38 protein-coding genes are annotated in these 42,112 nt (G+C 43.0%); 25 read left to right on the top strand and 13 right to left on the bottom strand.

Annotated elements, in window-relative coordinates; all coding sequences use genetic code 11:
• Window positions 1-1,694 precede the first annotated feature (1,694 nt).
• Both hetR and tnpA read left to right on the top strand, forming a co-directional pair.
• Window positions 1,695-2,594 (top strand): heterocyst differentiation master regulator HetR, encoded by a 900-nt coding sequence (hetR, locus tag V7K67_RS14085; RefSeq protein WP_179065514.1) that lies wholly within the window; start codon window positions 1,695-1,697, stop codon window positions 2,592-2,594.
• 254 nt (window positions 2,595-2,848) lie between these two features.
• Window positions 2,849-3,250 (top strand): IS200/IS605 family transposase, encoded by a 402-nt coding sequence (gene tnpA / locus V7K67_RS14080; RefSeq protein ID WP_335167015.1) that lies wholly within the window; start codon window positions 2,849-2,851, stop codon window positions 3,248-3,250.
• Window positions 3,251-3,317: 67 nt separating this feature from the next.
• Here tnpA and V7K67_RS14075 read toward each other — a convergent pair whose 3' ends face one another.
• Window positions 3,318-3,956 carry a hypothetical protein gene (locus tag V7K67_RS14075; protein ID WP_334732170.1) on the bottom strand — a complete coding sequence of 213 codons (639 nt, stop codon included), beginning with the start codon at window positions 3,954-3,956 and terminating at the stop codon, window positions 3,318-3,320.
• 460 nt (window positions 3,957-4,416) lie between these two features.
• Here V7K67_RS14075 and rpsD point away from each other — a divergent pair, with 460 nt between their 5' ends.
• Complete coding sequence (gene rpsD, locus V7K67_RS14070) at window positions 4,417-5,025, top strand: 30S ribosomal protein S4 (RefSeq protein ID WP_012408407.1); 609 nt, start codon at window positions 4,417-4,419, stop codon at window positions 5,023-5,025.
• A 66-nt stretch (window positions 5,026-5,091) separates the two neighbouring features.
• On the opposite strand, the gene moaA is transcribed toward rpsD, so the two are convergent.
• Window positions 5,092-6,078, bottom strand: coding sequence for a GTP 3',8-cyclase MoaA (gene moaA / locus V7K67_RS14065; protein ID WP_334732169.1), 987 nt, complete (start codon window positions 6,076-6,078; stop codon window positions 5,092-5,094).
• Between the two features lie 162 nt (window positions 6,079-6,240).
• Here moaA and V7K67_RS14060 point away from each other — a divergent pair, with 162 nt between their 5' ends.
• A complete protein-coding gene (locus tag V7K67_RS14060) occupies window positions 6,241-7,272 on the top strand; it encodes a hypothetical protein (RefSeq protein WP_334732168.1) in 1,032 nt (343 codons plus the stop codon).
• 364 nt (window positions 7,273-7,636) lie between these two features.
• Here the strand turns inward: V7K67_RS14060 and V7K67_RS34395 are convergent, their stop codons facing one another.
• Together V7K67_RS34395 and V7K67_RS34390 are read right to left on the bottom strand one after the other, a co-directional pair.
• A complete protein-coding gene (locus V7K67_RS34395; RefSeq protein WP_442943832.1) occupies window positions 7,637-7,816 on the bottom strand; it encodes a substrate-binding domain-containing protein in 180 nt (59 codons plus the stop codon).
• Window positions 7,817-7,922: 106 nt separating this feature from the next.
• Window positions 7,923-8,132: a helix-turn-helix transcriptional regulator gene (locus V7K67_RS34390; protein WP_442943831.1), complete on the bottom strand. Its 210-nt coding sequence runs from the start codon at window positions 8,130-8,132 to the stop codon at window positions 7,923-7,925.
• Between the two features lie 96 nt (window positions 8,133-8,228).
• Here V7K67_RS34390 and V7K67_RS14050 point away from each other — a divergent pair, with 96 nt between their 5' ends.
• A complete protein-coding gene (locus tag V7K67_RS14050) occupies window positions 8,229-8,411 on the top strand; it encodes an iron chelate uptake ABC transporter family permease subunit (protein WP_442943830.1) in 183 nt (60 codons plus the stop codon).
• Here V7K67_RS14050 and V7K67_RS14045 read toward each other — a convergent pair.
• Window positions 8,395-8,580: a hypothetical protein gene (locus V7K67_RS14045; RefSeq protein ID WP_334732167.1), complete on the bottom strand. Its 186-nt coding sequence runs from the start codon at window positions 8,578-8,580 to the stop codon at window positions 8,395-8,397. The two genes, V7K67_RS14050 and V7K67_RS14045, sit on opposite strands and share 17 nt — an antisense overlap.
• 46 nt (window positions 8,581-8,626) lie before the next feature.
• Between V7K67_RS14045 and V7K67_RS14040 the strand changes: the two genes are divergently transcribed.
• The 7 genes from V7K67_RS14040 to msrB all read left to right on the top strand — a co-directional run bounded on the left by V7K67_RS14040 (window position 8,627) and on the right by msrB (window position 16,836).
• Window positions 8,627-11,041 carry a TonB-dependent siderophore receptor gene (locus V7K67_RS14040; protein WP_335167012.1) on the top strand — a complete coding sequence of 805 codons (2,415 nt, stop codon included), beginning with the start codon at window positions 8,627-8,629 and terminating at the stop codon, window positions 11,039-11,041.
• A 33-nt stretch (window positions 11,042-11,074) separates the two neighbouring features.
• Window positions 11,075-11,287 carry a hypothetical protein gene (locus V7K67_RS14035; protein ID WP_335167010.1) on the top strand — a complete coding sequence of 71 codons (213 nt, stop codon included), beginning with the start codon at window positions 11,075-11,077 and terminating at the stop codon, window positions 11,285-11,287.
• Window positions 11,288-11,334: 47 nt separating this feature from the next.
• Window positions 11,335-12,282: an iron-siderophore ABC transporter substrate-binding protein gene (locus tag V7K67_RS14030; protein ID WP_335167008.1), complete on the top strand. Its 948-nt coding sequence runs from the start codon at window positions 11,335-11,337 to the stop codon at window positions 12,280-12,282.
• 51 nt (window positions 12,283-12,333) lie between these two features.
• The gene (locus V7K67_RS14025; RefSeq protein WP_334732164.1) at window positions 12,334-13,386 is read left to right on the top strand and encodes a FecCD family ABC transporter permease; all 1,053 of its coding nucleotides are present in this window, start codon (window positions 12,334-12,336) and stop codon (window positions 13,384-13,386) included.
• A 244-nt stretch (window positions 13,387-13,630) separates the two neighbouring features.
• Window positions 13,631-14,674, top strand: coding sequence for a FecCD family ABC transporter permease (locus tag V7K67_RS14020; protein WP_334732163.1), 1,044 nt, complete (start codon window positions 13,631-13,633; stop codon window positions 14,672-14,674).
• Window positions 14,675-14,803: 129 nt separating this feature from the next.
• Window positions 14,804-15,928, top strand: a complete 1,125-nt coding sequence (locus V7K67_RS14015; protein ID WP_335167006.1) for an alkene reductase — start codon at window positions 14,804-14,806, stop codon at window positions 15,926-15,928.
• Window positions 15,929-16,422: 494 nt separating this feature from the next.
• Window positions 16,423-16,836, top strand: a complete 414-nt coding sequence (msrB, locus tag V7K67_RS14010) for a peptide-methionine (R)-S-oxide reductase MsrB (protein ID WP_334707905.1) — start codon at window positions 16,423-16,425, stop codon at window positions 16,834-16,836.
• A gap of 548 nt (window positions 16,837-17,384) precedes the next feature.
• Here msrB and V7K67_RS14005 read toward each other — a convergent pair.
• Entirely contained in the window at window positions 17,385-17,600 is a 216-nt protein-coding gene (locus tag V7K67_RS14005; protein WP_334732161.1) for a hypothetical protein, read from the bottom strand.
• 192 nt (window positions 17,601-17,792) lie between these two features.
• Here V7K67_RS14005 and V7K67_RS14000 point away from each other — a divergent pair, with 192 nt between their 5' ends.
• The 5 genes from V7K67_RS14000 to V7K67_RS13980 all read left to right on the top strand — a co-directional run bounded on the left by V7K67_RS14000 (window position 17,793) and on the right by V7K67_RS13980 (window position 22,880).
• Entirely contained in the window at window positions 17,793-18,014 is a 222-nt protein-coding gene (locus V7K67_RS14000; RefSeq protein WP_334732160.1) for a hypothetical protein, read from the top strand.
• Between the two features lie 114 nt (window positions 18,015-18,128).
• Window positions 18,129-18,374 carry a DUF7219 family protein gene (locus V7K67_RS13995; RefSeq protein WP_334732159.1) on the top strand — a complete coding sequence of 82 codons (246 nt, stop codon included), beginning with the start codon at window positions 18,129-18,131 and terminating at the stop codon, window positions 18,372-18,374.
• A 444-nt stretch (window positions 18,375-18,818) separates the two neighbouring features.
• Window positions 18,819-19,634, top strand: a complete 816-nt coding sequence (locus tag V7K67_RS13990; RefSeq protein ID WP_334732212.1) for an ABC transporter ATP-binding protein — start codon at window positions 18,819-18,821, stop codon at window positions 19,632-19,634.
• A 54-nt stretch (window positions 19,635-19,688) separates the two neighbouring features.
• Complete coding sequence (locus V7K67_RS13985; protein ID WP_335167003.1) at window positions 19,689-21,380, top strand: amino acid adenylation domain-containing protein; 1,692 nt, start codon at window positions 19,689-19,691, stop codon at window positions 21,378-21,380.
• Between the two features lie 6 nt (window positions 21,381-21,386).
• Window positions 21,387-22,880 carry a citrate/2-methylcitrate synthase gene (locus tag V7K67_RS13980; RefSeq protein ID WP_334732157.1) on the top strand — a complete coding sequence of 498 codons (1,494 nt, stop codon included), beginning with the start codon at window positions 21,387-21,389 and terminating at the stop codon, window positions 22,878-22,880.
• A 273-nt stretch (window positions 22,881-23,153) separates the two neighbouring features.
• Here the strand turns inward: V7K67_RS13980 and V7K67_RS13975 are convergent, their stop codons facing one another.
• Window positions 23,154-23,897, bottom strand: coding sequence for a Uma2 family endonuclease (locus V7K67_RS13975; RefSeq protein ID WP_335167000.1), 744 nt, complete (start codon window positions 23,895-23,897; stop codon window positions 23,154-23,156).
• A 36-nt stretch (window positions 23,898-23,933) separates the two neighbouring features.
• Complete coding sequence (locus V7K67_RS13970) at window positions 23,934-24,572, bottom strand: Uma2 family endonuclease (protein WP_334732156.1); 639 nt, start codon at window positions 24,570-24,572, stop codon at window positions 23,934-23,936.
• A 137-nt stretch (window positions 24,573-24,709) separates the two neighbouring features.
• Between V7K67_RS13970 and V7K67_RS13965 the strand changes: the two genes are divergently transcribed.
• Window positions 24,710-25,243: a GNAT family N-acetyltransferase gene (locus V7K67_RS13965; protein WP_335166998.1), complete on the top strand. Its 534-nt coding sequence runs from the start codon at window positions 24,710-24,712 to the stop codon at window positions 25,241-25,243.
• A gap of 215 nt (window positions 25,244-25,458) precedes the next feature.
• Here V7K67_RS13965 and V7K67_RS13960 read toward each other — a convergent pair whose 3' ends face one another.
• A complete protein-coding gene (locus tag V7K67_RS13960) occupies window positions 25,459-27,378 on the bottom strand; it encodes a sensor histidine kinase (RefSeq protein ID WP_334732154.1) in 1,920 nt (639 codons plus the stop codon).
• 166 nt (window positions 27,379-27,544) lie between these two features.
• Complete coding sequence (locus V7K67_RS13955) at window positions 27,545-33,469, bottom strand: trifunctional serine/threonine-protein kinase/ATP-binding protein/sensor histidine kinase (RefSeq protein WP_335166996.1); 5,925 nt, start codon at window positions 33,467-33,469, stop codon at window positions 27,545-27,547.
• A 200-nt stretch (window positions 33,470-33,669) separates the two neighbouring features.
• On the opposite strand from V7K67_RS13955, the gene V7K67_RS13950 reads away from it, so the two are divergent.
• From V7K67_RS13950 to V7K67_RS13935, 4 genes are all read left to right on the top strand, one after another.
• The gene (locus tag V7K67_RS13950) at window positions 33,670-34,392 is read left to right on the top strand and encodes a pyridoxine 5'-phosphate synthase (RefSeq protein WP_334732152.1); all 723 of its coding nucleotides are present in this window, start codon (window positions 33,670-33,672) and stop codon (window positions 34,390-34,392) included.
• Between the two features lie 195 nt (window positions 34,393-34,587).
• On the top strand, window positions 34,588-35,307 hold the full coding sequence (locus tag V7K67_RS13945) for a SnoaL-like polyketide cyclase (protein WP_334732151.1): 720 nt from the start codon (window positions 34,588-34,590) through the stop codon (window positions 35,305-35,307).
• Window positions 35,308-35,372: 65 nt separating this feature from the next.
• Window positions 35,373-35,702: an MgPME-cyclase complex family protein gene (locus V7K67_RS13940; RefSeq protein ID WP_334707914.1), complete on the top strand. Its 330-nt coding sequence runs from the start codon at window positions 35,373-35,375 to the stop codon at window positions 35,700-35,702.
• Between the two features lie 224 nt (window positions 35,703-35,926).
• On the top strand, window positions 35,927-36,601 hold the full coding sequence (locus V7K67_RS13935; protein WP_334732150.1) for a hypothetical protein: 675 nt from the start codon (window positions 35,927-35,929) through the stop codon (window positions 36,599-36,601).
• Window positions 36,602-36,658: 57 nt separating this feature from the next.
• On the opposite strand, the gene V7K67_RS13930 is transcribed toward V7K67_RS13935, so the two are convergent.
• The 3 genes from V7K67_RS13930 to folD all read right to left on the bottom strand — a co-directional run bounded on the left by V7K67_RS13930 (window position 36,659) and on the right by folD (window position 39,364).
• Window positions 36,659-37,114: a divergent PAP2 family protein gene (locus tag V7K67_RS13930; protein WP_334707916.1), complete on the bottom strand. Its 456-nt coding sequence runs from the start codon at window positions 37,112-37,114 to the stop codon at window positions 36,659-36,661.
• A gap of 276 nt (window positions 37,115-37,390) precedes the next feature.
• Window positions 37,391-38,323: a geranylgeranyl diphosphate synthase CrtE gene (gene crtE / locus V7K67_RS13925; protein ID WP_334707917.1), complete on the bottom strand. Its 933-nt coding sequence runs from the start codon at window positions 38,321-38,323 to the stop codon at window positions 37,391-37,393.
• A gap of 153 nt (window positions 38,324-38,476) precedes the next feature.
• Window positions 38,477-39,364 carry a bifunctional methylenetetrahydrofolate dehydrogenase/methenyltetrahydrofolate cyclohydrolase FolD gene (gene folD / locus V7K67_RS13920; RefSeq protein ID WP_334732149.1) on the bottom strand — a complete coding sequence of 296 codons (888 nt, stop codon included), beginning with the start codon at window positions 39,362-39,364 and terminating at the stop codon, window positions 38,477-38,479.
• 301 nt (window positions 39,365-39,665) lie between these two features.
• Here folD and V7K67_RS13915 point away from each other — a divergent pair, with 301 nt between their 5' ends.
• From V7K67_RS13915 to V7K67_RS13905, 3 genes are all read left to right on the top strand, one after another.
• Window positions 39,666-40,082 carry a hypothetical protein gene (locus tag V7K67_RS13915; RefSeq protein WP_335166991.1) on the top strand — a complete coding sequence of 139 codons (417 nt, stop codon included), beginning with the start codon at window positions 39,666-39,668 and terminating at the stop codon, window positions 40,080-40,082.
• Window positions 40,083-40,116: 34 nt separating this feature from the next.
• Entirely contained in the window at window positions 40,117-40,551 is a 435-nt protein-coding gene (locus V7K67_RS13910; RefSeq protein ID WP_292849615.1) for an NUDIX hydrolase, read from the top strand.
• Between the two features lie 122 nt (window positions 40,552-40,673).
• Window positions 40,674-41,777, top strand: coding sequence for an AI-2E family transporter (locus V7K67_RS13905; RefSeq protein ID WP_335166990.1), 1,104 nt, complete (start codon window positions 40,674-40,676; stop codon window positions 41,775-41,777).
• The last annotated feature ends 335 nt before the right edge of the window (window positions 41,778-42,112 follow it).

Here is a 42,112-nt window from a genome sequence, read left to right as displayed (position 1 = left end):
GTTGGCGCTACGCGCCAACGTACCGATGCACGCGATCGCATCAATTGAGTGGTAACAAGCACAGATCAGTCGATAACCCGCAACTTGGGTTACTATAAAAGCAATCTTTTCGGCTATTGTTTGCGTAAGTCCTACAGATAAGTGAGTAGTAATCAGAATAACTTGACTTGTAATATATTTTTAGGGATTTAGCCTGATACAGGTAGGGAAAACACGTATATGTAAGCAGTATGAGTAGTACTGACTCCAGCAATTGAGTACGAGTACTTGCTCAGAGAGGAGATTTGCAAGGAGTTAACACCATTGCATCACATTTTGGAACTAGGAGATCCAGAAGTAGCAGAAATGTTTAAAGTGAACTGTTTTTTCAGCGTGGAGATGCCATTGAAACAACCAGTATTTATATACTACAAAAACCCCTGCAAGTAATGCGGAATTAAAATTTTCTCATTTCTATGCTCTTGTGTTTAGTGAAATGGTATCTTTATTTCTGTCGTTCTTTACTAGTTAATGCGGTCTGCGATCGCCCAAACACCCAAGAAAAAGCTTATCCTGCTTCTCTAGCAACAAACTATCTACGTAATTCAAGTCTCTCAAATATATAAAATAGCGAGGTAAAAACATACTTGAAAATAGGCAATGAATTAGTTAAACCATGAAAATTTAAAATTTTTTCATGAAAAAAATATAAATTAATTGAGAAAAAGTTTCTAAATAATAATCTTATGGAATTCAAGATGTCTTATTATATGTATGACTAGTAACTAATCTTTCGGTTCCTAGCACAAGCAACAAAGCCTTGCAGCTACGCGATTCAGTCGAAATCAATCGCAGCTTTCTGTGTCAGATTATCCGTACAAAAAGATAGATCGGACTTGAATTTAGGAGGAAACATGAAAATATCATCAAACCTTGATTTAGTCAGAATAGAAAGTATTTAAATAGCGTAATTTATGAAATACAGAACACATAACTTTATTCCGAAAGCAAAAAATAGTGATATGATGAGGAACAATATTTGAAAAACAACAGGTATTTTGAAATTGGAATTATTTGCTCTACTTGATGTCTATTATTTTCCCTCAAACCAACGGCTGATCATGCCGAGACATCACTGGAGGTTGTGACCGGTATGATAGTTCACAAAGAGCTATGTGGCTCAATCTCTAAATATGGCTACACCTGGTAAGCGATTTATTTTAGACCACTCCCAATTATCTCTAGTAACCTGTGTACTACAAATAATTCGCCAAAGCTGAAAAATCCATCTTTTACTAGTAACAGATATCCCAGATAAACCGCGCAAACTAGTTTTTACTCCGAGTCGGCATAGTGCCATAATTAGGTGTAAGCCGCTTGAGATTGTTGCTCTTAAAAGATGAAAAAAATCCAGAAAACTGAAAAGCTTTGTAGATTAATTTCAACATAGTTGACTTTTGGGAGATAAACCGCCGTTAACCTTGATTTGGTGGTGTCTGTAATTTTCCGGTTAGATGCAGAGACATTTATAGTCACAACGACCGAATCTGCTTTTGTACCAGAAAATATGCGAGAATTGTAGTTTGTGCTACCACCGATATCATCGTTATCGCATACTAATATAATCTGAAGTAAAGACAGCCTTCAGCCAGGTGTATACTACCTATTTTCACTCGATTAAAAATTTGTAAACGTGCTATTCAATTGTCTGTAATATGAGTAACGACATAGATCTGATCAAACGTCTCGGCCCCAGTGCGATGGATCAGATCATGCTTTATCTGGCTTTTAGTGCCATGCGGACGAGTGGGCACAGGCATGGGGCATTTTTAGACGCAGCCGCAACAGCAGCAAAGTGTGCAATTTACATGACCTATCTAGAGCAGGGACAAAACCTGCGAATGACAGGGCATCTGCATCACTTGGAGCCGAAACGAGTAAAAATTATTGTAGAAGAAGTCAGACAGGCATTAACAGAAGGCAAGCTGTTAAAAATGCTGGGTTCTGATGAACCCCGCTATCTAATTCAATTACCTTATGTCTGGCTAGAAAAATATCCTTGGCAACCGGGGCGATCGCGCGTTCCTGGTAGCAGTCTGACAAGCGAAGAAAAAAGACAGATAGAGCAGAAACTACCAAGTAATCTACCTGATGCCCAGTTAGTTAGCTCCTTTGAGTTTCTGGATTTGATCGAGTTTTTGCACAAGCGATCGCAAGAAGACTTACCACTCGAACACCAAATGCCTTTAAGTGAAGCTTTGGGTGAGCATATTAAGCGCCGTCTGCTTTACTCAGGAACGGTAACGCGCATTGATTCTCCTTGGGGAATGCCCTTCTACGCACTTACCCGTCTTTCTTACACCCCAGCAGACGATCAAGAACGCACTAACATCCTGGTAGAAGATACCGCTCGGTATTTTCGCATGATGAAAAATTGGGCAGAACGGCAACGAAACGCCATGCGCTTACTGGAAGAACTTGATATTCTCCCAGAAAAAATGGAGCAGGCTATGGAAGAATTAGATGAAGTTATCCGTGCCTGGGCAGATAAATATCACCAAGATGGCGGTATTGCAGTCATTTTGCAAACAGTTTTTGGCGAAAGAGAAGACTAGTACAAGAAGGCAAAAGTAAAAAGGCAAAAGTAAAAAGAAAGAAAGCTTATTTTTTCATTAGGGGTATAGGGGTATAAGGGTATAAGGGTGTATTGGCTCTGGTGCGTTGGACGAGGATTGAAACCTCGTCCAACGCGGTTGTACCAAGGGACGAGGCTTTTCAAGAGAGGGGTTGTAGGTGTTGCGTCTTTTTTCCCTACACCCCTACACCCGCTCCAACGGTGCTTGGTAAGCTTTCTGGCTATTTTAAATGGGTGGTTTATTTATATAATCATTACAATCACTGCTTAGGGTTAGCAACTGTTCACTTGGTCTGGATACCGTGTAGACGTAGGCGAGTATTTGCCAATAAGGAGGATTTGAAACTTCGTTGTATTCAAATTCTTAAGTCTGTCGCCAACGATAATAAGTGGGTGATTAAAGCTTTGAAAATTGCACCAGATCATGTACACTTGCTGGTAGAATATGACCCGCATCATTCAATTGCTCAAGTTGTGAAAGCATTCAAAGGACGTTCTTCAAGGTTCTTGAGAAAAGAATTTCTGGAATTATTAAAGCTTCCTAGTCTTTGGACGCACTCTTATATGTTTGATACAACTGGGAAAATTAGTACTCAAAGAGTTTTGGAGTACATCAATGACCCTCATCATGGCTGAATAAATTCAGCCGTTCGCTTATATCCCCCCTTTAGAAAAGGGGGGCTTTACGCATCACACTCGTAATTTAATTAGTGCGCGGCTGCGTTGGTACAACTGGTTGCGTTGGGAATGGCGTAGTCTCGATACTCGGACTTGACCCCGCAGGACTTAGAGTCGGAGGTGTAGATGAAGATGAAGCGCCAAGAACGCTGTCACTAGCATCGATACAAGTATCTAACACTTGGGTAGGGGGAAGGTCGATTTTACTACGCAACCCAACCACACACTGACCAAAACGCACAGGCAATAAACTACGACCACAGTAATTTAAGGCTTCTGGATTAACTGCTTCCTTAGTAATTGAGCTAACACCGACTACACAAGTAGCTAACTCCTCAGGACGGCGGGCCTTTCCACAAGAAGAAAGCGCATCTGTCGCGGCAATTTGGGTCTGCTTCTCAATCTTAACCACGCAAGCAGCCAAATCCCTGGGGCGCAGTGCCTTTGCACAAGCTGGTGATGCCGCTTCTGCCGTGACACCCACGCTTAAAAGTCCAGCGGCACAGACACTATAATCATTAGTGTAAGAGGCAGCAACAGCCACATTAGGCAAGATTGTTGTCAACCATCCAGCTACAGCCAAAACTGGTACTATTAAAATCCTAGAGGTGGAATTGCTTTGTTTGTTCTTAGCTCTATTAACCACTTTTTTGCTCATTGACATTGCCAATTCTCCAAACACCCAAAGTTATGCTAACTCAAATCTCTTAAAAATCCTCTGTAATCCAAGAATTTCGGCGGTAGTAAAGTATAGACATAATTAATTATGTCGAAAGTTGTGTTAATATAACTGTTTGAAAGATAAGTAGGCAACGTAAAAAGTATTTCAGAGTAAGAATACTGCGTAAACCAATCTGATGATTGAGTAGCCTACGAAACTAAATAAACACAAAAAACTTATTGGCAGGAGTACGGCGGGGCACGTCGGAATTCAAGCTTGGAAGCTAGTACGTCGGCTTTGCCGACTTAAAAAACTGGCGAAAAAAGATGCCTCTACATTGGTAGGATACGTCATACCAAGGCAAGCAGTTTCAAAAAACCAAGAATCCCCTGATTTTTAATCAGTGGAATGTCAAAATGGAATGTCTGAGTAAAGTTTAAACAGGATTAGATTAAGGAAACTCATGTCCCGATATAGAGGGCCACGCCTCAGAATTGTCCGTCGCTTGGGCGACTTACCAGGATTAACTCGTAAAAGCGCCAGACGCGCTTACCCACCTGGTCAGCATGGTCAGAACCGCAAAAAGCGCTCTGAGTATGCCATCCGTCTAGAAGAAAAGCAAAAGCTCCGCTTCAACTACGGTTTGACTGAAAAGCAATTGCTCCGCTATGTACGGAAAGCCAGACGTGTTACTGGTTCTACCGGACAAGTGCTACTGCAATTGCTAGAAATGCGCTTGGATAATACCGTTTTCCGCTTGGGTATAGCCCCGACTATCCCAGCGGCTCGTCAATTGGTAAATCACGGTCACGTAACTGTTAACGGTCGTGTAGTGAATATTGCCAGCTACCAATGCCGTCCTGGTGAAGTAATTGCGGTTAGGGATCGGGCACAATCCCGGAAGTTGGTAGAAGCTAACTTGCAATATCCCGGTTTGGCAAACCTCCCCAGTCATTTGGAGTTTGACAAAAATAAGTTGGTTGGTAAAGTCAACAGCGTTATTGAGCGCGAATGGGTGGCATTACAAGTTAATGAACTACTTGTGGTGGAATACTACTCACGACAAGCTTAAACAGTTAGGAGTTAGGAGTTGCAAGACGATAATTCCTAACTCCTCACTTTTAACTCCTAACTTTTTTCAGCCGCCAATTTGCGACATGGTGCGAGTATATGTACCCGTAACGCCAGAATCGCGCCCTTTAAAGTTAATTTCTGGCTTGATTCCGAGTAAATGTTTGACCTGTTTTTGTAATTGAGCGGTGCTGATACCAGAACGTAGGGCAGTTTTTAAATCTATTTGACCAGTTTCATTTAATAAACAGGGACGCAGCCAGCCATCAGCACTCAGGCGCATCCGATTACAACGATCGCAAAAACATTCTGACATCTGACTAATAAATCCTAGTGTCCCCTTCGCACCGGGAATTTGAAAGACATCAGCAGGACCATAACCACGAACTTGAGATTCTGTCAAGCCCCAGCGATCGCGAATGCATTCTCGTAAATCGGCTGAAGATACCCAACCGCGATCGCCAAATAAATGCACATTACCAATAGGCATAAATTCAATAAATCGAACGTGCCACTGTTTATCAATTGTCAGGGCGGCTAAATCGAGAACTTCGTGGTCATTAACGCCAGGAATCACCACCACATTCAGCTTCAGGGGGTCGAATCCGACTTGATGGGCAGCTTGAATGCCATGCCAAACTTGTTGCCAACGAGAACGCCCCTGATTACCAATAATTTGATCAAAAATGTCGGGATCAAGAGAGTCCAGACTTATATTAATTCGTCGCAAACCAGCATTGTAGAGGTTTTGTGCCATCGGAGCCAGCAAAAAACCGTTGGTAGTCATTGAGATATCTTGAGTTTGGGGGAGAGTTGCGATCGCACTTACCAAATCCACCACCCGCGGACGCAATAAGGGTTCACCCCCAGTCAAACGAAACCGATTAAAGCCGACTGGAATAAATACTTCTTGAATTAAGGTGAGCAGTTCCTCATCAGTTAACAGCTGTTGCTTGAGAATATAGTCCAGTTCTACTCCCTCTGGCATACAGTACTGACAACGAAAATTGCAGCGATCGATTAAGCTAATGCGGAGGTAATCTACCTGGTTCATCGTTTTATTTTTATTGTCTCTGATTAATTAAAGACTTTACAAAGGTGGTTTACTCCTTCCTCCTATATTTGTTGTAACTCAAAATACCGTACTCCCCCTTAAGTATGAGTCCACAGATTGTGGCATAATAAGCCGATCGCATCCACTAGTTAGTCATCAATCGTGCAAGACACCGACTCCATTAACGACCTTGCTGCTGCTCTACTACAGCCAGCCGATATCAGCTTTGAACTGCCCGATCCAGAAGATGAACAGATTCTAGAGTCAGATTTTCAACAGCAGCTAGAAATAGCTTGGCAGGTATGCGATCGCTTTGATTTGCAAACTGAAATCTGGCGGGGGCGAATTTTACGAGCGATCCGCGACAGAGAAAAAGTAGGTGGTGACGGACGCGGTACTGGCTTTCTGCGATGGCTAAAAGAGCGGGAAATCAGTAAAAGTCAAGCATACTCCTGGATTCAATTGGCGAATAGTGCCGATACTCTGATTGAAGACGGTAAACTTGACCCCGGATCTGTGAATAACTTCAGCAAACGGGCGTTTGTTGAAACCTCCAAAGCATCCCCAGAAGTGCAACAGATGGTGAGTGAAGCCGCCCAAAAAGGCGATCGCATCACTAGGCGCGAAGTGCGTCAACTCAGCGATGAATGGACAGCCATGTCCTCAGATTTATTACCGGAAGCAGTTAAAGAAAAAGCCGCAGATAACACCCTTCCTCCGCGCTACATCGCCCCTTTGGTGAAGGAAATGGAAAAACTGCCAGAATCGCACCAAAAGTTTATTCAAAAGGAAATAGCTGCCAATCCCGATGTAGATACCTTGAAACAGGTAACTACCGAAGCGCGTAACTTGGCGAAATATCTCAAAGGGGCCGCTCAAGTTCAAGCACTGACGAAGGAAGATGTTGATATTGAAACAGCCTTAGAAGAAGCGCAAAGAGTCGGCTGTTTGAGCATTGCTGCTGATTTGGTCAATCAAGCATCGCAAATTGAACAAACGATCGCTAAATTGTACATGACTTGGAAACGCATCGGGAATTTAGCAGATCGATTATATGTAGATACTGGGGCAAGTACACCTAACTTGCGATCGCTTCTCACTTGCTTAGAACCTCTGGGTGGTGAAATCATGGAATTGCAACTTAGTGATGCGACTGAACACACTATTCGTTTGCAAATTCAGGAGACGAGTTAGGGCAATACTGTTCGGTTAAGACAAGAGACGCGATGAATCACCGTCTTTACCATACTCAGTGAAACAATCCGCGAACACTATTTTCTTTGTTTTACCAAGCCCCTTCGGGGCGGGAACTCTTAACAGGGAACAGAAAAAAAATTAGCCCCGAATACAGGGTTTAAAGCCCCTAAATTTATTTATGAAAAGAGATAAAAATATTTGAAACGAGATGGCGTCAGCCACGATGTTTCAATGTGTCCTTGTACAAATCCCCTGATTTTAATTATGGGGATTTCCCTGTTGCCTGTTGCCCGTTCCCTGTTCCCTTTTAACCTCTATTTCTCCTTAACCGAGCAGTATTGCAGCAGGAGTTACCCCAAACTTAAATATTTGCTATGACTTCCCCAATCTTGCTGATGTCATAACCACCGAGAACCTCTAATTGCGATCGCACTAGCCGATGTCCCAAGATATTGAGAAACTGCTGTACTGGTGATTGTTCCAAGTATTCTTTGAGAATCACCAAGTCGTATCGCGCTTGATGTAGGGGAATAAATCCCAACCCAAAGGCAGCAGCTATAGATGCCTACTAATACCTGCATCAGCAATTCCTGACACTACAGATAAGGCAACATCTTGATGGTTGTGGGCAATATGGTCTAATCCTTTCACATTTGATCCCCAACCCGCGCCAGACTAACTCGCGATCGCTGTTGGTTAGAGGCTGATTCGGCAACAATGGCCTCAATTTCAGGTAAATCCTCCTCTAGCCAGAATAACTCTTCAACTGTGCAACCAAGTGCTTTAGCTAAACGCAGGGAAACGGTAACTGAAGGAGCATATTGTCCCGATTCCAGACCACCACTGACGGGTGACACCAGCGATATTAGCCAATTCTTGCTGGCTCATGCCCAAGCGAGTTCTAATTGACTTCAGGTTGTTGCAAAGATTCACGTCCAGTTTCATGAGTTTGTATGTATCTCTCCGTTGTAGCATTTCTAGGAGCATTGTTAGCAGCGATCGCAGTTTATTTCCTCGGTTCTCTGGGACAAGGGGGTACAACACCACTGAAGTTGACTATCGCTGGTGCAGCCCTCACCGCCTTAGTATCTTCAATTACGAATTATTCTAATCGGGGTTTCAAGGAGGTGAGTTAAGAGAAAGGTTTCTGCTACTTATTTGCTTGATTTCAACACCAGTGCTGTTTGTCAAAGTTTGATCACCAAAAATATTGGTAGTTGTTACCAACTGTTGGTATTGTTTTAAAAATATGAATGCCAAAAGACAAAGGATGATTCGTTCTGCGATCGCCCATATCTTTGGCATATTTTGTGGTGATTTCAAAGCAAATAGCGAATTGTAAGGAGTGATAGTGGCTTTGGAAAAATTATCTATCTTATTTTGGCGAAGTCTTTTATTTACTGCATCAATAGTAGCCTATACTCTTCCTGTTCGGGGTCAGGAGACACAAAATGCAATTGACAAACAACCATTACCCCAACAGACAGCAGTCAATCAAGTTGAAGCAACCCCAAAGATTCATAGTTTGAGTGATGTGCAGTCTGCCAAAACCAGTGCAACGTATTTACTCTTGACACCTAGAGAGAAGAACTCTGTTTCTCAAATAAGTCAAGCCACAACCAATGTCGTGTCAGTGACGGATGTGAAAGTAAATACCACCGACAAAGGAATAGAGATAATTTTAGTTACACCCAATTCTGAGAAATTGTCCGTTTCTAGGAAAACTGAAGGTAATTCTTACGTTGCAGATATCAAGAATGCCAAGTTACAGCTAGTGAGTGAGGAAGGTTTCAGACAAGAGAAACCAGTCACCGGTATAGCATCCGTAATAGTTACACCTATGGATGCAAATACACTGCGGCTAACAGTAACAGGGGATAAGAGTGCGCCAGTAGTAGAGTTGTTTGATAGCCAGACTGAGGGGTTGGTATTTGAGGTGAGTACTACTGCATCTACGGCGCAGCAACAAACAACTCCACAGGCAAGACCAACAACTACACAAAAGCAACCAGCCATCGAATTGGATGTAACTGCTCCTCCTGAGACTGGTTATCAAGTCAATAATACAAATGTAGGAACGAGGACAGACACACCATTACGTGACATTCCGCAAACAATTAATGTTGTTCCCAGACAGGTGATTGAAGACCAAGCATCGCAAAATCTTGGTGATATATTGAGAAATTTGGGAATAGGCAACGCCCAAGATACAAGCCGAGAAATAGACAGTGCTGTAATACGTGGCTTTACAGTTCGTAGTGATAACGGTACTCTCAACAATGGCTTGAGAGATGCGGAAGCAGGTAGAGCTTTTGGAAGCAACCTCAACAACATAGAACGGGTCGAGGTTCTCAAAGGGCCAGCTTCTGTACTTTATGGTCAACTACCACCGGGGGGTGCAATTAATCTAGTTACTAAACAGCCACTATCAGATCCTTACTACTCACTAGGCTTCAAAATTGGCTCTTATAGTGAATATGAACCATCGCTTGATTTCTCTGGGCCTCTGACAGCAGATAGAAGCCTCTTGTATCGGTTCAATGCTTCTTACAAAAATTCCGGCAGTTTTGTCGATTTTCAAAACATAGAGCGGATTTTTGTAGCACCTGTTATTACTTGGCAACCATCTAGTAGCACAAAGCTAACTATTGAAGGTGATTATCAAAACACACGACTTAATCCCGAACAAGGTCTGCCAACTGTGGGAACTTTACTGCCTAATCCAAACGGCAAGGTTCCTCGTAGTTTATATGTTGGAGAGCCAACTGTAGATGGAGCAAGGTATGTAAACGGTCGAATTGGCTACAACTTTGAGCAACGCTTGGGTAATAATTGGTCTTTGAATAATGCTTTTCGGTTTTCGTATGAAAACAACGTCTACTATAACTCTACAGGCGGCAGTTTAGGGAGTGACGATCGTACTTATACTCGTCGGGTTCAGTCCTTTTATCCATTTGTTGAAAGTAACTTTGCTCAAGATACTCATGTATTTGGTAAGGTTTATACAGGTAGCTTAGAACACAAATTACTCTTTGGTGTTGATTACACTCATAATGTGCTTTCCAACTTCGGAATTTACAATCGCACAATTGGTTCACTTGACATTTTTAATCCAGTTTATGGACAAATACCAGGCCCAACTCCTCCAAGAACTTCTCCTTACATAAAAATAATTAATGAGGATTTAGGATTTTATTTTCAAGACCAATTGTCATTAGCTAATAACTTGAAGTTAGTTCTTGGTGGACGTGAGGATTTTGTGTCTAATGGTAATTCTGCAAGTGAACAATCTGACTCGGCATTTAGTCCCCGTGTAGGCATTGTTTATCAGCCATTTTCATCCGTTTCTTTCTATACCAGCTACAGCAGTTCTTTTGAGCAACAGACTGGTGTTGATTTCAATAACAATATTTTCAAACCCACTCGTGGCTCGCAGTATGAAGTTGGGGTGAAAACAGATTGGCTTAATAATAAGCTTTCTGCAATTCTCTCTTTATACGATCTAACCAAAAGTAACATTCTAACTAGTGACCCCGATCCCGATCATGAGGGCTACAGTATCCAAATTGGTGAGCAGCGAAGTCGAGGTATTGAGTTGTATGTTACAGGCGAAATAGCTACTGGATGGAATGTTATTGGCTCCTATAACTATACTGATTCTAGTGTTACCAAAGACAACACTTATAAAGTTGGAACTCTACTTCCTGGAGTACCTAAAAATAGCGTTTCTTTATGGACAACCTACATAATTCCTTATGGTTCATGAAAAGGATTTGGGGGTGGTATAGGTATCAACTATGTGGGCGATCGCCAAGGAGATTTAGAGAACGACCTGACGTTGCCAAGTTATGTCACCACTGATGCAGCCGTTTATTACCGCGCTAACAAATTACAACTCGGACTCAACTTCAAGAACATATTTGACACTGTGTATTATCAATCAGGTGATACATCATTAGTTTATCCAGGCGATCCATTTTCTGTAGAGGCAACTGTGAAGTATCAGTTTTAAAGATTTGACACATCAATAAATTCATGAGACATAACAGAAGTATCGGGGTGAAAATAATATTCTTAGGATTCCTGGTTTTACTGCTATTAGGGAATTATAGTTGTGAAACTAGTCTCCCCAAAATTAGCAACCTAGACTATACCGAAACAACTCCTATCAATCCTAAACGGTTGGTAGTGTTGGAATCTGACTTTTTTGAAGATGTACTGGCATTAGGAATTATACCTGCTGGCGCTCCTAAAAAGAATGTCTCCTATTTACAGCAAATCCAAGGAATTTCACCAATAACTTGGCAGAATATTCAAGAGACGGGCGCACCTTGGTTACCCGTCAACTTGGAAAATATTCTTGCTATGAAGCCAGACATGATTTTGACTAGTAAATCTCGCCAAGAAATATATCCTCTGCTGTCGAAAATAGCGCCGACAATCCTGATTGACCCGAAAAGTGACTATCCAGACTGGAAAACTGTCTTTTATCTAGTTGCTGATGCTTTAAATAAGAAAGATAAAGCTATTGAGATCCTCACTGACTATCAAACCCGCTTGCAAAAGTTTAGAAAGGATATGGGAACTCGACTTGCCTCAACTCAAGTTTCCATCGTCTATCTAAAAACAGAAGGTTCGATTTTCCTGTTCAATAAAGAATTCTTCGGGGGAAAGATTGTTGAGAAAATCGGGTTATCACGTCCACCTTCTCAAACTGTGGATAAAACAATTATTGCCAGAATGTTTCCCGGCTACGGTTCAATTTACCTGATCTCATGGGAAAAGTTCAGTGATGCTGATGGCGATGTGATGTTTGTGGTCTCTGATGACATTAGGAAAGGAAATACAGCTTGGGAGCAAATTCGCACACAGCCGTTGTGGTCGAAATTAAAGGTTGTACAGCAGCACAAAGTTCATCAAGTTAATCTTTATTGGTTTGGCTCTAGCCCAATTGCCGCTAACCAAGTACTGAATGATTTGGAGAAATACGTCTTGTACCAAAACTAAAGCATAAACTAATGTCTGTAAATTAACTAATGGCTAAGTAGGAGATGAGCCTTGACTAGTAGTCAATCACAAATAGTAGTGCGATCGCTGAAGAGATTTTTGTTAAAGGGAGACTCTGGGCAAATATTCAAAGTAATACTAATATTACTACTGTTAACTTTTGCCATTTTAGTAATCAGCTTGAGCGTAGGTAGATATCCTGTCTCACTAGCAGATATTATCAAAGCTATTCTCGGTTTAAAAACCCAAGATCCACAGTCTCCTTTTGTAGTCATTACCCTGCGTTTACCCAGAGTCTTAATTGCTTGGTTAGTAGGAGCAAGCTTGGCAATTGCCGGCGCAATCATGCAAGGACTAACACAAAATCCTTTAGCCGACCCTAGTATTACTGGCGTGAGTATGGGTGCAGGACTTGGCGCAGTGATTGTAATTGTACTGTTCCCACAAGCTCCACCTTACGCTCTACACTTGGCTGCTTTGGGTGGAGGTCTTGGCATAGCAATACTTCTTTACCTATTAACTGGTATTGGTGAGAGGTCGGCTTTACGTCTGGTTTTAGTAGGAATATTGCTAGGTTTATCTGCACAAGCAATCACCACCTTATTACTTACCTTCGGTAAGATATACAACGTTAATCAAGCTTTGGTATGGATAGCTGGTAGTATTTCTGGTAAAAGCTGGCAGGATTTTTGGCCCTTGCTGCCTTGGACTACTGTATTTGGACTATTGGCAATACGGCAAGCGCGTGAACTCAATACTCTACAAATGGGTTTTTTCGTCGCTACTGGCTTAGGCAGTCGGGTGAAGTTGCAACATACCATACTACTGCTATTGAGTGTGGCTTTGACTGGGGCAAGTGTCGCTACAGTAGGTATGATTAGCTTTGTCGGATTAATAGCTCCGCATATTGCACGGCAACTGGTGGGGTCAATGCATGAAAAACTACTACCAGTAGCTGCCTTGATGGGAGGATTGATTTTGACTGAGGCAGATTTTCTTGCTAGAACTGTTTTCGCTCCGACAGAATTCCCCTGCGGTTTGCTAATTTCTGCTCTTGGCGGTCCTTACTTTTTCTATTTGATGTACCGTAATCGAAAAAGATGAATTCTGAGTTTTTTTCAAACAGCAGCATGATTTACGCTTTAGCTCAACTTCAGATCATAAGCTAATGAGAATTTAAGTTGCATAAAACCAACGCTGTTCGCAAAGCTTTCTCGTAGGGTAGCCCTTACTACAATCAACTCATTCTGGAAAAATGAATAACGATTAGGTTAAAGCAGTGGGATGAGCATTTAAATATAAAGCATAAAATACGTAATTTCCCTCAAAAACTTTTAGGAGAATATGAATGGTCAGTCCCACTCAAAGACTACCCCCAAAACAAAGATTCCGATGGCGTCATAGTCGAAAGCTTTGTATAGCGTTGGCATTGCTTGTACTTTTGCTAGGCATATTCGCTAGTTTAATTTATGGGGCCGCAGATATCCCTTTAAGCAGTATTCTTACAGCCTTCACAAGATTCGACGGCTCTACACAACACCTGATTATCTTGACAATGCGGCTACCACGACTGCTGACTGCGACTCTGGTGGGTGCAAGTCTAGCTGTAGCTGGAGCGCTCATGCAAGGATTAACCCAAAACCCCTTAGCCGAGCCAGGGATTTTAGGTATTGAATCTGGTGCTGCTTTGGCTGTAGTCATAGTTATATTTGGCTTCGGTATATCGTCCTCAACCTTAATTACTTTTGTCGCTTTGTTTGGAGCTTTAGTGGCCGCACTTACAGTCTACTTTCTTGGTTCTTTAGGGCCTGGTGGAGCGACCCCGCTCAACATTACTGTTGCTGGAGCTGCCCTGACTGCTATGTTGTCTTCAATTACCGCAGGCGTACTCATTCTCAGCGACCGAGCCTTAGAAGAAATTCGTTTTTGGCTAGCTGGTTCTCTCGCAGGTCGAGACTTCAATTTATTTTTGACCGTAATGCCTTGGATGGTAGTCGGGCTTTTGACCGCTTTTGCTTTAGGCAGACAACTCAACGCACTCAGTTTAGGCGAAGCGATCGCTCAAAGCTTGGGTCAACGAACTGCTAGAGTCAAAGTTATAATTACCATTACTGTAGTCATATTAGCAGGTACTTCAGTTGCATTAGCTGGCCCAATTGGCTTTATTGGACTGGTTATGCCACACATAAGTAGAGGCATTGTTGGCTTAGATTACCGCATTGTTTTGCCGTTTTCTGCCCTACTGGGAGCGTCTATGCTAGTCTGGGCTGACTTGGGCGCACGCTGGATACTCCGACCCCAAGAAATACCAGTCGGTATAATTATGTCGCTGTTAGGAACGCCCTTTTTACTTTACCTGGTGCGGCGGCGGATGAACCGTAAACAGCAGTGAAATTTTATCTAAAAATGAATAGAAATAGATTTCCTAATCATTAAACGACAAATGAACCAGAAATACTGCCAATCCGAGTAACAAAAGACAACGCCGATTAAAACTGAAAAATTGTGTAATGACTACTCTATGATCGATAACCAAAATACTTTTACACCTGTTGATATCAATTTATTCTCTCCTTACAAACTTGGCAATCTGGAATTGCCTAATCGCATGATTATGGCCCCTTGTGGTCGTGGTCGTGCAGGTGTCGGAAATGCACCTGTCCAACTCAATGCTATCTATTACGCCCAACGTGCCAGTGCTGGACTAATTATTGCAGAAGCAACCCAAGTTTCCCCATCTGGGGAAACTAACTATCCCAACTCACCAGGCATTCATTCCCTTCAACAGGTGGCTGGTTGGAAGTTAGTAACCGATGCTGTACATGAACGAGGTGGAAGAATTTTCCTGCAACTACGACACTCAGGACGTATTTCTCACCCTGACTTGCAACCAAACGGTGCATTACCTGTTGCCCCTTCCGCGATCGCTCCTACAGGTAACGCAATGACTCCTTCTGGCCTCAAACCTTACGTCACTCCTCGTGCAATGGATACTTCCGAAATTCCTGGTATTATTCAACAGTTTCGTCAAGCGGCAGAAAACGCTCTCAATGCTGGTTTTGATGGAGTTGAGGTTCACGGCGCACATGGCTATTTACTAGACCAGTTTCTTCGTTCTGGTACCAATCAACGTACTGACAAGTATGGTGGTTTGATTGAGAATCGCGCTCGTTTACTGTTAGAGGTGATAAATGTCGTGATTGGTGTCTGGGGGAAAAATCGTGTAGGAGTAAGGCTTTCTCCCAATGCCACACTTTGTGATATGCATGATTCTAATCCTCTGGAAACATTTGGCTATGTCGCCACTGCAATCAGTGACATTGGTTTAGCTTATCTGCATTTAACTGAGGAAATGGCAGATTTTGGACGCGAACATACTACTGTGCCAACCAGTTATATCCGCGATCGCTTTTGTGGCACATTAATTGTTAACGGTGGTTATAATCAAGAACGAGCTAATGCTGTGTTAACAAGTCAAAAAGCAGATTTAATTTCATTTGGCAAGTTATTTATCGCCAATCCAGATTTGCCACGGCGGTTTTTATTGAATGCACCACTAAATCAGATTGATCCTACGACATTAGGAGGCGCTGGAGAGAAGGGGTACACAGACTATCCGTTTTTGACTTCAATTACGAATGACTGAGCGTAAACTACTCAAATGAGCGATAATTAATTTAGGGGTATACCGCCATTACCTTTAAAGAGCATACCCACTGACTTATGAATAAGAAGATATCACAGACGCCTAAAACTTAGCAATAAGCAAGGGTTAATGACATTCTTTTTGAGCCTATTGATAATACGCTTTGCTTATTGACATGATGTGGCCACCCTGGTATGTGAACGGGGTATTTTATCTTAAACCTAAGTGGCATAAACGTTTTGGGCTAATCGTTTAAATCTTTGTGAAAAATCCGGGATTAAGGGTTTGGGCTTTACAAGCGTGCCATTTGGATTTGAGAGTTATCTCTTGGTGACGACCGAGTAAGTTAGCAGATGATGAAAAGGCGATGCCTACGGCAGCAAGCTACGTTTGGTTGGGCTACGCCTGCGCTAAATAGTATCCTTATAATTAGGCAAAAATATCTAGTTATATGCGTTAAATTTAACCTAACGTGTTAGTTTTATGAGGCAGTTATGACAACTCCAAATAGTGAGTTTGAAATCACCAAAACTGAAGAAGAGTGGCGTGCAATTTTAACGCCAGAACAGTATGAAGTAATGCGTCAACATGGAACTGAACGCGCTTGCACTAGCCCACTTGATAAGCAAGATACTGAGGGTACTTATATATGTGCAGCTTGTAGTTCACCACTTTTTACATCTAATACTAAATTTAGCAGTGGTACAGGCTGGCCTAGTTTTTTCGCTCCCATAGAAGGGGCAATTGGTACATCTATAGACAAATCATATAATATGACCAGAACTGAAGTGCATTGTCGTCGCTGCGGTAGTCATCTAGGTCATGTATTTGGCGACGGTCCTGCCCCTACTAGTCAACGCTACTGCATGAATGGGATTGCTCTCAAGTTTATTCCTGAGCCAGACTGACTTTTATAAGTAAAAAGTAAAAAGATAATCCCCATAAATAAATTTAGTGGATTTGATAAGGACGTATTCTTTCTCTCTACGAGACGCAATCATGCGAACGCGGCACTTTCCACGACGCTCGTTCGCTCTTAGCGTCTCCCCTTCTCACATTGGGAGAGGCTAACGCCAAGGGAGAAGACTCGGCTTAGCTGCGCTATCGAAACAAATGTTTTTACTTCATCTATTACATATCTATCAAGGGCGATCGCTTACCCTCGTACTGCCAATACTCATTTGTCATGAAAACCTGATGTTCTCAATCATCTAGCCGCATCAATATTCTGATTAAGTTTTTAATTCTTGACTGTGCAACCACTAGACCCTCTCATCCTTCTATATTGAATGGCACTAAGAAAAGGGAAAATCGTTGAGGCAGCAGGGGTGCTCTTGTGCGGAGGAGCAGGGGAGAAAGAAGAAGTTTTAAGCATTGCGTTCGGATATTTAAAAATTCCCCTCTGCGCCCCTGCCCCCCTGCTCCTCTGCAATCCTTACGCTGCATACCCTTCAGCTTAACTTAGTGCCATTCCTTCTATATTAAGGGTTTGCGCCTTACAAGCGTGCCATTTTGACTTGACGATTTTCTCTTCATGACGACCTAGTGAATCAGCAAATGATGAAAAGGCGATGTCTAAATTGGGCTGCCCTGATGCTAAATCGCATTCCTGAATGTTAAAAATGTTGGCGATATGTATGATATACTTGCTAAAAATCAGTGGAATTGTCAAAAAACTAATATACCTGACAAAAAAACGGCAAACACTAGAAAAGCTTGCTATTACGCTGGCTAGTTCAGTTTGTCCATTGCAGCTTTTTCTAACGGAGAGATATATACAACCTCATGAAACTGGACGTGAATCTTTACAACAACCTGAAGTCAATTAGAACTCACTTAGGTATGAGCCAGCAAGAATTGGCTAATGTCGTTCAGCGAGTTGCAATTTGCCAAGAGCAGTGCCGTATATTTATTGAGAACATCCAGGAATCATAACTCTGTTCTCAAAATCAGCCAAGCAACAATTCCTGTCGTGTCGTCAGTCACAGATTTTCGTGTGAACACTACGAAGCTTCCTACAAGTCGCGATCGCATTTTTTATGGTGAACCATTAACGCTACAAGGCATAATTTCGTGGGAGTTTTGACAGCGCAAGAGTGGAATGACACCCTTGAAAAATTCATTATTCCCAAATTTTGAGGTTTGATTTTACCCATAGAATTTTTCCGCTACATTTAAACCTCATGGGTACCATATTCCTATGAATAAAAACTCAGATTTTCTTTCGGAAATATGTGATTTTCTTGATCTACGTAGTTCATATTATGGACAATTCAAGACAGAGTATTTGGCATTTAATGCACATCTGCAAGAGTTTTCACAACGGGTAAACTACATATCTAGTCTGCAAACTGCTGGGAAAATTTCTCCAGAAGAAGCTTATAAACAAATTCACCACATTTGGAAGCAGTTAAAATCTGCTAAAAAATCACTATTAAATAGCTAGGGTGGGAAGAGTATACACTACCTTGCCCTATGATCGCGATCCTCTGGGAAAGTACTGATGTATGTTTACCCAAGTCTTTTGTCAGAGTTTCTTTACCAAGTGCAGGACTAAGTACCCAATATTATTGGTAATATATCATCGCAATATGATTTACATATTTATCCTAAAGGGCTATTCACCAAACAGAGGACATTGCTAGACAACTAGTACCACCACTGGACAGATAGCCAGCTTAAGCGAAAGCTATGTTTTGAGAATCACGACACCTATAGTGTCCAATAAATCAGCGATTAGAGGAATACCGATCGCTAACTTGAAGGAAATTCTTGGTATGTGATGACTCCACAATTAAAAAAAGAAAGCCATCCGCCAGCAGAAGCCGCAAAGCGTCCACACATGCCATTACATACTTTCAGACCAATTATCCAAAAATCAGAAAGCCCTATGGAGAACACAGTCCTTGAAACCCAACATCTGAGCCTCGCTTACGACGGCAAACCCGTCATATTCGGTCTTAACCTGTTGATTCCCACAGCACAAATTACTGCTCTAGTCGGCCCCAATGGCTGTGGTAAATCTACTCTACTGCTGGGTTTGGCTAGATTACTCAAACCCCATATTGGTACTGTATATCTCAATGGCGCTGATATCTTTCGACAGTCAACAACCAAAGTTGCACAGCAACTCGGTATTCTCCCTCAAGGCCCATCTGCACCAGAAGGATTGACTGTGCGAGATTTGGTAGCCCAAGGTCGTTATCCATATCAGCATAATTGGTTTCAATCTTGGACGGCTGTTGATGAGCTTCAAGTCCGCAAAGCATTAACAACTACAGACCTTAACGAATTAGCTAATAGAGCCGTAGATACCCTCTCTGGTGGACAGAGACAACGTGCTTGGATAGCTATGACTTTAGCACAAGATACACAAATTTTATTATTGGATGAGCCGACTACTTTCTTAGATTTAGCGCATCAAGTGGAGGTGCTGGAATTACTGTGGGATTTGAATCAACTTGAGGGACGGACAATTGTCATGGTGTTGCATGATTTGAATCAAGCGTGTCGTTATGCTCATCACTTAGTAGCTTTACGCGATGGCGCTGTTATGGGTTATGGAAATCCAGCAGATGTAATGACAGAAGAAATGGTACAGGAGGTGTTTGGATTAGCTTGTCGAATTGTACCAGATCCAGTAACGGGTAAACCTTGGTGTGTTCCTTTGGGTCGGGATCGGTATCATCCAATCCAAGATCCATAAACCCCCGTTTCTGCCTAGTTTAAAGACTTTTTCTGACATCGAACTCAAGTTATTATGAGCAAGTTTTATATTCAAATTGATACGAGAAAGCTGATTTTAGTTGATGCTCAAGCAGACTCTTCATCTTCAAGTAGTACCCAGTTGCCCGATGTACACAGTCTGCGTGCCGGCTTCCTTCATCATGCTGATCGCCTCCCCCACCACGCGGCCTTGACCCTCGGAAAACGTATCTATACCTATGCTGAGGTCGCCGACACGGCTCGTCGCTGGGCCGCGTGCCTCGTCGCCGCTGCCGAGGGTCGCCCTCGCCGCGTCGGTATCTTCGCCTACCGCAGTGAAACCTCATATCTGGGAGTTCTAGCCAGTCTGTTTGCAGGTGCGGCGTTTGTCCCATTGAACCACAAGTTTCCTCTGGAGCGCACACGCGCTATGATCGAGCAGGCTGACCTAGATGCTCTGCTTGTTGACAACGAGTCGTTGCCGCAGCTCCCTGAGTTACTATGTGGATTGCCGCACCAGCTAGCGATCCTTTTGCCAGCTACAAATGGACAGGAAGTGCGAAGTACGCTGCATGGACTGGTGTTTGATCGCCAGGATCTCGCAAAAACTTCGCCTTTATCGACGCTGCCAGCGATCGCACCCGATGATTTAGCGTACCTTCTCTTTACTTCAGGCAGCACCGGAACTCCAAAGGGAGTACCCATCACCCATGCTAATGTTCGTGCCTTCTTAAACGTGAACCTGGCGCGTTACGGGCTAACACCTGCTGATCGACTCACTCAGACCTTCGACCAAACCTTTGACCTATCAGTGTTCGATCTTTTCATGGCGTGGGAGAGTGGTGCCTGCGTATGTTCGATGCAACCGATCGAACTTCTTGCACCCTTCCGCTTCCTTGAAGAACATCAGATCACGGTGTACTTCTCGGTTCCCTCGGTTGCAGCACTCCTAATTAAACGTGTAGCACTGACTCCCGGCAGTATGCCGACCTTGCGTTGGAGCCTCTTCTGTGGCGAAGGACTACCCCGCCCGATCGCAGAGGCTTGGCAGGCGGCTGCTCCGCAATCAATCATTGAGAATCTCTATGGGCCAACAGAACTCACCATTGCCTGTGCAGCTTATAGGTGGAATTCCGTAACTTCGCCTGCGGAATGCGTACACGATCTAGTTCCCATTGGTGAGGTATACCCCGGTTTGTCGCCCCTGGTGGTTGATGCCTCACTTCGTGAGGTCGCACCAGGCGAAGTTGGCGAACTCTGTGTATCGGGGCCCCAGACCTCGCCTGAGTACTGGCGTGATCCAGAATTGACAGCTAGGTGCTTCTTTGAAAAACCAACATCGGCGGTAACGACCCGCAGGTACTATCGGACAGGGGATCTCGTCATCCGTAGAGGAGATCATTATGTTTACCTCGGTCGCAGCGATCAGCAGGTAAAGGTTAGTGGGTATCGGATTGAGCTTGGCGAAATCGAGGCAGTTCTCCGTCGTGTGGGCTGCATCGAGGCGGTTGCGCTGCCGTGGCCCGACGAACACCACCCGGACTTCATTGTTGCCGTCGTTTCTGGAGTTGCTGATTCGTCAAAACTGGGCGAGCTTGCAGCACAGTATCTGCCGAACTATATCATGCCACGTTCAATTTTCATCCTTGACGATATGCCGCTTAACGGCAACGGCAAGGTTGACCGCAAAGCGTTGCGACAATGGCTCAAAGAACACTTAACTCATGAACCTAATCGTCAAGGATGAATACTGATGAATGAATTAGACTTAGACGATCGCCATAACCTTACCTCATCCAAAGATCAGATGGCGATCGCACCAGAAGGCGTCGCCGTAGACTCGCTGATCGCCCGCGTACTTGGCATCAATGTTGAGCGCATCAGCAACGACTTAATGTATCAATCAATCCGGGAATGGGACTCATTGAGCCATGTGACCCTGATGATTGCCCTCGAAACCGAGCTGGGGATAAAAATTACTGACCAGATTATGTTACAGCTCCATTCAGTTGGCGCGATTCGAGAGTTCGCCCAGACGCACACGATTCGCGCTGATGAGAGTGCAAAGTCAGCACCTACCGTCACCCCTGCGATTAAGCCAACGACCATCACAGTGCATCGCGGGTTAGAAGGTGTCTACATTGAGCGTAGTACAATTACAAACATCGATGGCGAAAGAGGCGTACTTGAACATCGCGGCTACAATATTCACGATTTAGTCGAACAGTCTTCGTTCGAGGAGACAGCATGGTTGTTATTGAATGGGGAACTGCCCGATGCCCCCACCCTCGCAGCCTTTCAAGAGGAGCTGCGATTACACCGTGAGCTACCTGCGGCGATCGTTGATCTTGTACGGATGCTCGCTCACGCCCATCCGATGGAAGTCTTGCGAACCGGCATCTCTGCCTTGGGTGCGCTGGCGTGCGATGGTCAAGACGAGTCGCAAGCAGTAGCTATGCGCTCTGGGCTTCGTCTGATCGCACAAATTCCAACGCTGATTGCCACCCATCACGCAATCCGCAGTGGACGCGAACCTATAGCGCCGCATTCAACCTTGTCGCACGCTAAAAACTTTCTCTATATGCTATTTGGGGAGGAGCCGTCATCCAGTGCAGTCCGCTTCGTGGACAAGGATCTCATTGCACACGCGGAACACGGCTTAAATGCTTCAGCGTTTGCGGCTCGTGTTGCGATCGGATGCAAGGCAAACCTTTATGCAGCAATCACCGCAGCCATTGCAGCCTTTTCAGGATCTTTGCATGGTGGTGCAACCGAGCGAGCTCTCGAACTGATTGATGCAGTCGGCACACCAGAGAACGCCGAAGCCTATGTGCGTAACTGCCTGGAAAGGAATCAGCCTGTGATGGGCTTTGGGCATCGGGTATACCGAACCGAAGATCCGCGCGTCCGTCACTTTCGTGAAGCTGCCCGCAGTCTCAGTTGGGAACACAGAGACACCCACGGACTCGCGATCATTGAAGCTATTGTTAAGGCGATGGAGCCTTACTCACTGCATGGGGTTGAACCAAACGCAGACCTCTATGCCGGACTTACCTACCGCCTCCTGGGATTGCCTGATGATCTGGCTGTACCGATGTACGTCGCCGGACGGATTGCCGGATGGATCGCCCAGTCCTTAGAGCAGAAAAGCAACAATGTTCTGATTCGTCCTCGGCTGCAATACGTCGGTGCAACGAACCGCAAGTACCGTCTCTTAAGCACACTTACTGAACCGAAAACTTACTAGCAGGAAGTGCAAAACTACGAATTACGAATAATGCTGTCCTCTCCGTGGCTAGAAGAACCCAAATCGATCACTTAACTGAGTGTATCGACTCTCTTCGTCAAAATTGGGTGGACTTGTACGATAGCCTCAAAGAGAAAAAGTAAGTCCAATCATCTTGTTCGTACAAACAATCCGCGAACACTATTTTCTTTGTTTTACCCTCTATATTCTCCTTAACCAAGCAGTATTGGGAACTTTGCGATCTATAATTTTCATCAAAAAAGCCCAAATATCTCACAAGATATCTGGATTTTCCCCTAGTTCTCTTAATCTAGCCGCTAAACGAGCCGCCTGTGCAACTGCTGCTTCTGCCTGTGCAACTGCGGCTTCTGCTTGTGCAATTGCAGCCTCTTCTGGTAACAAAACCAAATTGCCAGCCACATCGTAAAACCGCAACCATATTGCCGTTTCTCTATCTATTGTTCCCTCAATCGTCCCCAACCATAAACCTAAACGTTTAGACCATAGCCATCCGCGATCGTTTGGGGTCAAAGACTGATACTGCTGATTATCATCTAAATGCCACCCTTGCAAAGAATTAGGATCAAAGGGATCGTAAACAAAATAATCTGAGGTACGGAAAGTTTGTTCGTAAAGATTTTTCTTAATACCCTTGTCTATTGCTGCCGTAGATGGTGACATTAATTCCACGATTACATCAGGATAACGACCATTTTCTTCCCAGACTACCCAGCCTTGTCTTGAGTTATTGCCGTCAACATTTAGCACTGCAAAGAAATCTGGGCCTCGGAAATCACGGTTGCGAACTTGGGTGCTGCTGTAGTAAATAAACATATTGCCCCCAGTGAAGAAATCATTGCGGTCAGCCCAAGCTTGTTGCAATGACCGAATCAACACATTCATGGCAATGCGGTGGCGATTTGATTCCAGGGGTTCACCATCATCAAAAATTAAATCTGTAGGTGGCATGGGGGGTTCCCAGTCCACAATGGCTGCTGGATTTGTCTCAGTAGTCATGAGCGATCGCCTTTCTCAGAAAGCCTTAGATTTCTATCATAAATTATTCTTGACCCAATCTCGAAAATTACGCATAGCTTGACTTCTACCAATTGTTAAACACTGCTGAACATACTCATTGACTAATTCAACAACTGGAATATTAGGAAAATTAGGACTAGATTCAGATTTTATATATTTACCTTCTTTTAGCACAAAAATTTCTAAACCTTGTTGTGTATGTCGCCAAAGTTCAGGAACTCCTAAAATTTCATAATTATCAAATCTAGTGCGAGAAGTAATATCAATTTCGATTGCTAAATCTGGTGGTGGGTCTATATTTAAATCAATGCGATTTTTCCCAATGATAGCAGCTTGATTTTGAATATAAAAACTGGTATCTGGTTCTACTGCTTGCCGCGTTTGCTCATTTTTAAGTGTTGTAGAACCAAAAGGCTCAAAATCAATTTGGAGTTTGTCTAATAAAACTCTTACTAACTCACCAATATATTCTTTATCTTTTTCGTGTTCTGGTAGGGGAACCATAATTTCTAGCCAACCATGACTATAAGAAATGCGTGCTGCACGCCTTTCTCCCATTTCTGCTAAAATATTTTCTAGCTGCTGCCAACTAATATCTTGGAGCAACATTTGTTGACCAGATTTAACAATAATTTGTTGCAGTTTTAAAAGCATATCACCTCAGAGAGTTGATGTTATTATCTGTAGCAGATGGAATTTACAAATCAACTTTCTTAAAGTATATCGCCTCTGAGCATAAGTGTAGATATTATGTCAAAAGGTCAACGTAATAGAAGATACAGAGAATGCCAATGCAACTCATCATTCGTAAAGCTTCTTGCGAGGACATTCCGGCTTTAGAAACTCTGATTCCAAACTCGGTGAAAAATCTTCAAGCAGCCTATTACAGTCGTGAACAAATGGATGGCGCTCTCGGCACTGTTTTCGGTGTTGATAGCCAACTCATCAAAGATGGCACATATTTCATTGCTGAGGTTGAGTCTAACGTTGTCGGTTGCGGTGGCTGGAGTCAACGCAAAACTCTTTTCGGAGGCGACAAATATCAGAATAAAGAAGATGACTTACTCGATCCACTTCATGAGCCAGCGCGAATTCGTGCTTTCTTTGTGCATCCTGCCTGGACGCGTCGTGGAATTGGAAGTAAAATCATGGCAGCTTGTGAAGCAGAAGCCATCGGTGTAGGTTTTTCGAGACTTGAATTAGTTGCTACACTCGCTGGTGAGCCACTTTATAAAGCACACGGTTTTTATAATATTGAACATTTTGAAATATCTCTTTCTAATGGTGCTTGCCTCCCAGTTATTCGGATGTCAAAGCAGATATAGAATTCCTGTTTTATTTTTAAAATATAGCGGTTTGTACAGGGAGCATCTCACTTTCGTAGAAAGCTCTTTAAACCTCACCCCAACCCTCTCCTTACTAAGGAGAGGGAGTAGAAATATTGTCTCCCTCCGATGCTTTGGGGGATCAATTTAAGGTACATTTGCAAAACTGAGATGCTCCCGTTTGTACATTCTAATTCCAATGTTGTCAGCAGTTTTTAATTTTTCCTTGTTAAAGGAATACGGATGGTAAACTCTGTACCATATCCTGGGGTAGAATCAACTTCAATAGTTCCTGCATGTTTATCTACAACAATTTGATACGCGATCGCCATTCCTAATCCGATTCCTTTGCCCACTGGTTTTGTAGTAAACATGTGGTCAAATACCCGATGCTTCACATCCTCACACATCCCAATACCATTATCATAAATTTGAACCATTGCGTAATTACTTGATTTGTCAATTTGGGTTTGGAGCTTAATTTGATTAGGGTTGGTTTTAAGTTCCTCAATACTCCGTTTTTGGCTAGCTTCTTCCAATGCATCGATTGCATTTACCAGAACATTCATAAACACCTGATTCAGGCTCCCTGCGTAGCATTCTATTAGGGGTAAATCACCATATTTCTTCACGATCTGAATTTCTGGTAGATTGGGTGTGGCTGTGAGACGACGGTTCAGAATCATCAGAGTGTTGTCTAATCCTTCATGAATATCTACAGATTTCATATCTGCTTCATCAAGACGCGAGAAATTACGCAGTGACAGCACAATTTCACGAATCCGCTTAGTTCCCACTTGCATTGATGCCATTAGCTTGGGTAAATCTTCTGCCAGAAACTCAATATCAAGGTCTTGGGCGCGATCGCGAATTTCGGGTGTAGGATTTGGGTAGGTTTGTTCATAAAGCTTTAGCAAATCAAGGATGCCTTGGCTGTATTCACTTGCATGGTTGAGGTTGGCATGAATAAAGTTGGCAGGATTATTGATTTCGTGTGCCACCCCAGCAACCAATTGTCCTAAACTAGACATTTTTTCGGTTTGAATGAGTTGAGATTGGGTATTTTGCAGTTCTTTCAAGGTTTTGCTGAGTTGCTGCGCCTGCTGGCTAGAAACCAAGGCGCGATCGCGAATCTGTTCATATAGTTGCACCTGTCGCCATGCACCGATCAACCCCACCACCAGCAATCCTCCCAAAACCGTAGCTAACAGGTTCAACGCCTGCAATGGCGATTCAATATTTTCTTGTGGCACAATCAACGCTACTGACCAATTTGCCTCTCTGAGGGGTGTGTAAGCAACATAGCTCCATTTACCATCCAATTGAGTTAATTTAATGTTTGTATGTTTAGCCACCATTTGTTGAGTAATTTCAACTAACTTGGGATTGGGTGAATTGAGAAAACTTTGGGCGGCTTTTTCGGGTGTGCCGATTAGTTCTATATTGGGATGAGCAATGGGAACTCCTTGAGAATTCAGTGCAAAGGCATAGCTACCTTTACCTTGATGTAAATTGCTGATTACCTCAACTACCCGATTAACTTTAATCCCTCCCATTAACACACCTGCTGGTTTTGTGCCTGTTTTGGCAAAAATTGGCGAACTAATCTGAACCTGTAACCGATTGCTTGTGCGGCCAATAATTGGATCGGCGGCTACCGTTTCACCCGCCATACTCCGCTGAAAAAATTCCCGATCTTTAACATTGGGACGACCCCCTTGAGTATTAATTAATGCACCATCGGGTGCGATTAAAGCCATGAGGAAAAACGTTTGCAGTCGCTTCACCTCAGATTGCAAGTAAGGTTCCATCACAGACCAATCTAGCGATCGCACTACTGGAGAATTTGCCAAAGTCTTAATTTCTGTCTTCTGAATGGCTAACCAATGATCAATATCATTTTGACCTTGGTGTGTTTTTAACAGTGCTTGCTCTTTAAGACTATCAAGCAACAATCCCTTAACAATCTTGTAACTAGTGATTGCGGTGGCGCTAATACTAATGGACAGAATCACCACAATTGATAACAATATTATGCTTCGCGAATGGTATTTTAATGAGTAGTAATCCTTGTCAGTTTTACCATACCGTCTGGGCATGATTTCTAACCATACTTTCTGCAATTTAAGCATCATCGTTGCTTGATTCCAAGTTAAAATTTAAAAGGCAAAAATTAATAGTGCTGAGTAAAATAGAAATTACTTAGTACAGCTTTGCATAAGTTCGTAACTTTTTTAAACGCAGAGGTACGCAGAGTTTTGCCACCCACTAACGCTAACAAAACTCAACACTCAGCACTCATTATTGTTGTTGAGTAGAGATTTGAATAACAAACTCTGTCCCCTTTCCAAGTTCGGAAGTGCAGAAGAGTGAACCGCCATGTCCTTCCACCACAATTTGACGAGCGATCGCTAATCCTAGTCCAGTGCCTTTTCCTACAGGTTTGGTGGTGAATAAATGGTCAAATACTTTTTGTTTAACCTCTGGTGACATTCCTACCCCATTATCAGCAATCTTAATCAAAATGTACTGACCTGAGTCTGCTAAACGAGTTTCAATGGTGATGCAATTGGGGTTAGCGAGAATGGCTTCCAAACTATGCTCTGAATTGTATTGTTCAAGTGCATCAATGGCATTTGCTAACAAGTTCATAAACACCTGATTCAGTTGTCCAGCAAAGCATTCTACGAGGGGGAGTTTGCCATAATTCCTAACCACCTCAATTGCTGGACGGTTTTCGTTAGATTTTAAACGGTGTCTGAGAATCAGAATAGTGCTGTCAATGCCTTCGTGAATATCAAAGGGAACTTTATAATCCTTATCGGCACGGGAGAAGGTTCGCAAACTGGTACTAATACTGCGGATACGGCTAACACCCAATTTCATCGAGTCTAGCAATTTAGGTAAATCTTCGCGTAAATAATTCAAATCGATGGCATCAATTTCATCTTGAATATCTGAACCAGGATTAGGAAACTTCTCTTGATAAAGGTTAATTAGTCCAAACAAATCTTTGACATAATCTTTGGCTGGTTCTAAGTTGCCAGCAATGAAGCCCACAGGATTATTGATTTCATGGGCAACACCTGCTACCAAATTACCAAGAGCAGACATTTTTTCACCTTGCACCAATTGCAATTGCATTGTTTGGAGTTCTTGCAATGCTTGTTCTAATTGTTGCTTTTGTTCTTGCAGCAATTGTTGTGCTTCCTGGCGTTCGGTGATATCTTCAGATGTGCCAAGAATGCCAAAAATGTTTCCTTCTCGATCTCGTAGGGGAATTTTATTTGTATTCGACCATGTTTGTTTTCCGTCTAGTTTTTGGATGGTTTCAATAATGCTGAGTTCAGCTTGTCCAGATTCCAAAATGCGGCGATCGCGCCCTACATAATAATCTGATTTTTCCCGAATCCAGGGAAGGTCGTAGTCTGTTTTACCAATAACATTTTCTGGCACTCCTACACCCGAAATTTCAGCAAAGTTCTGGTTACATCCTAAATAAACACTATTGCAGTCTTTCCAGAAAACAGATTGGGGAATATTGTCGATAATTAACCGCAAGCATTGTTCAGTCTGTCCAAGATTTTCGAGAGCATCTTGTGCTTGCTGATAAAGTCGGGCATTTTCTAGGGAGATTGCAGCTTGAGTACATAACAGATTGAGAATTTCAACGCGATCGCTTGTAAATGCCCCTGTAGTAAGATTGTTTTCTAAATACAAAATCCCCAACAGTTTGCCTTGATGCAAAATCGGCGTACACAGCAAGCTTTTGGGTTGCTGACGGATAATGTAGGGATCAGCTATTAGCGCCGGATATACTGTTGCATTAATGATGACGATAGGTTGTAGGCTGCGTTTGACGGTGTAAATTAGGCTATGGGGAACGTCTGCGCTATCTTCTACAAAAATGGACTGTAGAACGGTTGATTGTTGCCCAACTTCAGCAGTGGCCTCAATTAGCAATCTATCTTCTTTAAGGAGTAGTAACGCACATTTATCTGCTCCTGCATTTTCAATCACCACTTGCAACAGCTTCGTAAGTAATTTATCTAGTTCGATTTCACTGGAGAGAGTCTGAGAGGCTTTGAGAACTGTTGCCAAATCTAGCATTACTGATGCACTACTGCTAGAAGTTACTGATTTATTAATACTTGGGTGTAAAGTAGCAATGCTATTAATCTTTGTGATCGTCTCATTGGGCGTGAATGGCGATACTCTTTCAGAGTCACTTCGGGAACGCGTCTGTTGTAAAATCGGGGCTAGCAGTTGTGGATAACGTTGTTCTAAATCATCGACTTTAGTTTTAGCACCCCAGCGAGCGTAACAATAATAAGCATTAATCAAATACTCTTGGGCAATGCGTTCTTTGTCCCATTCTAAATAAAACTTGGCTGCGAGTTCGTTGGCGAGAGCTTCTTCGTTGAGGTATTCGTTTTCTTTGGCTTTGGCAATGGCGCGATCGTAATACTCAATTGCCTCTGCTTTCGCCCCCAAGACTCGACATTTTTCTGCGATAACTAAGGCATAGCGGTGAGCCTGATTGCTAGGTGCATGAGCCACCCAAATGCTGAGTTTTTCTTGATGGGCTGTCACCCGCTCTATAATGCTGATTTGGTCTGTCTCACTGGCATCTGGATAAACCGCTAATCGAACCAATGCATCGTAGAAGTAAAAGAGAGGAACCAACACTAGTCCTGTGACTGCACCCAAATAGGGTTCTGCCAGTTTGGTGTTTTGTAGAGCTTGTTCATAGTCTTGGAACAGGTAGGAGAGGAACAGTTTATTGAAATAAACCTGATATAGTGCTGCTCCCTGATTCGTTTTGAGGTAAAGCTGAATTATTTCATCCTCATGGCAGTATTCGCCAAGCAACCGCTCAGGTTCAGGCACAACCTCTAACAGATTGACTATAACCTGATGATAAATATTTTCTACGTAGAGACAACTATCCTGGCGCAATTGCTGAATGACCTGGCGATGAGCTTCTATCGTTTGTCTGAAGGCAGATAATTCCTGACCACTCCAGTAAGCTGTGCAGCAATAACACATCAGGCTGAGAGCGACATACTCGATATCACCGATTTCTAGCCCATTGGAGTAGGCTTGCAAATATCCTTCCAGGGTATATTTTGCAGGTTCTTGCCAATGTCTGAGGAAGCAGTTAAAGGCAAAAATGGTTTTAGCGGTTAGCTTGGGGGCATGGATGCGTTGCAGCAGGTCTATCCCCAGTTGCCCAAACCGATAGCCTGCGTCAATATCTCCCAACATGGCAACCAAGGTCAACCCATACATTACATAGCCATGAGTCGATTCTGGAGCATTGCCGTATTCTATTGATAAATCGAACTCGGCAAAGATCACCAGGGGTAAAAGGTCAGGGGCAGCTTGATAGGCAGCAGAAATAATACTGGATAAAATAACCATTGCCGCTTTTTTCTCCGGTGCGGCCATTTCGGGTAATTCCAGTAAAGATTCAATTGATCTGCCATTGAGCAAGGTTTGGGTGTGTCTCAGTGCCTCTTTGATGTCTGCTGGGGTGGGTCGTTCCGGCAAATGCACTCCCAGATGCTTTAGCATTGTTCGTGCTAATTGCAAGGCTTCTAGCTGCTGATGTTGTGCCATGCAAGCCTGGATTTTAATATTGTAGATATTTACCCGATCCAGCCAGGATTGGGTATGATTCAGTACCATCTCAGCTAACTGTTCCATCTGTTCAAAATGGGTGCAGAGGTAAGCTGATTCTGTTGCTCCTTCATACAAGATAAGGGCGAGATTGTATTGGCTGTACCAGCAATTAGCCGTTAACATAGCAATACCTATGTTGAAATAGTCCAAAGCTGCTGCGTAAGCTGTTGCACCCTTGGCTTTATGCCCAGCCGCCAAGTTTAACTGCACGATTTCCTGTTGCTCCTGCTCGTCACTAATCAAAGCAGCCCCTTGATTGAGGTGGTTGACGATCGCAAAAATTTTCTCATCTCGTTCATTTGCAGTCGTGGCTTGTTGCAGCAAACGCCCAATGTGCAGGTGAGTAACTTGCTTTTGGTTGTCAGGAATTAGTGAATAGGCAGCTTGCTGAATGCGATCGTGAAGAAATTTGTAGCTGATGTTTATTTGTCCATAGTCGTTGTAACTATTTACTAATGAATGCTGTTGATAAAACTTGTAAACATCACTGCTAGGAATGATCAATCCTTCTTGGAGTGCTTTCCATAACTCATCTGCCGTTGTGGCCTCAGACTGTTCATAGACAATCGCTAATGTGGCTAAATCAAAGGAGTTTCCCACACAAGCCGCTAATTTCAAAACTTCTTGAGTCGGTGTTGGCAACTTCTCAAGTTGAATTGCCATAAACTCTACTACATCATCGGTCAGAGCGAGCGAGCGCACCTGAGCAATATCACATTCCCACCCCCCTTGACTTCTCCCCTTACCAAGAGGGGGGTTAAATGTAATTAGTTTATCTTGATGTAGCGCTTTGAGAAACTGGGTACTGAAAAAAGGATTACCTTTGGTTTTGCTCAATACTAACTCTGTTAACGGTGCAGCTAATGCTAGGGAGCAACTCAATGTATCTGCAACCAAATGATTGATAGAAATCTGCTCAAGGGGAGCTAAAGTAATCGTATTAACTGTAGCATCTAACTTCTGAATCTCTTCCAAAGTCAGCATTAGCGGATGTGCTGGGTTGACTTCGTTATCTCGATAAGCACCAATTAAAAGTAGATAGCCGATGTCAACTTCGCTCATTAACAAATGCATTAACTTTAAAGAAGCAGCATCTACCCATTGCAAGTCATCAATAAAAATCACCAATGGATGCTCTGATGCCGTGAAGACTTGAGTGAATTTCAAGAACAGCAAATTGAAGCGATTTTGTGCCGCACTCCCAGAAAGTTCCGGCGCAGGGGGCTGTTTCCCAATCATACTTTCCAGTTCTGGAATCACCTCAATCATCACTTGTCCGTTTTCACCCAAAGCAGAGAGAATTTTGGATTTCCATTGCTCGAATTGAGCGTCAGTTTCAGTCAGCAGTTGCCCAATTAAGTCTCGGAAGGCTTGCACAAAGGCAGAGAAGGGAATGTTGCGCTGGAACTGGTCAAATTTACCTTTAATGAAATAACCCCGTTGTCGCACAATTGGCTTGTGGACTTCGTTAACTACAGCAGTTTTGCCAATCCCAGAGAAGCCTGCTATCAAAATAATTTCACTGCTTCCCTGACTGACTCTCTCGAAAGCATCTAATAAACTTTGAATTTCGGCTTGGCGACCGTAGAGTTTTTCTGGGATGATGAAGCGATCGCAAATATCCCTTTGTGCAATCGGAAAACTCTCAATTCTACCCGTGTTCTTCAGTTTCTCTAAGCATTGTTCTAAATCAAATTTCAGCCCTAATGCACTCTGATAGCGGTCTTCAGCATTTTTCGCCATCAATTTCATCACAATGTCACAAAGAACCTGCGGAATTTCCTCTTCCCCCCCGCCCCCTGCCCCCTGCACCCTGCCCCCTAATTGATCCGGTTGCTTGGCAATATGACAGTGAACCAACTCCATCGGATCGTGAGACTGAAAGGGTAGGTGTCCGGCAAGTAGTTCAAAGAAAGTAACGCCAAGGGAGTAGTAATCACTACGATAATCAATTCCGCGATTCATCCGCCCAGTTTGTTCTGGGGAAAGGTAGGCGAGAGTACCTTCTAAGACATTAGGACTGTAAATTTCGCGGGTTTCTCTGGGTAAAAGAGAAGCAATGCTAAAGTCAATTAACTTGACTTGCTTGGTTTCTGGGTTAATGAGGATGTTGGCAGGCTTAATGTCTTTGTGGATAATCCGATGGTGATAGAGTCCATCAAGAATATTGCTCAGAGCGATCGCAACATCCAAGAACTCTGTCAAAGTATATTGGTTGTCCCCCACTTCTCTGTTCATCCAATCTCTGAGGGAAATGCCGCCAAAATCCTCCATCACCAAAGCATAGCTGTTGCGGTAAGGTTCCAGACTGTAGGGACGAACAATACCAGGTAGATCAATATTTTTAGCGATCGTGTACTGATTACGGAATAACAGCAGTTCGTTGAAGGTGGGATACTCCTGCTGAAACAGTTTGATCACAACCGGAAGTTGATCGGCCTCTCGAATTCCACGGTAAACCAAGGTTCTAGAGCCTGCATAAAGTTGCTCACTAATTCGATAGTTAAAAAGCTTATCCATCGGCTCAACTGCTTTATTCATGCTTAATCAACTCTTTTGAAATCAGCTATTTATTTAAAGTAGTCTGCCCAAAAACCAGCTTTTTCTAACTCAGTTTTCTTTTAGGCGTAGGCATAGCCGGTCGTAGACATCGCATTTAACCTGTGTGATAATCTAGCAAAACTCCCACTATTTCCGGTAAAATCAAGTTCTGAGGACTGTGGATTTGGGAGAAACTTGGGGTGCCTACACTTGGCGTTAACATTGATCACATCGCCACCATCCGGCAAGCACGGCGGACGGTAGAACCAGACCCCGTAGCAGCGGCGGTGCTGGCAGAACTAGGCGGTGCAGATGGGATTACGGTACATCTGCGCGAAGATCGGCGGCATATCCAAGATAGGGATGTGCGGATATTGCGGCAAACAGTGCGATCGCATCTTAATTTAGAAATGGCCGCAACAGATGAAATGCTCGCGATCGCTCTCGATATCAAACCAGATTACGTGACTTTAGTCCCCGAAAAGCGCGAAGAAGTCACAACAGAAGGTGGATTAGATATCATCGGGAAAATTGCTAGAATAGCTGAAATAGTCGATAAATTGCAAAGCGCTAACATTCCAGTTAGTTTATTTATCGGTGCCGAACCAGCACAAATTGAAGCATCTGTCAAGGTACAGGCGCAGTTTATTGAATTGCACACCGGACAATACGCTGAGGCTAAAGATGAAACAAATCGCCACCGAGAATTAGCCATATTAGCTAAAGGTTGTGAACAAGCGATTCAAGCTGGATTGCGAGTCAACGCTGGACACGGACTGACCTATTGGAACGTCTATCCCGTAGCTGCGCTTCCAGGCATGGAAGAACTAAACATTGGTCATACCATCATCAGTCGGGCAGCATTAGTAGGTATAGAAAGGGCAGTCCGCGAGATGAAGCAAGCGATAAGAGGGGACAGGTGACAGGGGATAGGGAATAGGGGGAAGAAACTATAACCTGTAACCTGTACCCTAAGAGGGGACAGGTGACAGGGGATAGGGAATAGGGGGAAGAAACTATAACCTGTAACCTGTACCCTTTAACCTGTAACCTATAACCTAGAGGGGTTGTCACTGCGAAATCTAGAAATTGGGATCAAATCTTCAGCAAAAACTTCTATGAGCGCAACACAATCTAACAACCTGCCACTTTGGGTACAGGATCGAGATCAGGTGATAGCAGAAAGCACTGATGTCGAGTGGCGCTATCAGACACCGCCTGATTATTCCCGTTCAAAAGAGAATCTCGCGAAAGAAAGTATCTACAATCACCTTGAAGGTACACTAGAAGCGATCGTGCAAAACTTAGTGCGAACCTTCGAGATGGAGGTATCCTTCAAAGCGAACCCGCAACAGTGGTTATCTATTGTGAATGACAACTTTCGCGTCAGTACCAATGGCGGAGTAGAGTATACCGCAGCAGATTTATCAGCCCAAGGTACTTACAACTTATTTATGCCTGATTCAGAGCATTACAAAGCTTCAGAAGAAAGCTTTGAATCATCCGCAAAAGTCTTCCACACAACATTTCCTCAAGGATTTCCTTGGGAAGTACTGGAAGTTTTCTCAGGGCCACCAAATGTCACATTCAAATGGCGGCATTGGGGACATTTTAACGGAGAATACAAAGGTCATGCACCTACTGGAGAGACAGTAGAAATTATCGGCATGACTATTGCAAAAGTTACCGATGACTTGAAGGTTATTTCCTTAGAACACTACTTTGACAATAATCTGTTCTTGGAAAAGCTAACATCTGGTGGCAAACAGACAAATGCTGAAAACCAGAAAAGTGCCTGTCCGTTTAGTTCTTGGTTCAAGAAATCCCACAAAAGTTAGTTTGTAAGGGTACAGAGTGCAGCACTGTGCCCTTAAATTATTCACATAGCAACCAAAGGATGAAAATGCAAACATACCATTACGTTTTGGCTAGTCAACGCTTTCTTCTCCAAGAAGAACCGATACAGGAAGTTCTCAAAGAGCGCACCCGTAACTACCACGAACAAGAAAAACAAATAGATTTTTGGTTAGTTGAGCAACCAGCTTTCTTGGAAGCACCACAATTTAAGGAGCTAAAGGCGAAGTGTCCTCAACCAGCAGTGGCGATTATTTCTACTAATCCCCAATTTATTACTTGGTTAAAACTGCGTTTAGAATATGTCATCACAGGAGAATTCCAGGCTCCTTCTGAGGCAATACCAGATGCTTTAGCATCGTTGGCTACCGTATCTTAGGCATTGCTTAGGGGAGAGGTGACAGGTGACAGGTTATAGAGAATAATCTGTACCCTGTAACCTATAACCTATTCCCTTCTTTACTCCTCATTCCCTAATTTTATTTTTGAGTAACAAAATATATTTTTTGACACTTTTTTTATCCCTATACTGAACTAGCTAAGTTTTGATCTTTTTTCTTATAAAATCTTCTAAGATACCTTGATTTACATAATCTAACTTTTGTGCATAGATTTCAGACTTTACCAAGTGTTTTAGGATTAGCAATTGCAGGGTTGATAGGTGGCATAAGTTCTGTTTTTGCCCAACAAGCCATTCCCCTTTGTCAACCACCAAATACAGGCGAGTACCTTTTATTAGTAGTCAGTCCCACAGCGAATAATCAAAAGCAGCTACGTAGTGCCTTACCACCTGAACTTAAAACTATCACCTGCAAATATCTCAACGAAACTGTGACGCGAGTCGGAGGCTTTAACAAAATCGATGATGCCAATCGTTGGGCAAGATATGTCAGTAATATTGTTGGCTTGTCTGCCATAATTACCACTCGACCAACAACACCAGATGTGCAGGCGGTACAACCACAGGTACAGCGACAGCTACAGCCACCTCAGCAGACACAGCAGAAAGTTAGCTATAATCCTCAAGCTTTAGGAGAGGGTTATGCAGTGCTGGTAGATTATTACAACCGTCCAGAAATAGTAAATAGTGTGCAGCAAGCAGTTGGAGGTAACGTCGGCTTTGTTTCTTATGGACAACGCCCTTACTTGTTGGCAGTTTACACTACTAACCAAAGTGAAGCTTACAACACATTGCAAAAATTGAACAATGGCGGTTTTGTTGCCAGCATAGTAGATAGTCGTAAGGTGATTCTGCTGCGCTCAACTGTGCGGTTTTAGTCATTAGTCATTAGTCATTAGTCATTGGTTAATAAACTGTAGACTGTAGACTATTGACTAATAAGCAGACCTCGCTAACCAATAGATGGTTATACCCAAAGCCGCTCCAGCGATTACCTGAACTGGTGTATGTCCTAGTAATTCTTTCAGACGGTCTTGGCTAAAGTCTGGTTTTTCATGAAATAATTCATCAATCATTTGATTGAGAATACGAGCTTGTTTGCCAGCCGCTTGGCGAACTCCGGCTGCATCATACATGACGATAATGGCAAAAATCATCGCAACGGCAAAATCAGGAGATGCCCAACCCAGTTTTTGCCCGACACCAGCGGCTAGAGCCGTAACTAGAGCCGAATGGGCACTAGGCATACCTCCGGTTGTTACCAAAACACGTATATTCAGTTTGCGATTTTTGATGATTTCGATTACGAGCTTTAATGCTTGAGCAATTAAACAAGCTACCAGAGCAACCAGCAGCACGCGGTTGTCTAAAATGTTGCCTATGTCCTGCATGGTATTTTGGTTAGGTTAGTAAATATTAGCAGCAGTTGTTGGTTGAGGAAACATTTAGATTCAACCCAAAATCCCAAATTAACCTAGTACATCACGGTGGAAACAGACAAACTGTTCAAAATTACCTAAAAGCTTAATTGATTAGCTTTTTTAATTTTGAATGAGTAAATTTTGAATTCCGCTGGGCGGTGTAGTAGAGCATAGCATCAATAAACCACCCATTTTCAATCAATGAAACGCTTGTGGTATAGGAATTATGAATTCCCCAAAGCGTTACTAGTTATTGCGGCTGGTAATAAAATGAGCGATCGCTTGGAGTGGTTTGGCTCTGTCTCCAAACGGTTCCAATTCCACACAAGCTGCTTTAACTAGCTCTTGGGCTTTTGAGCGCGATTCCTCAAGTCCCCAAAGGCTGGGATAGGTCACTTTCTTAGCTTTTTGGTCTTTACCAGCTGTTTTACCTAATTGCTCTTGGGTAGAAGTGATATCCAGAATATCATCGATGATTTGGAATGCTAGCCCAATATTTTGAGCATAACGGGTCAGTCGTTGCACATCTTCGGGTGATGCATCAGTTATAATCCCGCCACAAACTACGCAAGCTTCCAAAAGAGCGGCTGTTTTGTGTTTATGAATAAAATTTAGTGTTTCTAAGGAAATATCAGATTTCCCTTCCGACTCTAAATCGACAACTTGACCGCCGACTAAACCACCTGCACCCAAAGCGCGACCCAGACGGGCAATTACCTCTAAGACTAACTCTCTTTTAACGCTTTTGGGGGTTTGAATGGCAACAGACTCAAAAGCAAGAGCCAACAAGCCATCCCCAGCCAAAATCGCGACATCTTCGCCATAGACTTTATGATTCGTCAGCTTTCCACGACGGTAATCGTCATTATCCATCGCTGGGAGGTCATCATGAATCAACGACATTGTATGGATCATCTCCACAGCACAGGCCGTCGGCATAGCCATCTCGATGGTTCCACCCATCATTTCACAGGTAGCAAGGCAAAGAATCGGACGTACACGCTTACCTCCAGCTAATAACGAGTAGCGCATCGCCTCATAAATCTTTTCTGGATAAATAACCGGGATAGACCGATCCAAAGCATTATCACAAAGCTTTTGCCGCTCTTTGAGATAGGCTGCTAAGTTAAATATGGTTCCCTCTAGTGGTGTTTTTTGAACGTTATCAGTTGCTACCATGCTTTAATTCCTGACATTTTGGGATTTTTGATTTTTGTCTTATACGTCACAATTTTAAGATGCTGTGGGGCTGAAAAAAATGAAGAGTTAAGAGACGCGATTAATCGCGTCTGTACAGGAGTTAGGAGTTAATAACTCTTAACTTTTAACTCATCACTTTCTTTCTTCTTTTGCCGCTCTGAAGTAGCTGGTAAATGTATTTTCCAACAGTATGGCAACAGTCATCGGGCCAACACCACCAGGAACTGGGGTGATAAATCCTGCTACATCAGCGGTTGATTCAAAATGGACATCGCCAATGAGGCGACTTTTGCCATTAGTATCGGTGACGCGATTCATTCCCACATCTACCACAACTGCGCCCGGTTTCACCATGTCAGCAGAGATCAGTCCGGGACGACCTACTGCTGCAATTAGAATATCAGCATTTTGGGTGATGGTTTTGAGATCGTGCGATCGCGAGTGAGCGATCGTAACTGTGGCATCAGCTTCTAATAGCATCAGCGCCATCGGTTTACCCACCAAAATACTCCGTCCCACCACTACTGCCTGTTTTCCCTGCAAAGGAATCTCATAAGCTTCTAAAAGCCCCATTACACCAGCCGGAGTACAGCTACGTAAACCGCTTTCTCCCCTTACTAGTCGCCCCAAGTTAACTGGGTGCAGTCCATCAGCATCTTTATCGGGATCAATTTGATGTAGCAGAGTTACAGCATCCAAGTGGTTAGGTAAGGGCAACTGTACAAGGATGCCATCCACCCGTTCATCGTGGTTGAGTGCAGCAATGACCTCTTCTAACTCCCCAAGGGTAGTTTGGGCAGGAAAATGCTTACCAAAAGAAGCGATCCCAACTTTAGCGCAGGCTTTTTCTTTATTGCGTACATAAGCGGCTGACGCTGGGTTGTCACCAACCATCAACACTGCTAAACCAGGAGATCGTCCAATTTTTGGTTGTAATTCTGTAATGGCGACAGAAAGTTCTTGCTGAATTTTTGCAGCTATTGCTTTACCATCAAGGAGTTTGGCAGTTTTTGTTTCCATGAAAATTCCCAGCTATATTCGCTTGTTGTCCAAAGTCCAAAGTAAAAATATTGATTATTGAATCTTGACTTTCGACTATTATTGTGTTGCTGTTTGATGTCGTAGCGTTTCTCTCACAGTAAATTCATAATATTTATTTTCTCAGATTAACGGCGTCATCTGAAGAATAAAGAATTAGGGAATGGGGAGTAGGGGGACAAGGGGACAAGTCTCTCCCTTATCTCCCCCCTCTTCCTTGTCTACCTTGTCTCTTCTCAATGCTCAATGCCCAATGCCCAAAATAAATAAATTGGTGGCTTTCATGCAAAAAACGAGAAATTTTTTCCTTTCGTTCTTGTACGGGCACAGTATTTTTACTTACCGCCTGGGATTGACTTGTTTCCTCGTAGCGGGACTTTGTAGTTGTGGTAACTTGACATCACCTAGCTTAAGTAAGACTGGCTTAAAATTTGGGACAAATGTTACTCCAATTGGAGAAATTAAACCAAAACAAGACAATCAGGCTATAGTTTATATCCAAGGTCAGGTAGAAAAGCAAGCTCCTCTGATAAAACAGTGGGCTTATAAAATTAATGACTCAACCGGCAAAATTTGGGTTGTCACTAATCAAAAGAATCTGGGTGAGGGTTCACAAGTGGTAATTAAGGGTAAAGTTCGCTACCGAAGTATTCCCTTAGCTGGCAAAGAATTGGGGGAAGTTTATTTAGAAGAAGAGTAATCAGCAATTAAATTAAAAATAAATATTATGAACTATGAACAATCAACAGGTACACGTAGCGATCGCAATTCTCTATCAAAAAAACAAGTTTCTCATGCAGCTACGCGACAATATCCCCGGTATTCTCTACCCTGGTTACTGGGCGCTGTTTGGCGGACACATCGAACCTGGTGAAACGCCGGATGTAGCAGTAAAACGAGAAATATTAGAAGAAATCGGCTATGATTTACCACCCTTTGTTGAATTTGGCTGTTATCCCAACGAAAGAGTTGTCCGTCATGTCTTTCATGCACCACTCTTAGTGGAATTAAATCAACTGGTTCTTAACGAGGGTTGGGATATGGCGTTATTTACCCCAGAAGATATCCGTCAAGGTAACTGTTATTCACAAAATGCTGGCGAAATCCGACCTTTAGGGGCAATGCATCAGAAAATTATGTTGGATTTTATTGAGAAAAATCCAACATAATTTGGGGATTGGGCATGGGTGAAAACTTACTGAAACTTCTCTCCCTACTTCCTCATCTCCCTCATCTACCCCTGCTCCCTAGAAGCCACAATAAAGTTAGAACTCTTATCGGGTCATCACTAATGCAATCAGCAAACAAACTGCCGCGATGGTTAACTATCGGATTGGCATTTCCTATTGCCATTCTCAACGGCTGGCTATTGATCCAGGTTATACAGTATTTTCAACCCTTAGTTAGCATTATTGCCGCCGCCATCCTACTGGCTTTTGTCTTGAATTATCCAATCCAGTTTCTTCAAGAACAAGGGGTGAAACCCAACTTAGCGATCGGGGGAGTGTTGCTTTTGACTCTGGTGGTTTTAGTAGCTTTAGGCATCACCTTGGTTCCCCTGATTATTCAACAGCTCGTTGAACTGGCTAATATTTTACCCAGTTGGATTGATTCTGGTACTCAGCAGCTACAAGCTTTCCAAGATTGGGCGTTAAGTCAACAGCAACTTCCGATTAATTTAAGTGGTTTATTTACCCAAGTTCTGGAACGATTATCTAACCAACTTCAATCCTTCACTGGTAGAATTCTTGGTTTTGCTGTTGATACCATTGGTATTGTCCTCAATGTACTGTTAGCGGTAGTGCTGACTATCTACTTAATATTGAACGGTGAACGTCTTTGGGACGGAATTTTTCAGTGGTTTTCCCCTAACATTGGGTTAAAAGTGCGGGAATTACTGCGAGAAGATTTTCACAATTACTTCATCGGCCAAGCAACATTGGGAGCTGTGTTAGGGCTGACAATTACGCTGGCGTTTTTAGCGCTGCAAGTCCCCTTGGCTCTACTTTTTGGCATCGGTATTGGCTTGTTTTCACTCTTCCCTTTTGGTACGGGGGTAGGTATCGCTATAGTAAGTTTGTTAGTAGCGCTGCAAAACTTTTGGTTAGGGGTGGAAGTCTTAGGTATCGCTGTTGCAATCGACCAAGTTAACTCTAATATTATTGCACCTCGAATTCTCAGCAATTTGACCGGCTTAAATCCTGTATGGGTGGTGATTTCTTTATTGCTGGGAGCAAAGTTGGGAGGAGTTTTGGGTTTGTTAATTGCGATTCCTATTGCCAGTTTTATCAAGGATATAACAGATAGCTGGCGGGCTGGAGAATTTAATAAAATAGATGATCTTGAGTCTGAAGCTGTTGCGATAACAACTGAGAGAGCAGGAACTTACAGCTAAAATTCCATCATTCAGATTAACTGAAAAACCGGTGATTTTGTCCAGAGATAAACTGTAAAACCGTACTAAAGAACCGTAACAGTTGAGTAGAAAGATTCATTACTAAAAAAGTAAGGTTCTTCAGTACCTAGTACAAGAAGGCAAAAATAAAAAGGCAAAAATAAAAAGAAAGAAAGAAAGAAAGCTTATTTTGTAAGCTTTCTGGCTATTCTAAATGGGTGGTTTATTTACGCCATGTTGTACTATAGGAATCCTATTTGATTTTTGAAAAAACTCCGTACATTTTAAGAGTGGCAAAATCAAAGGTAGTGTGTCGAATAAACCATTCAAACATC

The organism is Nostoc sp., from assembly GCF_036917155.1.
In the GTDB taxonomy this organism is placed as follows: Bacteria; Cyanobacteriota; Cyanobacteriia; order Cyanobacteriales; family Nostocaceae; genus Nostoc.
Note: the sequence above shows the minus strand (reverse complement) of the source record. Positions and strands in the feature narration are given on the sequence as shown.

What these genes read in the sequence shown, in the direction of transcription:
- hetR (WP_179065514.1), top strand. Translation starts at nt 1,695, where the DNA reads ATGAGTAACGACATAGATCTGATCAAACGTCTCGGCCCCAGTGCGATG.
- V7K67_RS14075 (WP_334732170.1), bottom strand. Translation starts at nt 3,956, where the DNA reads ATGTCAATGAGCAAAAAAGTGGTTAATAGAGCTAAGAACAAACAAAGC.
- rpsD (WP_012408407.1), top strand. Translation starts at nt 4,417, where the DNA reads ATGTCCCGATATAGAGGGCCACGCCTCAGAATTGTCCGTCGCTTGGGC.
- moaA (WP_334732169.1), bottom strand. Translation starts at nt 6,078, where the DNA reads ATGAACCAGGTAGATTACCTCCGCATTAGCTTAATCGATCGCTGCAAT.
- V7K67_RS14050 (WP_442943830.1), top strand. Translation starts at nt 8,229, where the DNA reads ATGTATCTCTCCGTTGTAGCATTTCTAGGAGCATTGTTAGCAGCGATC.
- V7K67_RS14045 (WP_334732167.1), bottom strand. Translation starts at nt 8,580, where the DNA reads ATGCCAAAGATATGGGCGATCGCAGAACGAATCATCCTTTGTCTTTTG.
- V7K67_RS14020 (WP_334732163.1), top strand. Translation starts at nt 13,631, where the DNA reads ATGGTCAGTCCCACTCAAAGACTACCCCCAAAACAAAGATTCCGATGG.
- V7K67_RS14015 (WP_335167006.1), top strand. Translation starts at nt 14,804, where the DNA reads ATGATCGATAACCAAAATACTTTTACACCTGTTGATATCAATTTATTC.
- msrB (WP_334707905.1), top strand. Translation starts at nt 16,423, where the DNA reads ATGACAACTCCAAATAGTGAGTTTGAAATCACCAAAACTGAAGAAGAG.
- V7K67_RS14000 (WP_334732160.1), top strand. Translation starts at nt 17,793, where the DNA reads ATGTCGTTCAGCGAGTTGCAATTTGCCAAGAGCAGTGCCGTATATTTA.
- V7K67_RS13995 (WP_334732159.1), top strand. Translation starts at nt 18,129, where the DNA reads ATGAATAAAAACTCAGATTTTCTTTCGGAAATATGTGATTTTCTTGAT.
- V7K67_RS13990 (WP_334732212.1), top strand. Translation starts at nt 18,819, where the DNA reads ATGGAGAACACAGTCCTTGAAACCCAACATCTGAGCCTCGCTTACGAC.
- V7K67_RS13985 (WP_335167003.1), top strand. Translation starts at nt 19,689, where the DNA reads ATGAGCAAGTTTTATATTCAAATTGATACGAGAAAGCTGATTTTAGTT.
- V7K67_RS13980 (WP_334732157.1), top strand. Translation starts at nt 21,387, where the DNA reads ATGAATGAATTAGACTTAGACGATCGCCATAACCTTACCTCATCCAAA.
- V7K67_RS13975 (WP_335167000.1), bottom strand. Translation starts at nt 23,897, where the DNA reads ATGACTACTGAGACAAATCCAGCAGCCATTGTGGACTGGGAACCCCCC.
- V7K67_RS13970 (WP_334732156.1), bottom strand. Translation starts at nt 24,572, where the DNA reads ATGCTTTTAAAACTGCAACAAATTATTGTTAAATCTGGTCAACAAATG.
- V7K67_RS13965 (WP_335166998.1), top strand. Translation starts at nt 24,710, where the DNA reads ATGCAACTCATCATTCGTAAAGCTTCTTGCGAGGACATTCCGGCTTTA.
- V7K67_RS13960 (WP_334732154.1), bottom strand. Translation starts at nt 27,378, where the DNA reads ATGATGCTTAAATTGCAGAAAGTATGGTTAGAAATCATGCCCAGACGG.
- V7K67_RS13955 (WP_335166996.1), bottom strand. Translation starts at nt 33,469, where the DNA reads ATGAATAAAGCAGTTGAGCCGATGGATAAGCTTTTTAACTATCGAATT.
- V7K67_RS13945 (WP_334732151.1), top strand. Translation starts at nt 34,588, where the DNA reads ATGAGCGCAACACAATCTAACAACCTGCCACTTTGGGTACAGGATCGA.
- V7K67_RS13940 (WP_334707914.1), top strand. Translation starts at nt 35,373, where the DNA reads ATGCAAACATACCATTACGTTTTGGCTAGTCAACGCTTTCTTCTCCAA.
- V7K67_RS13930 (WP_334707916.1), bottom strand. Translation starts at nt 37,114, where the DNA reads ATGCAGGACATAGGCAACATTTTAGACAACCGCGTGCTGCTGGTTGCT.
- crtE (WP_334707917.1), bottom strand. Translation starts at nt 38,323, where the DNA reads ATGGTAGCAACTGATAACGTTCAAAAAACACCACTAGAGGGAACCATA.
- folD (WP_334732149.1), bottom strand. Translation starts at nt 39,364, where the DNA reads ATGGAAACAAAAACTGCCAAACTCCTTGATGGTAAAGCAATAGCTGCA.
- V7K67_RS13915 (WP_335166991.1), top strand. Translation starts at nt 39,666, where the DNA reads ATGCAAAAAACGAGAAATTTTTTCCTTTCGTTCTTGTACGGGCACAGT.
- V7K67_RS13910 (WP_292849615.1), top strand. Translation starts at nt 40,117, where the DNA reads ATGAACAATCAACAGGTACACGTAGCGATCGCAATTCTCTATCAAAAA.
- V7K67_RS13905 (WP_335166990.1), top strand. Translation starts at nt 40,674, where the DNA reads ATGCAATCAGCAAACAAACTGCCGCGATGGTTAACTATCGGATTGGCA.